This window comes from Ancylomarina euxina (assembly GCF_003863355.1).
Classification (GTDB): Bacteria; Bacteroidota; Bacteroidia; order Bacteroidales; family Marinifilaceae; genus Ancylomarina; species Ancylomarina euxinus.
The window spans coordinates 173015-230685 of the sequence record NZ_QQWG01000001.1 but is presented as its reverse complement, the minus strand read 5'-3'; the positions used below and the strand labels follow the sequence as shown (position 1 = coordinate 230685).

51 protein-coding genes (2 of these 51 running past the window's edge) are annotated in these 57671 nt (G+C 35.0%); 15 read left to right on the top strand and 36 right to left on the bottom strand.

From position 1 onward, the window contains the following. Nucleotides 1-346: the start of an endonuclease/exonuclease/phosphatase family protein gene (locus DWB61_RS00955; protein ID WP_125028997.1), read on the bottom strand. Its footprint begins 704 nt before the window's first position; 346 of the gene's 1050 nt are visible here — the first part of the coding sequence; it begins with the start codon at nt 344-346; its stop codon lies beyond the left edge, outside the window. A gap of 57 nt (nt 347-403) precedes the next feature. Next, nucleotides 404-748 (bottom strand): arsenate reductase (glutaredoxin), encoded by a 345-nt coding sequence (gene arsC / locus DWB61_RS00950; RefSeq protein ID WP_125028996.1) that lies wholly within the window; start codon nt 746-748, stop codon nt 404-406. 365 nt (nt 749-1113) lie between these two features. Here arsC and DWB61_RS00945 point away from each other — a divergent pair, with 365 nt between their 5' ends. The 8 genes from DWB61_RS00945 to DWB61_RS00910 all read left to right on the top strand — a co-directional run bounded on the left by DWB61_RS00945 (nt 1114) and on the right by DWB61_RS00910 (nt 10459). Beyond that, a complete protein-coding gene (locus DWB61_RS00945) occupies nt 1114-4455 on the top strand; it encodes a hypothetical protein (RefSeq protein ID WP_125028994.1) in 3342 nt (1113 codons plus the stop codon). Between the two features lie 22 nt (nt 4456-4477). Then, nucleotides 4478-5260, top strand: coding sequence for a hypothetical protein (locus DWB61_RS00940; protein ID WP_125028992.1), 783 nt, complete (start codon nt 4478-4480; stop codon nt 5258-5260). Between the two features lie 5 nt (nt 5261-5265). Next, nucleotides 5266-5715, top strand: a complete 450-nt coding sequence (locus DWB61_RS00935) for a hypothetical protein (RefSeq protein WP_125028990.1) — start codon at nt 5266-5268, stop codon at nt 5713-5715. A 90-nt stretch (nt 5716-5805) separates the two neighbouring features. Next, nucleotides 5806-6609 carry a hypothetical protein gene (locus tag DWB61_RS00930; protein ID WP_125028988.1) on the top strand — a complete coding sequence of 268 codons (804 nt, stop codon included), beginning with the start codon at nt 5806-5808 and terminating at the stop codon, nt 6607-6609. Nucleotides 6610-6859: 250 nt separating this feature from the next. Continuing rightward, on the top strand, nt 6860-7597 hold the full coding sequence (locus DWB61_RS00925; protein ID WP_125028986.1) for a LytR/AlgR family response regulator transcription factor: 738 nt from the start codon (nt 6860-6862) through the stop codon (nt 7595-7597). Nucleotides 7598-7600: 3 nt separating this feature from the next. Beyond that, the gene (locus DWB61_RS00920; protein WP_125028984.1) at nt 7601-9706 is read left to right on the top strand and encodes a sensor histidine kinase; all 2106 of its coding nucleotides are present in this window, start codon (nt 7601-7603) and stop codon (nt 9704-9706) included. Nucleotides 9707-9768: 62 nt separating this feature from the next. Then, on the top strand, nt 9769-9969 hold the full coding sequence (locus DWB61_RS00915; protein ID WP_125028983.1) for a hypothetical protein: 201 nt from the start codon (nt 9769-9771) through the stop codon (nt 9967-9969). Nucleotides 9970-10039: 70 nt separating this feature from the next. Further along, nucleotides 10040-10459, top strand: coding sequence for an acyl-CoA thioesterase (locus tag DWB61_RS00910; protein ID WP_125028981.1), 420 nt, complete (start codon nt 10040-10042; stop codon nt 10457-10459). A 67-nt stretch (nt 10460-10526) separates the two neighbouring features. On the opposite strand, the gene DWB61_RS00905 is transcribed toward DWB61_RS00910, so the two are convergent. From DWB61_RS00905 to DWB61_RS00895, 3 genes are all read right to left on the bottom strand, one after another. Continuing rightward, on the bottom strand, nt 10527-12188 hold the full coding sequence (locus tag DWB61_RS00905) for a diphosphate--fructose-6-phosphate 1-phosphotransferase (RefSeq protein ID WP_125028979.1): 1662 nt from the start codon (nt 12186-12188) through the stop codon (nt 10527-10529). 279 nt (nt 12189-12467) lie between these two features. Further along, nucleotides 12468-13010: a ribosome maturation factor RimM gene (gene rimM / locus DWB61_RS00900; RefSeq protein WP_158614342.1), complete on the bottom strand. Its 543-nt coding sequence runs from the start codon at nt 13008-13010 to the stop codon at nt 12468-12470. Between the two features lie 10 nt (nt 13011-13020). Continuing rightward, on the bottom strand, nt 13021-13569 hold the full coding sequence (locus DWB61_RS00895) for a 30S ribosomal protein S16 (RefSeq protein WP_125028975.1): 549 nt from the start codon (nt 13567-13569) through the stop codon (nt 13021-13023). A gap of 759 nt (nt 13570-14328) precedes the next feature. Here DWB61_RS00895 and DWB61_RS00890 point away from each other — a divergent pair. Beyond that, a complete protein-coding gene (locus tag DWB61_RS00890; protein ID WP_125028973.1) occupies nt 14329-15255 on the top strand; it encodes a CPBP family intramembrane glutamic endopeptidase in 927 nt (308 codons plus the stop codon). Here the strand turns inward: DWB61_RS00890 and DWB61_RS00885 are convergent. The 3 genes from DWB61_RS00885 to DWB61_RS00875 form a co-directional block, all read right to left on the bottom strand. Beyond that, on the bottom strand, nt 15220-15975 hold the full coding sequence (locus DWB61_RS00885) for a hypothetical protein (protein ID WP_125028972.1): 756 nt from the start codon (nt 15973-15975) through the stop codon (nt 15220-15222). The two genes, DWB61_RS00890 and DWB61_RS00885, sit on opposite strands and share 36 nt — an antisense overlap. Before the next feature lie 197 nt (nt 15976-16172). Beyond that, nucleotides 16173-17762, bottom strand: a complete 1590-nt coding sequence (locus DWB61_RS00880) for a hypothetical protein (RefSeq protein WP_125028970.1) — start codon at nt 17760-17762, stop codon at nt 16173-16175. Nucleotides 17763-17793: 31 nt separating this feature from the next. Beyond that, the gene (locus DWB61_RS00875; protein ID WP_125028968.1) at nt 17794-20343 is read right to left on the bottom strand and encodes a TonB-dependent receptor; all 2550 of its coding nucleotides are present in this window, start codon (nt 20341-20343) and stop codon (nt 17794-17796) included. 883 nt (nt 20344-21226) lie between these two features. On the opposite strand from DWB61_RS00875, the gene typA reads away from it, so the two are divergent. Beyond that, complete coding sequence (gene typA, locus DWB61_RS00870) at nt 21227-23026, top strand: translational GTPase TypA (RefSeq protein WP_125028967.1); 1800 nt, start codon at nt 21227-21229, stop codon at nt 23024-23026. Between the two features lie 95 nt (nt 23027-23121). Here the strand turns inward: typA and DWB61_RS00865 are convergent, their stop codons facing one another. Continuing rightward, nucleotides 23122-23523: a T9SS type A sorting domain-containing protein gene (locus tag DWB61_RS00865; protein WP_158614341.1), complete on the bottom strand. Its 402-nt coding sequence runs from the start codon at nt 23521-23523 to the stop codon at nt 23122-23124. A gap of 226 nt (nt 23524-23749) precedes the next feature. Here DWB61_RS00865 and radC point away from each other — a divergent pair, with 226 nt between their 5' ends. Beyond that, entirely contained in the window at nt 23750-24445 is a 696-nt protein-coding gene (gene radC / locus DWB61_RS00860; protein WP_125028963.1) for a RadC family protein, read from the top strand. A gap of 63 nt (nt 24446-24508) precedes the next feature. Here the strand turns inward: radC and DWB61_RS00855 are convergent, their stop codons facing one another. From DWB61_RS00855 to DWB61_RS00820, 8 genes are all read right to left on the bottom strand, one after another. Further along, nucleotides 24509-25201: an OmpW family outer membrane protein gene (locus tag DWB61_RS00855; RefSeq protein WP_125028962.1), complete on the bottom strand. Its 693-nt coding sequence runs from the start codon at nt 25199-25201 to the stop codon at nt 24509-24511. A gap of 68 nt (nt 25202-25269) precedes the next feature. Further along, a complete protein-coding gene (kbl, locus tag DWB61_RS00850) occupies nt 25270-26460 on the bottom strand; it encodes a glycine C-acetyltransferase (protein WP_125028960.1) in 1191 nt (396 codons plus the stop codon). A 197-nt stretch (nt 26461-26657) separates the two neighbouring features. Continuing rightward, a complete protein-coding gene (locus DWB61_RS00845) occupies nt 26658-27494 on the bottom strand; it encodes an endonuclease I family protein (protein WP_125028958.1) in 837 nt (278 codons plus the stop codon). 96 nt (nt 27495-27590) lie between these two features. Continuing rightward, nucleotides 27591-28418 (bottom strand): endonuclease I family protein, encoded by an 828-nt coding sequence (locus DWB61_RS00840; RefSeq protein ID WP_125028957.1) that lies wholly within the window; start codon nt 28416-28418, stop codon nt 27591-27593. Nucleotides 28419-28502: 84 nt separating this feature from the next. Next, nucleotides 28503-30149 carry a DUF5689 domain-containing protein gene (locus DWB61_RS00835; protein ID WP_125028955.1) on the bottom strand — a complete coding sequence of 549 codons (1647 nt, stop codon included), beginning with the start codon at nt 30147-30149 and terminating at the stop codon, nt 28503-28505. A 442-nt stretch (nt 30150-30591) separates the two neighbouring features. Next, on the bottom strand, nt 30592-32421 hold the full coding sequence (locus DWB61_RS00830; RefSeq protein ID WP_125028953.1) for a DUF5689 domain-containing protein: 1830 nt from the start codon (nt 32419-32421) through the stop codon (nt 30592-30594). Between the two features lie 79 nt (nt 32422-32500). Further along, nucleotides 32501-33940: a DUF5689 domain-containing protein gene (locus DWB61_RS00825; RefSeq protein ID WP_125028952.1), complete on the bottom strand. Its 1440-nt coding sequence runs from the start codon at nt 33938-33940 to the stop codon at nt 32501-32503. Nucleotides 33941-33965: 25 nt separating this feature from the next. Next, nucleotides 33966-36746 carry a carboxypeptidase regulatory-like domain-containing protein gene (locus DWB61_RS00820; protein WP_125028950.1) on the bottom strand — a complete coding sequence of 927 codons (2781 nt, stop codon included), beginning with the start codon at nt 36744-36746 and terminating at the stop codon, nt 33966-33968. 615 nt (nt 36747-37361) lie between these two features. On the opposite strand from DWB61_RS00820, the gene DWB61_RS00815 reads away from it, so the two are divergent. After that, nucleotides 37362-38405, top strand: a complete 1044-nt coding sequence (locus DWB61_RS00815) for an endonuclease/exonuclease/phosphatase family protein (RefSeq protein ID WP_197091122.1) — start codon at nt 37362-37364, stop codon at nt 38403-38405. 130 nt (nt 38406-38535) lie between these two features. Here the strand turns inward: DWB61_RS00815 and frr are convergent, their stop codons facing one another. The 17 genes from frr to DWB61_RS00730 form a co-directional block, all read right to left on the bottom strand. Beyond that, nucleotides 38536-39099, bottom strand: a complete 564-nt coding sequence (gene frr, locus DWB61_RS00810; protein WP_125028948.1) for a ribosome recycling factor — start codon at nt 39097-39099, stop codon at nt 38536-38538. Between the two features lie 186 nt (nt 39100-39285). Continuing rightward, nucleotides 39286-39996, bottom strand: coding sequence for a UMP kinase (gene pyrH, locus DWB61_RS00805; protein ID WP_125028946.1), 711 nt, complete (start codon nt 39994-39996; stop codon nt 39286-39288). Nucleotides 39997-40188: 192 nt separating this feature from the next. Further along, complete coding sequence (tsf, locus tag DWB61_RS00800; RefSeq protein WP_125028944.1) at nt 40189-41013, bottom strand: translation elongation factor Ts; 825 nt, start codon at nt 41011-41013, stop codon at nt 40189-40191. Between the two features lie 26 nt (nt 41014-41039). Further along, entirely contained in the window at nt 41040-41882 is an 843-nt protein-coding gene (gene rpsB / locus DWB61_RS00795; RefSeq protein WP_125028942.1) for a 30S ribosomal protein S2, read from the bottom strand. Nucleotides 41883-41995: 113 nt separating this feature from the next. Next, nucleotides 41996-42382 (bottom strand): 30S ribosomal protein S9, encoded by a 387-nt coding sequence (rpsI, locus tag DWB61_RS00790; protein ID WP_125028940.1) that lies wholly within the window; start codon nt 42380-42382, stop codon nt 41996-41998. Between the two features lie 5 nt (nt 42383-42387). Continuing rightward, the gene (gene rplM, locus DWB61_RS00785) at nt 42388-42843 is read right to left on the bottom strand and encodes a 50S ribosomal protein L13 (protein ID WP_125028938.1); all 456 of its coding nucleotides are present in this window, start codon (nt 42841-42843) and stop codon (nt 42388-42390) included. Nucleotides 42844-43264: 421 nt separating this feature from the next. Further along, nucleotides 43265-44407: a hypothetical protein gene (locus DWB61_RS00780; protein ID WP_125028936.1), complete on the bottom strand. Its 1143-nt coding sequence runs from the start codon at nt 44405-44407 to the stop codon at nt 43265-43267. Between the two features lie 295 nt (nt 44408-44702). Next, nucleotides 44703-45578: an ATP synthase F1 subunit gamma gene (gene atpG, locus DWB61_RS00775; RefSeq protein ID WP_125028934.1), complete on the bottom strand. Its 876-nt coding sequence runs from the start codon at nt 45576-45578 to the stop codon at nt 44703-44705. 76 nt (nt 45579-45654) lie between these two features. Then, nucleotides 45655-47259 (bottom strand): F0F1 ATP synthase subunit alpha, encoded by a 1605-nt coding sequence (atpA, locus tag DWB61_RS00770; RefSeq protein ID WP_125028933.1) that lies wholly within the window; start codon nt 47257-47259, stop codon nt 45655-45657. A gap of 156 nt (nt 47260-47415) precedes the next feature. Then, nucleotides 47416-47949 (bottom strand): ATP synthase F1 subunit delta, encoded by a 534-nt coding sequence (gene atpH, locus DWB61_RS00765; protein ID WP_125028932.1) that lies wholly within the window; start codon nt 47947-47949, stop codon nt 47416-47418. A gap of 54 nt (nt 47950-48003) precedes the next feature. After that, on the bottom strand, nt 48004-48498 hold the full coding sequence (gene atpF / locus DWB61_RS00760) for a F0F1 ATP synthase subunit B (RefSeq protein ID WP_125028930.1): 495 nt from the start codon (nt 48496-48498) through the stop codon (nt 48004-48006). Nucleotides 48499-48608: 110 nt separating this feature from the next. Continuing rightward, nucleotides 48609-48866, bottom strand: coding sequence for an ATP synthase F0 subunit C (atpE, locus tag DWB61_RS00755; protein ID WP_156190146.1), 258 nt, complete (start codon nt 48864-48866; stop codon nt 48609-48611). A gap of 60 nt (nt 48867-48926) precedes the next feature. Continuing rightward, nucleotides 48927-50015, bottom strand: a complete 1089-nt coding sequence (gene atpB / locus DWB61_RS00750; RefSeq protein ID WP_125028929.1) for a F0F1 ATP synthase subunit A — start codon at nt 50013-50015, stop codon at nt 48927-48929. A 198-nt stretch (nt 50016-50213) separates the two neighbouring features. Beyond that, nucleotides 50214-50585 carry a hypothetical protein gene (locus DWB61_RS00745; protein ID WP_125028928.1) on the bottom strand — a complete coding sequence of 124 codons (372 nt, stop codon included), beginning with the start codon at nt 50583-50585 and terminating at the stop codon, nt 50214-50216. 76 nt (nt 50586-50661) lie between these two features. Further along, a complete protein-coding gene (locus tag DWB61_RS17950; protein WP_125028926.1) occupies nt 50662-50907 on the bottom strand; it encodes an AtpZ/AtpI family protein in 246 nt (81 codons plus the stop codon). Continuing rightward, a complete protein-coding gene (locus DWB61_RS00735) occupies nt 50885-51262 on the bottom strand; it encodes a bactofilin family protein (RefSeq protein ID WP_125028925.1) in 378 nt (125 codons plus the stop codon). The genes DWB61_RS17950 and DWB61_RS00735 overlap by 23 nt, the downstream gene beginning before the upstream one ends. Nucleotides 51263-51657: 395 nt before the next feature. Further along, nucleotides 51658-52275: a glutathione peroxidase gene (locus DWB61_RS00730; RefSeq protein WP_125028923.1), complete on the bottom strand. Its 618-nt coding sequence runs from the start codon at nt 52273-52275 to the stop codon at nt 51658-51660. Between the two features lie 215 nt (nt 52276-52490). Here DWB61_RS00730 and hemN point away from each other — a divergent pair, with 215 nt between their 5' ends. The 3 genes from hemN to DWB61_RS00715 all read left to right on the top strand — a co-directional run bounded on the left by hemN (nt 52491) and on the right by DWB61_RS00715 (nt 56187). Then, on the top strand, nt 52491-53855 hold the full coding sequence (gene hemN / locus DWB61_RS00725) for an oxygen-independent coproporphyrinogen III oxidase (RefSeq protein WP_125028921.1): 1365 nt from the start codon (nt 52491-52493) through the stop codon (nt 53853-53855). Nucleotides 53856-53906: 51 nt separating this feature from the next. Further along, nucleotides 53907-55256: a YihY/virulence factor BrkB family protein gene (locus DWB61_RS00720; RefSeq protein ID WP_125028919.1), complete on the top strand. Its 1350-nt coding sequence runs from the start codon at nt 53907-53909 to the stop codon at nt 55254-55256. Between the two features lie 148 nt (nt 55257-55404). Further along, nucleotides 55405-56187, top strand: a complete 783-nt coding sequence (locus DWB61_RS00715) for an alpha/beta hydrolase family protein (protein WP_125028917.1) — start codon at nt 55405-55407, stop codon at nt 56185-56187. Nucleotides 56188-56242: 55 nt separating this feature from the next. Here the strand turns inward: DWB61_RS00715 and DWB61_RS00710 are convergent, their stop codons facing one another. Further along, nucleotides 56243-57259: a branched-chain amino acid aminotransferase gene (locus tag DWB61_RS00710; RefSeq protein WP_125028916.1), complete on the bottom strand. Its 1017-nt coding sequence runs from the start codon at nt 57257-57259 to the stop codon at nt 56243-56245. Between the two features lie 129 nt (nt 57260-57388). Then, nucleotides 57389-57671: the 3' end of a DUF2797 domain-containing protein gene (locus tag DWB61_RS00705; RefSeq protein WP_225423339.1), read on the bottom strand. 518 nt of this gene lie beyond the right edge of the window; only the last 283 of its 801 coding nucleotides appear in the window; its start codon lies beyond the right edge, outside the window; it ends in the stop codon at nt 57389-57391.

Here is a 57671-nt window from a genome sequence, read left to right as displayed (position 1 = left end):
CCTGATTCATAAAAGTTGATCGCTTAGAGTTAATATCCACCTCTTGTAAAAAAAGAATATCCGGATTTACCTCCCGAATCTTCTCAGCCAATAGGTTCATATTCTGTTCGACCTCCTCTTTTTCCATAATCACCCTATCCCCATGGCAATCGAAAAAGAAATCAATTCGTCCACCACCAAACTTCACATTCCAGGTCATCACTTTTAACGTATCAGGATAAGATACTTCTTCAGGTTCTGCAGCTTCAAAACAACTCACCTCATCCCCTATCTTGGTTCCAAATGGATCGCATGAAAACAGAATTAAACTGTTGAATAGTATTGAAATAAAACGAAGTACCCTCATAATAATTGGAGCTAAATAATGTTCAATCAGTGATGAATAATTATCAATTACTAATTGTTAATCGATAATTTTTTCAAGCTCTTCGGCGGGAACTGCAAAAATAGCTTTGTGCTTATTCACAATAATAGGGCGCTGAATCAACTCTGGCGACTCTAATAAAATCTTAATCCACTCATCGTGATTAAAAATTTTGTCCTTATAATCAGTCTTATATAATTTTTCGTGAGTTCGAACAATCTCCTGAGGTTCCTTGTTCATTCGCTTCAAGACATCTTCCATTTCATCAACCGTGTAAGGTTCTTTCAAATACAAACGAATTTCTGGTTTAAGTCCTTTTTCTTCAAGATAAGCAAGTGCTGCACGTGATTTCGAACAGCGTGGGTTGTGGTAAATTTTAAGCATTCTATAAAATAATTTTAGATCTCAAATATGGGATTATCGATTTATGATTTAACGCAAAAGCTAATTGGCCCAGCGAATAACAAAGTTAGGTATAAAGTTTTGCTTGAGAAATAAATACTTTGGGGTCATTAGTAATTAAGAAACTTCATTCATATAATCAAACGAAATCCAAATTATTCATTTCACGTAATAAAATTCACACTCCAATCAAGTAAACATACCATTCAATAAACAAGCATCAAAACTGGCTGAAAAATATTTATTATAATGTAATTTCGAGCCATATTATTTATCGTAACAATAATTTTATTCGCATAAACATTGACAAAATTATAAATAAAACCAACATTCAAATGATCAAAGCAATGAGATTAAAACACCTTATCCCCTTACTCTTTTTATTAATAGGATTATACTCTTGTGAAGATGATTCTAAGATTAAAGCTCCAGATTCTAATGAAGTAACTGGTGAATCTACAACAATTTTCCTTGGCAGTTATCCAGATTATTTAGAAGGTAAAACATTATGGGTTTTACTAAAGAATGACGGCGAGCTTATTCGTCAATATAAACATATCCTCGAAAAAGACACTAAAATAAATGTACCTCTTGAAGATGAAGAATGTCTAATATATGTTTTTGTTCCTAAAGATGAAAAATGGTTACCCTGGGAAAAAATTAATTCCACTTTAGGTTATGGAAGTAAAGGAACTTTTTCAACAACAGCCCAAGAACGTACAATAACAGATTGGACCAACCCTAATGCAAATTATTACAATGAGGTTTTAAGTCTTACGACTCCTGAAATCGAAACAATCAATTCTTTTGTAAAAACTGATTTATTAAGATTTAAACTTGACTTCACCTCAAATATTAGCGAGACTGTCATAAGTACCAAAGTTATTATAGACGGTAATACTATTGAGCATTCTACATTCTACAATAAAGGCTTTGCAACATTATTAATTCCTACAGAAAATATGGATGCAGGAGTAGATCACAAAATGATGATCGAAATTTCTAATGATAAAGGGTATAGTAAAAGCATAGAAGAAGATTTAACCTTTTCCCTTATAGAGCTTGAGAACACTCTTTCAATTAATTTAAAGAATTTTCCTTCAGAAAAGTCTTCATATGTTCTAGTGGAAACCGTAGATGGAAAAAACTATCATAAATTTATATTCAAAGCTGACGCTAACTCCACAATTAAAGTTCCTTGTGATTCCAAAATCATTACTTGTAGTATAAATGTTATTGAAAATTTAGAATACACTTGCAATCTATCTACAGAACCCATATTTACCGCCAATGGTAACAATATGTCAATTGACGAAAATTATACCATTGCAAACTGGGAAGACAAAAACACCTCTCTTGTTCCTAGATTATATGGATCTATCAATGAATTTGAAAATTTCAATTCTCTTATAAAGGGAGATTTATTGAAATTAATTCCTGATTATGAAGCTAATTTAGATAATAGTTCTATTAAAAATAAAGTATTCTTTATCGATGATGAAACAGTAGAATTCTACCAACCTAATGCAGAATCTAATGCAACATTTATTGAAACAAATAAGCTAAAAAAAGGTCCTCACAAACTAAAATTAGAAATAACTGATAATCTAGGAAATAAAGCTATAGATGAAGTAACTTTTAATTTAAAAGAATTAGAAAAAACTTGCACTGTGAGTCTCAATAACTTCCCTGTAGAGAAATCTAAATTTGTTATTGTTAGAACAAATGAAAATCAGATTTATACATTCAAAGCAGAAGAAAGATCGAAGATTGAGATTCCTTGTAATTCCAATCTATCTGAGGTATCACTTTATATCAACGAAAATTTCGATACTAACCCCGAAGAAAACTCATTGAATGAAGTCGTTTATATAGCCAAAGGTTATAACCTTAATACAACAGAAGAATATACCATCAATAACTGGGAAGACCTTACAACTACCGTTATGAAAGCAAATGACATTAGCGTTAGTGGTATCTTGACAGATTATTACGTCGGTGACTTTATTTCTGGTCAAGTTACCATGAATATACCTTTTGGTACAGAACCTAAAATAACATTCTCAATCAACGACAAGGTTATTCCAACTATGGCTGACACCATAAACGAAATCTTAATAAATACAATTGATTTAAATGAAGGAGTTTCTGAGTTTAAAGTATTAGTTGAAAGTATTGGAACAGAACCATTCGAATTTAAAAAGAAGATTAGAATAAGTACTAATGGTACGCCACAAAGATATAGTGTTGAAAACTCGCATATCAAACTAACTGCTCCATATAATGGAACGATAGTCAATGGAGCTCTTGAATCAAATTTTTCAATAAATACCGATATAAGTTTATATAACCTTAAACTTTATATTGGCGATACTGAAATTCACACTTTTAACATTCCCGAACCTTCCAATTCCTTCGATCTTACCCCTTATAACGCAAATTTAAACTATGGGTGGAATACAATTCGAATCGTAGGAGAAACTGTTGATCTAAAAACATATACTTATTATTCGAATATTTTTGTTAAATACATCTTCTTTAATGGTCTTACCGGCTTAACTGATCATTATGCCATCGGTGATATTATTTCTGGGAAAATTAATGTTGAGTATCCAGAAGAAATGATTCCAACTATTTCTTATAAAATTGATGGAACAACAGAACAATCGAAATCTGAAGTAGATGACGAAATACTCTTCAACACACTTAGCCTTAAAGAAGGTGACTACAAGCTTATTGTAGAAATTAAAGGTGATAATTCTGAAGTGATCCGAGACACAGCAGAGTTTTCCATCAATAAAAATACACCAAACCCTAACACAACACAAAACACAAAAATCAACCTGACGAATCCTAAAAATGGAACTACGATCAATGGTGATTTAGATCAGGATCTTATTATCACAGCATCAACTTCATTAAAATCTTTAGTTGTATATAATAACGGTGTGGAACTTCACGAATTCTCAAATCTTCAATCAAACAACACCTTCACTCTAAACCCTTATAAAGAAGATTTAAAAGCAGGAAATAATGAACTTAAAATTATTGGTATTGATTGGGATGATAATACTTACACTTATTTATCAAATATAAATATCAAATATATTTATTTAAACTCTGTTTCCGGAATATCAGACAGTTATAATATTGGAGAAATCATTTCGGGAAAACTTAATCTTTCGCATCCGGAAGATATGAATATTAGTATTGATTTTAAAGTTGATGGGTTAGCTTACACCAATAGAGCTACTTCCAATAATGAATTCTTGTTTAATACTATTGAATGGGAAGAAGGAGAACACGAAATTAGTTTTAAAGTTGTAGCTAAAAATAACGAGATAATTGCCGATACAATTTCAATTAATATAGGCGATGAAGCACCTTCTTCAACAACGAACCAGTCATCAGAAATCGAAATTAAAAATCCTACAAATGGAACGTCTTTTAGCAAATCGTCTAATATTGAGGTGATCATTGATTCAAACGTAACATTAAGCACTCTCGTTGTAAAATGCCAAGGTGTTTTAATTGAAAACATAGCATCGCCAGTCTCAAGTAATACCATCAATTTTAAACCTTCTGAAAATGATTTAAAAACTGGTTGGTCTGAGCTAGAAGCCATGGCTACCGATGAGGAAGGCCATAAACATATTTTCATATCAAACATTAAAATAACCGAAGAATAATTCAAGTTGTAAAAACATAAGTATGTATAAAAATATATTAGTAATTGTAGCCCTAACACTAATGGGCTACTCTACCTCTTTTGCACAGTTGTCTACCAGAGAAAATTCTGAAAACAAATATTCCCTAGGGACTCGTCCTCAAAAAGGGAACTTAGGTATTTATCTAGGAACAGGTTTTAAGCAAACTAAAAAATGGATAGACGAAGATATCTCTGTTGAACAATTACCTTTAATAAACTTTAAATACTATCTAAAGGATCAATTTGTTCTTCGCCTTGGTGTTAAGTACTTTAAGAATCAAGAAGATATCAATGGAGATGTTGAAATTGGAGATATCGCTCAAATGATTGGCAATAAGAATGAATCTGAATTCTTCCTAACACCTGGTTTTGAAAAACACTTTTCAAACAGTAATCTTGTCGATGTGTACATAGGTGCAGAGCTTCCCTTTGGTAGAAATACAAACAGTATTGAGTTTGCCGAACGGTATAGCACAAATGGTGATTTTAGAAAACAAGAACAAACAAAATCAAGCTTTGTATACGGATTTAACTTCTTTACCGGTGTTCAGTTTTTTATAGCTGATCTACCTTTAGCTTTAGGTTTAGAATGGGGTATACGAGGACTAAACGAAAGCCATCTCGAATATAAAACAGATGAAACTTACTCAGTAGATGGTGAGATATTTTCTCAGACTTACTATTCAACTGAGAATGACATTAAAAAATATAAAGAACTGGAACATAAAAAATTCAATATTGAATCTGATTTTGCGGTTTCAATTTCTTACTTCTTCAAATGGTAAATGTTATGAACATAGATATAATAAAACATGTTATCTTTTTAGGGATTTTACTTTCACTAAGCTCATGTATTGGAACACGATCTTCACAAAGGTTAATGAGTTCTCCTTTTGCACCTACAAGCGTTGAACTACAAACCAGTTTAAATGACTATATCCTCGTCACTAATAAAGAAATATCAATCGAATATGTCAGTTACTTAGGAGTTTTTAGAAATATTCGTAAAGTAAATGATAGCGTATTTATCCCATATAAAAATAAAGGAGTCGAAATAAATCATGCAAATTGGAAAGGTATTAAATCTATCTTTCGATTTGCGTTAACTGATTTAGTCGAGGAATACCCAGATATTGATGTATTTATACCAACTTACTTAAAAACTGAAAGTCAAGATATGTTTTTCGGTAAACTTAAGAAACAAACTCTTAAGCTAAAGTGTTATAAATATGCCCACTAATAATTCTTAGTTAGTATCAAGATTGCGGGTGATTTCTTTTTATCATCCGCTTTCTTATATTCCTAAAAATGAATCCAATATTACCTAAAAATGAAAAATTCAGTTCTATTAATGATCGTGTTTGGTTTCCTTTTCACGGCATGCGTTGAAAACTCTGAGCAAGATAGTTTATTAGTATTTGTAAACCCTGATGATGGAATTATGAATGTCAATTCTGAAGAAATCGTTTCATTCCGATTAATTTCAGAATCAGAAAATTACATTAACCAGGTCAAAATTAGCATGAACATTGATAATAAAGAAATTGTCAATTTATTAGACTCTACACCAAACAGGTCTGCATTTTTTCACAATTTTGATTTTAAAACACCTTTTTGCACTGAAAGTAGTCAGTTAAAGTTCCGGTTTGAAATTACAGATAGTCATGCTAATATTAAAACAACCGTGCGTATCTTAAATGTGAACCCTAAAGAACAAGCTCTTGAAGAAAGTACCGGGCATGTATTCTACTCTTATTATTCGGGCAGAACAGATGCTTTTCACATAAAAAACAAGGAAGCTTTGATTGGAGCTTTACACGATAAAAAAAAGCTATATATACAGGATGATACAACTTTCAGAGAAGACGAAAACACTTTATCGCGTAAATGGGTTTCTCCTGCTGGAGGTCGATTTCTTAAGTTTAATCAACTCGATTATGCCAATGCTACTTATAATGATGCAAAGAAAGTCTTCGATAGCGGTAATCCTCTGGAATATGTTGATAACTTAAGCGATGGAGATATTATAATAGAGAAATTAGATGGTATTTATTATATCATTCGTCTTGTTCAAATAATTGATAATAATGGTACTAATAAGGATTGTTATTATTTCAATATAAAACAACCTTAAGAAACATTTTTATTTTGTTTTACATGATAAAACATATAGCTATTACTCTATTTCCTCCTACCATAGATTTTCCCTTTGGGAGGAGAACTTCTACCATTAAGCTATCCTGTTAAACTGTCAACCTAAAAAGAACACTTAAATAATAAGATCAGTAATTATTCACAATATATCAAATTATTAACATTAGATATTAATTTTGATTAATATAATTTTCAATTATCTTCACATAACAATATTACAGAAGAATGTTATGAACCGATTTTTAGTTGTTGATGATGAAGATAAAGCCCGAGCGGTATTGCATAAACTGCTTCAACTTGTAGAACCTTATTGTCAGGTTACTGAAGCAAATTCAGCTGAACAAGGCATTACACGTTATTTGGAATTTCAACCTGATCTTATTTTTCTGGATATTGAGATGCCACATAAAAATGGGTTTGAGCTGGTTCAAGAATTAATTTTAAGTGGGGAATCACCCAGAGTTGTTTTTATTACGGCTTTCAATCAATATGCCATTCAAGCGATTAAGGCCTCAGCTCTTGACTACCTTCTAAAACCCATAAACGAGAATGATCTCAAACAGTGCATCAATCGTGCGAAGTTAATTGACAATAATAAAAAAGACAAAAACAAATTAGACGACTTAATTAATCGTCTCAACATGAATAATCGACTCAAGGTTAATACACGCACAGGATTCGAAATTATCAAACAAGATAATATTCTTTACTGCGAAGCAGACGGGAACTACACCAATATTTGCCTAACTAATCGGACTAAGCTCACAACGGCTACAACTCTAGGTATTATTGAAGATCAATTAATCTCAGATTTATTTTTTCGGGTAAGTCGCTCCATCCTAATTAATCTAGACTATCTAAAATCGGTTAACAGAAAAGATAAAGTATGTCATCTGCAGATCGGAGGAGAATGTATTACACTTCCCCTTTCGTGCAGTCGAGTTCAAAAACTTGCTGAAATATTTTAAAGTATGCTAAAAAGGCTAGCTCAGAAAAGTATACAATTCTTAAGTTCTCCCTGGGGAATATCTTTGTTTCTGGCTATTCCACTTTGGTGGTTGACCATTGATCATACCAGTCAGTACGAAATAAAAAAAATGGACGAAGGCATGCTTTCTAAAAACCGCATGAACTTCTGGATAGATCTTGACAGTGATGGTATAACCGAAAGATTACATGTCTATCCCTTCAAAAAAGATTTTTACTCCATACCTATACACAGAGTTAACAATGATATTTGTGTACAATACAACATCAGAGGAAGCTTAGCTTACACACCTAAAAATTCCATCTCATTTGGCGATTTCGATATTAATGGCTTTAAAGAGATTTATACTATATCAAATTGTGGTGACAGTCTTTTCTTAAATGTTATTGAACCCTTAGGTAAAGGAGAAATTATTAAAGAACGATTTATGGGTTTAACCCGTAATGGAAAAGCTGGCTATGACTATGAGATTAAAGACTCTCAATTATACGATGTTGATGGTGATGGTAAGAAAGAATTTGTCACTCTAATTTCGGGTGGTTTTAACCTTTACCCAAGGCACATGTATATTTATGATATAGAAAAAGATAAACTCAAAAAATCAGACTATCTGGCTTCTAAAATTTATGGCTTTAATATCAGTGATATCAACGATGATGGACATCCTGAATTCCTAATAACCAATTCGGCAGCTGGCAATATGCGTCCACCACTACCCACACCTAATGATTACAATGCCTATTTGTATATTCTAGACCAAAACTTAAAGCCATTAATTAAACCCAAAATTTTTGAAGGAGAAACGCAACAGTTAGAAATGTCTCCGATCTCAATTGAAAATAGAAATTACTGGCTAGCTTTTAGTTCTTGCAGCTCGAAACTCAACGCAGTTGGATATAATTTCTATCTCTACAATTACAAAGGTGAGGTTCTAAAAAATAAACATTTTCCTTTTAATAATCCCAAGTCATATTTGAGGTTAAGACAATTTAAATTAAACAATAAACCAGAATGTCTCGTTTTAAAATCAGATGGAACAATCAATAAGTTTGATCGTGAATTAAACCTTAAGCAAATTAGCAAAATAGATGAAAAGATATCAACCTATTTTCAGTCTATTGACTTAGATCAAAATGGGAAAGATGAAACACTGACCATAAGTAATAATGGTCAAGAACTGTATGTCTACCGAAATGGCTTTAAGCGGCATGAAACATATGATATCGACTGTATTCCAGGCAAATATTACGCCTCCATTATTCTTGGAAAATATAACCATCCTGCATTTTATCTGCAGGTAGGTAATCAATGGTTCGAATTTATTTATCGAAAGATATCTTACTACTATCTTAGAGTATTTGGTATCATATCAGGAATATATACAGGACTCTTCGTCTTAGTATGGGGCATTCAATTCCTAACAACAAGTCGCGATCGAAGAAAAAAAAGATTAGCCGAATTACAACTCACCAACTGGAAAAACCAGTTGGATCCTCATTTTACTTTCAATACTCTTAATTCAGTTGGAGCAGTCATTCTAAGTGAAGATCGAGATAAAGCTTACGATTTCTTCACACGATTCTCAAAGCTTGTTAGATACGCTCTTGAAGCTTCTAATAAGGTGTCAGTAAGTATAGAAGATGAAATCCATTTCATAGAACTTTATCTTCAATTAGAGCAATTTCGATTCAACGATAAATTTAACTATACAATTGACGTTTCAAAAGAAGTCAATCGATTTACACAAGTTCCTAAAATGCTACTCCAAACCTATGTTGAAAATGCGGTTCGTCATGGCTTAATGGATAGAAACACGATGGGCTTATTGAAAATCAACATCTTTAAAGAAAAAGGATATCTCATATTTCAAGTAAAGGATAATGGAATTGGCCGTGTAGCTTCGAATCGTAAAAGAAGATTAAGTAATGGTATTGGAATGAAGGCCATGAAAGAGTATTTTGAGCTTCTAAACAGCATCAATTATAAGAATATTAGTCTCGAAATCAAAGATTCCGACGAAACTAACATTAAATTCCCTGGTACGATAGTAACAATCAGGATTCCTAAAGATTTCTCCTACGAATTATAGTCTTTCTGGAATAACATTTAATGAATATTCTTAACTATTTTTGATTTTCAATTCAGATTGATATGAAACAATTGACAAAAACCAGAAAGTTCGAAATAATTGGTGGGATTCTAGGAACAATTGGAGGGTTCTTATATTGGAAATTTATTGGATGCAGCAGCGGTACCTGCCCTATTCAGGCTAACTGTTACTCTATGATACCATATGGACTTGTTTTAGGAATTCTGGTGGGAGGCTTATTCAAACCTAAAAAGAAGGAATAAACACGTTCAAGGTAGAATTCAGCTTCTCATTCAGGAATAATACTTAGTTTTGTTTTTCAAAACAGAATTCATGAATTACAATCACAAAAAGAAAATACAAATTCGCTTTGGCGATATCGATATCATGGGCCATGTGAACAATGGCGTTCAACTGAGTTACCTCGACTTAGGACGACTGGATTATTTCGAACAAATATATGGACAAACCATTAATTGGAATGATGCGGCTCTTATTGTTGCCCATCTTGAAATAGACTACTTGGCTCCTATCCTCTTAAAAGACAAAATTGAAGTGCACACTTGCATCCATAAAATTGGGAATAAAAGTGTTAGTCTGAGTCAGAACATTGTGGACACAGTTACAGGCGATATCAAAACCACTACAAGTCAGGTCATGGTTGCTTTCAGTCAAAAATTAGGTAAAAGTATTGCCGTACCTGAAACATTGAAAATTAGAATCAGAGAATTTGAGGATACCGTTATTGGGTAACAGCATCAATTCCAAATATAAAAAATGCGCTAATCTCTAAAAGTAGATTAGCGCATTTTTTCAAGAACTAAACTGTTACGAGTTCGTCTTGAAAACTACTTTCTTGTTCAAGCAATAAGGTTTCTGATGGTGCATCACAAACCTCGCTTGGCCCAAAGTATTGGATGGGACCAGGATAAATATAATCGCTATTAGTGGCCCACTCTTTTCTTTTTGATCGGAACATTAAAAACGGATTCCCTTTTAAATCTACCAGAGCTTTTTGAATAACTGGTTTTTCATGTCCATTACGTCTCTCCATATTCATCATCATGGTAATGGGCACACCACCAGCTAACCACTTATCAGAATTACCAGATGTATTTTTAATAAAAGCCATATAGCCTGTTTTGCCCGAATTAATGAGCAAAGCAGCCGTACAACCTAAGGAGTAGCAGTAATCAGCATCGAAGTTAGATGGTGCAGCACAACGCCCCTCATAGCCAAAGAAATGATTCTGTGCATTGAACTTGCCGTGGAATGATTGATCCTTATCCAAACGATCAGTTACCATATCAATCAGTAATTTCTCTGTTTCAATTTTAGAAACCTGAACATTGCCATGAGGATCTCTATCTAAAGTCAATTGTTTTGCAAAGGAATCTGGTAAGCTTGAGTAGACTTTAGCAGACTCTTCACTTAAAAGGCCTGTTATAAAATCTCTTTTCTCCTGACTTGTTGGAAGTTTATTATATTCTGGTTTCGAGGCCAAAATATCGTTTAATTCACTTATTAATTTCTTTATTGATGGCATAAATTCAACCAAGCCTTCTGGAATAAGAACGGTTCCAAAATTTTCTCCTTTATTCGCTCTCTTCTTAACAACCTCGGCAATTTGACCGACAATTTTATTTAAAGTGAGCTTGTATTTTTCAATCTCTTCGGATATAATGGCAATATTGGGTTGTGTTTTAAGAGCACACTCAAGACTGATATGTGAAGCCGAACGGCCCATTAACTTAATAAAGTGCCAATATTTCTTAGCAGAATTCGCATCCCTCTGAATGTTACCAATCAGCTCGCTATAAACCTTACAAGCGGTATCAAAACCAAAAGACGTTTCTATAAAACTATTCTTTAAATCTCCATCAATGGTTTTGGGACAACCAATGACCTGAATTCCAGCTTTTTTTTCTTGAAAATACTCAGCAAGTACACAAGCATTGGTATTGGAGTCATCGCCTCCCACAATAACAAGTGCGTTAATGTTATTTTTCAAACAATTAGCTATCACCTTATCATAGGAAGCCTCATCTTCAATCTTTGTTCTCCCAGAACCTATGATATCGAATCCACCTGTATTTCTATATTCGCTAACGATTTCGGAATGTAAATCAATAAAAGAGTTATTTAGCAAACCATCGGGGCCTCCAATAAATCCGAATAATTGATTTCGATTATTCAATTTTTTAAGACGATCGAAAAGTCCTGAGATGACATTATGCCCTCCTGGAGCTTGCCCTCCGGAAAGAACGACGCCGACATTTAAAATTTGATTTTCAGAAATATCACCAGCTTCAAAAGTAACTAATGGCAGACCATAAGTATTGGGGAACATTTGCTTGATGGCTGCTTTATCAGCTATGGCTTCACTGGCTTCACCAGTTATCAAGGCAACATTTTCTTCTAATGATTTGGGTAATTTGGGAATATACTTGGACCTAGCCTTTTGCAACGGACTTTTAATCATTTTTCGGAAATTAATCTTAAATCAAAAATGGTTGAAAATGTTGAAATACATAGGAAACAACTCCTAAATACCTATTTCAAACGTTTGCGGCAAATGTCGGTAAAATAAATCTATCTGACAAGATAAAACTAAACTGTTTAGTTACAGATCATAATAAATCTGATTAATTATGACAGATTAGACTTAATTTATGATTTTATAGGGTCGCAGAAATGAATCCAAAACTAATTTAGATTCTGGGATATAAGTCGAAAAGGCTTAATGTAAAATGAAGTTTTACTAATCTTCCAGGTAAAGATCAATTAAACCTTCAGGCGTTATCATAGTGATGGATTTTTCATCCTCATCGATTTCGATAAAATTTTCTTCAGCAAATGGAATCATGACTTCTTGCCCATCCAAATCCAATACCAAAACGATATTACCTGAATAATCCTGAACATCTTCAATAATTCCGATTTCACCTCTTTCTTCATCGATATAAGTAAAACCGATTAAAGCACTCGCTTCAAGCTCGTCCTTGTCTTCAAAAAAATCGGGAGCATCCTTAAAAGGGACGTAAATGTTACAACCAATAAATCGGGTTGCTTTTGCCTCATCCTCCATATCCTCTAAAAGAATACGAACGGTGGCATGGTTTCTTGGGGTTAAACCGTTGGGAGTAATGAAAAAAGGAACCAGTCCTCCATCGATATCGATAAGGACTGATTCCAATTTATATTTTTCGAGAAGATCGCTAGATTTCTTTGCTACAAGTTCACCTTTTACTCCATGAGTTTTGACAAAACTCCCAACAAAAAAACAATCTTCCTTCTTAAACATGCAAAATAAATTAAGCTTCAGTAGATTCTGTTCCTTCTTCATTTGCAGCTTCTGCAGGAGCATTTTTAGCAGCTTCAGCAGCAGCAATTTCAGCAGCAGCATCTGCAGCTTTCTTTGCAATAGCTTCAGCTCTATCAGCAGAAACTTTAGTCTCAGCCTCTAAACGAGCTTTAGCAGAATCAGTTGCAGCTGTAGAAAGACCTTCTTTCTTAGCATTGATTTTTGCTTCTTTCTCTTTCTTCCAAGCTTCGAATTTTAATTCAGCAGTTGCTTGGTCAAAAGAACCTTTTTTAACACCACCTTGTAAATGCTTCATCATCATTACACCTTCGTAAGATAAAATAGCTTTTGCAGTGTCAGTTGGTTGTGCTCCATTGTTTAACCAAGTCAATGCTTTGTCAAAGTCCAGGTTAATGGTAGCTGGGTTTGTATTAGGATTGTAAGATCCAATACGCTCAATGAATTTACCATCACGTGGCGCTCTGCTATCTGCTACCACAATGTGGTAAAATGGTCTACCTTTGCGACCATGTCGGGCTAATCTAATCTTTGTTGCCATAGCTTCTTTTAAATAAATAGTTATAAACTTGCTTTTATTAAGCGCGACAAAGATACATGTTTATTTCTGATATAAAATAGCTTTCTCAAATATTTTCAATCACTTAAAAGAGAGATAGATTGCTTAATTACAGGTCTCAAATCAATCCTGTCCTAAACGTTTTTCCACTATCATTATCAAGCCCGATGCTGTAGATTGATTCCTTTATCCTTATTTTTCCTTTACCTTCTTTGTACGCCGTAGCAGTTTTTCTGCGAAGGAGGCCTTTATCCCTGAATACCCTGCTACTCCTGATATCTTTCTCAAAATTTACTGCAAATCAACTCCGTATCATCTTCGAATTTTATTGGACTTAATACGGAGATTATCCATACGTCTTATGGAAAAAACCCAGAGATATTATGGCCAAATTTCCCAACTTTCAAATCAGCGGGCACATGTAAAATGAGCCAAGAATAGAGACCGTAGAATTCTCACGAAATAGTGAAGCACTGAACTTTAAATTGCTCTAAACGAGTAATATGCGACGAGCTCAACGAAGTTAAATGTAGTAAAGAGACTTCCGCTTGAGGCGGATATCGCTTTATTTTAAGCGCAACAGAGAAAAGAAAAAGTAAACCAGCGATTTTTACAGCTTATTTACATCCTGAAAATTGACCAACACATTTATATTTTAAGTCCTCTTAAATACTTTCGCCTGTAAGTACTAAAAAACTTAAAAAAAACTATTTTTGTTTGATATCAAAAAAAGACAGCGATATGCTAAAAGGAAGATTCTCTCAATTATCAAATTTCAATCAAATTCTGTTAAGCCTAAGTTTGGTTGTAGGTTCAAGCTTCATCCTTCTTTTTATAGGATCACTACTTTGTTATCTATTCTTTGGTATCAATATCATGACTGATACGAATGCCCTTGATATAAATGGAGCGAATCCAAATATCCCAGCTCTTAAATTCTACCAAGCTGTCTATTCTACTGGCATGTTTATCATACCTCCCTTTATTATCGCTTATCTTATTTCTTTTAATGTGGGAGCTTATCTTAAAATTAATCAGAATGCTAAGCTTTCAAGCTTTTTTCAAGCCTTTTTACTTATTCTTGTTTCACTTCCTCTAATAAATATGATGGGAGAACTCAATTCTCAAATTCATTTTCCAGATTTCCTAAATGGAATTGAGCAATGGATGAGAGAGACTGAAGAACACGCTGCTCTTGTCACCCAGAAATTTCTAAAAATGGATCATTTAGGTGACCTATTAAGCAACCTCCTTCTAATAGCTGTCATTCCAGCTTTAGGAGAAGAACTTCTTTTCAGAGGGGTGCTTCAGAAGCAATTTTCAAAAATGACGGGAAGCATACATTGGGGAATCTTTATATCAGCAGCACTTTTCTCAGCTCTGCATATGCAGTTTTTTGGTTTCTTCCCTCGCCTTTTTCTAGGTATGCTATTTGGTTATCTTTTAGTTTGGACAGGTTCGTTATGGGTCCCGATTCTAGCCCATCTTGTCAATAACGGTTTAGCAGTAACAGCCAGCTATTTTATAGGTAAAGGACAATTACCTCAAGAAGCTGATAGCATTGGTTCATCTAATCTTATGTGGGAAACAAGTCTTATTTCATTAATCTTGTTCTCCGCTTTAGTTTACCAATTATTCAGAACTAGAAAAAGGCAGATTGAGAGTTGAATATTCAGCAGACTCAAGCTGTTTTTGTCTCTCTAATTCTGATTTTCTCCATACATAAACCAAACCATAACGGCTACATATCTCGCGACGTTCTTGTTCTGGCATATCTTTATAATAAGATTCAACCTCGTTCCAAATATCAAGAATGATTTGATCAGCCTCATAACGTCTCTGAGCCACTTGTTCAGAAAATCGTTGTGTATTACTTTGTAAGGTCTTTTGATGATTATACGCATCTCTAAACTTATCACAGTTTACACGCACCAGAGCTATAGAAGGACTATAAATTGGATTGCCTCCTGATGCAATACGTAAACGTTCCCCCTCGATCAATTTTTGTCCCCATTCAATCAGCTTAATATCTTTAACTAAATTGGGAATACTTTGAGAATTGATAATTAAACCATAAAATTCTCTTACCTCAGGCTTTAACTCCTCGCGGGCAATCGTAAAATTTAAAACTTGAATGAAGTGCGAAACATAGAGTCTAGCCTTTTTTTGCCTCTCGTTATATTCCTTACTTTTTATAGATTGTTCGGCAATTGCTTGATGGTGATTCTTTATTGCCAATTCAAAATGAGGTAAGAAATCATGAAGCTTTCTAAGTAGAATAAAAGAAAAACCTAATTCGGAAGACGATAAAATCTCTCCCATATCTTGCGCAGAACGCAAAGCTCTAATTCGAGCTAAATCGGTATTTGGCAATCGTCGGTAGGGCATCTTCGAGTATCTTTAAGATTGATTAATACGAAGGTATGAAAAACTTATCAATTCAAAAATTCATCATAAACTTAACATAGATTTGTTTTATGAACAGCAACAGAACCCTCATCAAAGCGGGCTCTTGATAAATTAAAGGCAAAAAAAAGCTGCCCGCAAGGGGGCAGCTTTTAATAATATTAAAAGTCTATTAAAGACTAAATATCTTCAACAGCTTCAAGAATAACAGTTACATCATTTACACTACCATTATAATATTTATAAGTAACAGCATAAACATCGCCTACAGCAACTTCATAATTGTTTTTAATAATCTTGGCAAGCTTCTCAAGAACCACCGCTTCGTCTTCATCAAAATTGCCATATTGGCTATTGCCTACAAAAGCATAATCATCAGAACTTAAAGTGAACGTTACAGTCGCAGCTTTTTCTGAAACAACAAATTTGATTGGAGGAACAAACAACCATGTTTTATCTTTATAAGCAACTAAAGAGCTACCTACAACAGTAGTTGGAGTTAGATACCACCCTTTTTCTTTAGAGAAAGTATATTCTGAAGCTAATAACTCTTTATCACCAGCATTATGATAGAGAATATATGCAACAATCTTAGTTGCTCCATCTTCTTCATACTTATAAGTATTATTTAACCAAACAGGCAAATAATGAGCTGGCTCATCAGAAGTTGAAAAATTATTGTATTTACCTGGATATCCAGAGTCAGTCCCCATTGCATCATAATCATCAGATGTTAATCTATAGACTGTATCTTCTACGCCCCAACTCGTACCATCATAAGCGTAAAATTCATAAACTGAATTTATATACATAGATCCAAGTCTGGCAAAATCTAATGCATCACCTTCGGCAGTACATTTAAAACGCAAATACTTAGTTGATGCTGATCCGTCATAAACATCATACTTCACAACATATGTAATTTCATTTCCTGAAGCATCTTGAATTGTAGCATCTGGATACTTATTTTTCAACACAAGAATCATAGATTCGACCATACGATCATAGATAAGATCTTTTAAATCGTTCTCTGCCATATTCTTATATGCATCATAAGCTGCCCATTTACTAGTTCTAGCATCATAGTTTTTATTGTAGGAATTAGCTCCATAATAATACTCAGAAGTACCATATTTAGCCTCAACTAAGTGCTTTTTTGCATCATCAGCCTTTACTGCATCAATAATCACTGTATACTCATCAGCACCCATCACCAGGTATTTAATTGCATCAATAGACTTACTTGCTTGTAAAGCTTCTATTCTTAGTACATCCCCCTTAACTGGATTAGATACTGCTGCTTCTAAAAGTGTGGGTATCTGGCTTGAAGCAGAAAAATTAGAAGTATAAGCCCCAAGGGTTTTCACTACATCATTAACCACATCATATTCAGCTTGACTTACTTCATGCTTCATTTTATAGCCTGCAAAAGCATCAGAATATCCTCTGTAAAAATTATAATTTACAGTATATTCAACACCAGCTTCGCCATAAAGCTTCTTATTTGTTAAGATTTCAGGTAAGTAATCAGCAACAGTTGCAGAACCTGAGAAGTTCTTATAACTGCTCACAGTCTCGTTTGAAGATAGTGCATAATCTTCTTCAGTTAAAGTATACCCCGTTTCAATCACTGTTTTATCAGAGAAAAACTTAGCATCAATTACCTTTTGTGCATTTGCTGCATCTACCTCATCGTAAGCATCCTCCATTGGATCACAAGAAGTGAAAACCAAAGCAAGGAAAGATGCCATATATAATAATTTCTTCATCTTTCTATTTTTTTATTAAACAAAAGTCTGATTAAAATTTAATTTTAAGACCTGTTGACCAAGTTCTCCCAAATCCGTAATAAACTAAAGCTTCGTTGGTTGTATGAGTTAATCCATCAGTAGCTTTAGAAACATACTCTGTATCAAACAAATTATAAACATTTGTATTTAAAGTAGCATTAAGACCAGCGATCTGGAATTTGTAACGGAAACCAGCATCAACTAGGCCAGCTTCAGGCATTTCCCATGAATCACCACTGGTTGAAAGATTAGTTCTCTTAGTAGCATCAAAATCAGCATAATGATTACCATAGTAGGTATAATCAACACTTAAATTTAAGTTTGGAAGAACTTCATAATCAATAGAAGCAGCGCCTGACAATTGAGCAGAGTTACCAACATGTACATCTTTTAAATATGCAGTAAATTCCCCAATTTTCACTTGATTATCGTCAAAAACAGCAGCATTTACATCATCTTGGTAAACCCAATCACCTACAGATAACATTGCACGAACAGTCAATTTCTTAGACGGTTTGTATTCTGCATCAATCTCAATTCCTTGGTGAAGTTGATTTAAACCTGAAATATTAACGAGTGTTCCACTTAAATTTTTAACTAGACCTCTATCTTTCCAATTGGTACGATATAAAGTCACATTGGCACTGAAATTTGGAGCAGTATAACCGTAACCAATTTCAGCAGTAATGATTTTTTCATACTTCACATCCTTATTCACTTCATTTGTATTATTCAAGAATACATTTGACATATAAGGTGTTCTTTTTACGTATCCTCCATTTACAAATACATTATGAATAGAGTTAATTTTGTAATTGAATCCAGCTTTCACATTCCAAGGCAAGAAATCTTCCCAATCAGATTGTTGGTTTCCTGGTTCATATAAGAAATAATCAGTACGTCTATATGCCTTTCTAGAAACTGCAGCAGATAAAAATCCTGAAAAATTGTCAGCTGCATATTCTGCTTGACCAAAAAGACCCGTATACAATGCTTCACCATCGTTATAGTAATTAATCTTATCGTCAGCCTTCAACCATGTATTTGCATCACGATTTTTGTTTCTATCATTTAGAAAGAAAGCTCCTCCTAATAAATCATGAATTTCATTATAATGCTCTCCTTTGTAGTAACGAGCATCTATACCTGCAGTGAAGGTATATTGATTATATTCATGAGTTAAGGTTGATAACAAACCATACCATGAGTGATTATTAACAGAATTAGCAATAACCGCTTGAGAACCTAAGGCAGTAGATGCAGCATTAATAGCAGCAACACCATCGAAATCCAATAAACCATCAGGAGTTCTCATTGTAACATCATAATCTTCACCTGTACTATAATTTACGCCTAGTAATTTAGATTGAGTTCCATAAACACGGCGTCCACCGCCAGAACCTACAGATGCGTATAGAGAAGTGGTTAAAGATGTTTTATCATCCATATTCCAATAATGGTTCAATTGTGCTTGAGGTTTGTGGTAATAGTTGTAACCATATGCACCACCATAAATCTTGCCTTCGCGCATACCATAATCAGAATTGTATTTGAATTCATCTTTATGATCGCGATATTGTTGGATTGTATGCTTATTTCCACGTTGATTATGCCATTGTGGAGCACCAGTAATCATAAAAGACAATGTGTGCTTATCATTAATGACTTTCGTAATATTGGCAAAATATGACCAAGCATCAAAATCAGTTCCTTTTACGTAACCATTACCATAAGTATGAGAACCCAAAAGTGTCACAGCCCAACCATTATCCAATAATCCAGTCGATAAAGAAATCAGCTGTTTTCTAAGACCATCGTTTCCGATACTACTTTTAACAACACCACCTTTTTTAGCATCTGTTGATTTAGTTAAAACGTTAATTGTACCTCCTACTGAAGAAAGTCCTAATTTAGAAGCACCTAAACCACGCTGAACCTGCATAGTACGTGTAACATCCGAGAGACCTGCCCAATTTGACCAGTATACCTTACCCGTTTCCATATCATTAACAGGAATACCATTAATTAAAACACCTACGTTATTTGAATCAAAGCCACGAATATAAACCGAAGCATCTCCAAATCCACCACCTTCTTTCGAAGTATATACTGATGGTGTTGATTTTAGAATTTCAGGAAATTCCTGAGTTCCTAACTTATTCTCAATTAATTCTGCAGAAACTGTTGACACCGAAATTGGAGTTTGACGGTCAGTTACGATAGAAGCCATTACACTGACTTCATTTAAACCAACAGCATCAGATTCTAATTTAATAGTACCGAAATCTTGTGTTCCATTTAAAGTAAGTTCCTTGTCAAGGAAACCCACAAAACTCACTAAAAGTGTTTTAGTTCCATCAGGGACCTCAAATACAAAGGCTCCATCAAAATCAGTAACAGTTCCTGTTGCTGTACCAGGAATAATAATAGAAGCACCAGGCAAAGTTTCATTGGTACTACCATCTACAACCACCCCTTTCACAGTGGTTTGAGCAATAGCTGCAACAGACAACATCATAAGTGCTGCCATTGACAAAATACTTCTCATCGCTTTTTTCATAAAATGAATTGTTAGATTAGTAATTTTGTGGCGGTTAATCCACAGAAAAACGTTTCACTCTCATTAAGAGTTTTGGATCACAAAAATGGTTGTGAATTCAATTGCTCTCACAATTAAATTCGTTAACAAAAGTCGTTAGTTAAAAAGAAATTAACAAAATTTAAGAATTCTATTTTTGCTCATTCATCGTTTTTTTTCGAAGGTTTATCGAAAAAAATAGCATACCGTCATTTATTACAGACTTTTACCTCCGAATTACAGATTGAGATTGGGGAATTTATATCTCCAAAAAAGGATTTTTAAAATGGGTGAATGAATATAGTCTTTTTTAGCGAACATAAGCGTATCATTTTGATTTAAAGAATATAGGCTGTTAAATACTTAAAACTGATATAAGCTGGAAGCCTTTTATAAATGGCATTGAAAGCTTTTTTTTAAAGTGTCTAAATATGCCCTTACACAAAAAAACTTCATCACTCAATAAATGATGTTCATCAATTCACAATTTGATTATTTTAATTTCCACTCATATTTATAGAACTTCTACGCTACAAATCAATACAATTAATCGAGTAATTGTATTAATTCAATCTTAAGATATTAAATAGAAAACGTTTCCTTAAAATTTAATTTGGCAGATTTGCTGAATTCAAAAAAATAAACTGTACTTTTGCAGCCGCATTGAAAGAAGCGCAACCAATTATAAAACAATGATTTTAACAAGGTTGTTGATTACTTTAAATGTCCAATATTGATTGCAAAATAATTCTGAAAACATTCAGACGACTATCATTTCGCAATTGGTATTAAACATCATCATGGAGATAAGTTGTGATTAAGATCTGAAATTTGTGATTATCTCCTTAGTTAAGCTAATAAGAACATGAGAAAACTAAGAAACATTGCCATTATCGCCCACGTAGACCATGGGAAAACAACATTGGTTGATAAATTGATAATGCATAGCAACATTTTCAGAAAGAATGAAACTCCAGGTGAGTTGATTCTTGACAACAATGATTTGGAGCGTGAACGAGGCATTACTATTCTATCGAAGAATGTTTCTTTAGAATATAAAGGTGTTAAAATCAATATTATTGATACGCCTGGTCACTCCGACTTTGGTGGTGAAGTAGAACGTGTATTGAATATGGCCGACGGTGTACTACTACTGGTAGATGCTTTTGAAGGAACCATGCCTCAAACTCGTTTTGTATTACAAAAAGCATTAAACTTAGGTCTAAAGCCTGTAGTGGTTGTAAATAAAGTTGATAAGCCTAACTGTCGTCCTGAAGAGGTACAAGAGCAGGTATTCGACTTGATGTTTAACCTTGAAGCAAGTGAAGAACAACTTGATTTCCCAACCATTTATGGTTCGGCGAAACAAGGCTGGATGTCTACTGACTGGCAAAAGCCAACAACTGATATTTCTGCTATTCTTGATGCGGTTATCGAATTTATTCCTGAGCCTAAAACTATCGAAGGAACACCTCAGATGTTGATTACATCTCTTGACTTCTCAGCTTATGTTGGTCGTATTGCTGTAGGACGTCTTCACCGTGGTGAGTTGCGCGAAGGTATGAATGTGACTCTGGTTAAACCTGACGGTAGCATTAAAAAACAAAAAATTAAGGAACTACACGTCTTTACTGGTCTTGGTAAAGAGAGAGTACAATCAGTAGCTTCAGGTGAAATTTGTGCACTAGTGGGTATCGATGGTTTTGATATTGGAGATTCAATCTGTGATGTTGAGAATCCTGAGCCTTTAAAGCCAATTGCTATTGATGAGCCAACAATGAGTATGCTATTTACCATTAACAATTCTCCTTTTTACGGACAAGATGGTAAATATGTAACTTCTCGTCACCTAATTGATAGACTAAATAAAGAATTGGAAAAGAACCTTGCTCTTAGAGTTGAGGCAACCGATTCAGCAGACTCATATATTGTATTCGGACGTGGTGTCCTTCACTTGTCTGTATTGATTGAAACGATGCGTCGTGAAGGTTACGAGATTCAGGTTGGTCAACCACAAGTAATCATCAAAAATATTGATGGTGAAAAATGTGAACCAATCGAGATTTTATATATCGACCTTCCAGAAGACGTTTCAGGTAAAGCAATTGAGATTGTTAACCAACGTAAGGGTGAAATGTTGACTATGGAACGTAAAAATGACCGTATTCACCTTGAGTTTCAAATTCCTTCACGTGGTATTATTGGTTTAAGAAATCAACTGTTGACTGCTACTGCGGGTGAAGCTGTGATTTCACATCGTTTCCTAGAATATATGCCACACAAAGGTGCTATTCCTGGACGTATTAATGGTTCATTAATCGCTATGGAAACAGGATTGACTTTTGCTTATGCCTTGAACAAACTTCAGGATAGAGGAACTTTCTTTGTAGCTCCAACAACTGAAATTTATGAAGGACAGGTAATTGGAGAAAACAACCGTGCTGGCGACTTAGTTATAAATGTTACTAAAACTAAGAAACTAACCAACATGAGAACTTCAGGTACTGATGATAAGGTAAGACTATCTCCTCCAATCATTCACTCTCTTGAAGAAGCGTTAGAATATATCCAAAATGACGAATATGTTGAGGTTACGCCAAACAATATCCGTTTAAGAAAAATTCAGCTTAAAGAAACTGATCGTAAAAGATCTGGAAAAGCTTAATCAGATTTTAAGTTTAGATATATAAAGAGCCTTTGAGAAATCAAAGGCTCTTTTCTGTTTGTATGGGGTTGACTATTATTTAAATAATGATCAATCTATTTCTTCACTAACTTACGAGCAACTCGCTTGCCATCATTCATATCAAAATTAATCAGATACATACCTTTAGGTAAATGACTTAAGTTTATATTTTCCTTAGGTCTTTTAATATCGATCAGAGTTTTTCCTGTTAAGCTAATCACTCGCACACGAATCACATCTTCTTGATTTGTAAGATTTACAATATCTTTTACAGGATTGGGATAAAAGCTCGGTTCTTTCTTCGTTATATCATCCAACTGATCTGCAGGCGTATTTATAGAATAAAGCAAGTTGGTAGTATTACTATCGTAAAATGGAGGGTACGCAGGAGTATCTGCTTTTACAACGGGAATCGAAGCCAAAAGCAGAACAATTAGTAAGAATAGATATTTTTTTACGAGTAAAAGTCTCAGCATATGTTTCTTTTTTGAATACCATTCAAACTGTCCAACAAAATAGCTAGTATATAGATATCTTTCGCAAGATAATAATTTAAAGCCTAGCATCTCTAAAAAAATATTATTTCCCATTTTTTATTATTCGACCCACATTCATAACCAACTGGTAAATAGCATTTTTAAATTTAAAAACATTAAATTTAGTAGACTATATCTTCAGATAACCCATTAACTACATCCTATAATGAGTGAATATAAAAGTCTTAGTATAAAAAATTGGGCATTAGAAGATCGTCCTCGCGAGAAGATGATGTATAAAGGCTCAAAGAGTCTATCTACAGTCGAATTATTAGCTATTATAATTGGTAGTGGTAATCGCAATCAATCGGCTGTAGAAGTAGCTAAAATACTGCTTGCTGATAATAAGAACGACTTGAACGATCTTGCTAAAAAATCAATTCATGACTTAACAAAGACTCCTGGGATTGGTTCTGCTAAGGCTATAAGTATAATAGCTGCTCTAGAATTGGGTAGTCGACAAAAATCATTCCCTTCCAAACAAAAACTGAAGATTACCAGTAGCATGGATGCCTACGAAAGGCTTCAGCCCTATGTCGAAAACCTAAGCCATGAAGAATTCTGGGTCATCTATCTCAATCGAGGCAATAAGATTCTAGAGGTGAAAAATGTGTCCTCAGGTGGTATTACAGGAACAGTTTTCGATATGCGATTGGTATTTAAGGATGCGATTCTACTTGAATCAACCAATATAATCCTATGTCACAACCATCCATCAGGTAATCTAACACCGTCTGAAGCAGACAAGGATTTGACCTCTAAAACAAAGAAAGCAGGAAAATTAATGAGTATTGAAGTGCTTGACCATCTTATTATTGCTGATCAAGGTTATTACAGCTTTGCCGATGAAGGACTACTTTGATTATCAATTAGTGATTAATAATTTTCAATTGATAAATACTAATCGTTCATTACTAATTAAATATTAAAAGCGATAGTATAAGCCTACTGTGAGTGAGGCAGAAGTGATTTTATCAAAACCCAGGTATCTGTATTTCTGCAGATCTGTCAATTCAATATTCTCATCTACACTCGGCTTTACCTTCTTCTTTTCGAGTTTCTCTTCAAAGTTTGGAATATAAGTCAACTTTAAATTGACATCAACAGCCAATTTCTTACTAACGTTATACATGAAACCCACATTGGGCATTAAGCCAATTTTATTGGTCGAAACAGTGTGTTCTTCTTTTTCAGGCGAGTAGGTGTTGGTAGGAATAGATTCAACGTGATTACGATAGAGGAAGTAACCAAACCCAAGTGATACATAAGGTCTGAAATCCAAATCGTAAGCCTGTATAAAATAAGTCCCGGTAAAAGTGATTGGAATAATTTGATAATTTACATCATTCTTTCTTCTCACATCCCCATTCCAATATGCATCATCTTGACCAAAATTCATATAACCTAGAGAAAATCCCACCGCTAATTTCTGATTCAAGAGCATCTTAGCATTTAAACACAAATCAGTTCCCAGACTACTCTCATCGGCAAAATTGCTCAAAGGTTTCACCACTCCCCCATTTAAACCAACAATAAACCTATCGTTTTTATTGTAATACTGAGCAGTAAGTGAACAGGAAAAAAAAAGACCTATGAATGCAAGTAGTAAAGTTTTCATGGCTAAAAAAAGAAACCTGACAGTTGTAACTTTTATTAGTTAAAAACTGTCAGGTTATATTATAAGGATTATTCAATCACTTTTAGTTCTTTACCAACTTTAATGAAAGCAGCTAAAGCTTTATCAAGATGCTCTTGAGTATGAGCAGCTGACAATTGAATTCTAATACGAGCTTGCTCCTTAGGAACAACAGGGAAATAGAATCCTATTACATAAATACCTTCTTCAAGTAATTTTGCAGCAAACTGCTGAGACAAAACCGCATCGTAAAGCATAAGTGCATTAATTGCAGACTCTGAAGGCTTCACATCGAAACCAGCTTCGCGAAGTTTTGTTGAAAAATACTGAGCATTACTCATTACCTTGTCTCTTAAGTCGGTTGAAGCCGATAGCATATCGAATACAGCGATTGACGCACCTACGATAGCAGGAGATAGGGAATTTGAGAACAAATATGGACGAGAACGTTGACGCAACATATCAATCACCTCTTTTTTACCTGTAGTGAAACCACCTAATCCACCACCAAGCGCTTTTCCTAAAGTTGATGTGATGATATCAACACGATCCATACAATTGTGATGCTCGTGAGTTCCACGTCCGGTTTTACCAATAAATCCTGAAGCATGGCTATCATCAACCATTACCAAAGCATTGTACTTATCGGCTAGGTCACAAATTTCGTTTAGTTTAGCGATATCGCCATCCATAGAGAACACACCATCTGTAACAATAATTCTAAAACGCTGAGCTTGAGAAACCTTCAATTGAGCTTCCAAATCAGCCATGTCAGCATGCTTGTAACGGTAACGAGCCGATTTGCTCAAACGTACCCCATCGATAATGGAAGCATGGTTCAATTCATCAGAAATAATGGCATCATCCTTACCAAAAAGTGGTTCAAAAACCCCACCATTAGCATCGAAAGCTGCTGCGTAAAGAATAGTATCTTCCGTGCCAAAGAATGTCGCAATCTTTTGCTCCAATTCTTTATGAATATCAGTAGTTCCGCAAATAAAACGCACCGATGACATACCGTAACCATGAGAATCAAGACCTTTTTTAGCGCCTTCGATTACTGCAGGATGAGATGATAATCCCAAATAGTTATTGGCACAAAAGTTTAAAACTCCGTCACCAGCATTCACCTTAATCTCAGCTCCCTGAGCCGAAGTGATGATTCTTTCATTTTTGTACAAGCCCGATTCTTTAATCGATTCGATCTCTTCAGCCAAAAATTCTTTGAATTTACCGTACATAAGTATTAGTTGTTTAGATATAATTGTTCAAATAAAAGATTACAAATTTATAATTTTATGCTTTAATATAATATTTAAATCCGAACCAAAATTACAATAAAAAATCAGCTCCGAATTAAATCCCGAGCTGATTTTAAACATTTTAATTAAGAATAAAAAAAAAGCCCTGACGTCAGAAAAGACAACAGGGCTATATTTTACCAGATATATTCAACAAATTCAGGATGATCGATAAAAGGATTCCGATTACCTTGAATTTCGAATATGGTTTGATTTCTTTTGATTTCGAAAGCATCAACAGGATCTTGTTTGTGCCATTCTAATAATGCCGATAGTTTTCCAATATTAGGACCAGATCTAGACACTCTATCGTTTAACTCCAAATCGGGGTTGCCATTATATCCTTCGTAACGCACAGCCATATAAAACATCATGCGTGCCACATCGCCTTTCACCGCATCGCGAGGCTCCCAAGTCGTCGATGTATAATAACAGCCAGTAGCTTCGCTATGTGGGCTCCCACCCTCACCAAAATACTTATTTGAGCGTGCTGTATTCACGCTACGGTCGGCTGGTCGCAGATGATGAATATCGGTTGAAGCTGGCTTAGATATGTCCGGATCACCACCAAAACCAAGCGACTTGGCCCATACGTGCTCACGATTCCAAACATCATCTCCATTATGTCCGTTATCCTGAGTATTTTTATTTTGAGATCGACCTGTGTAAAGTAATATGATATTGTTCGGATTTTTAGGATCTTCATCGGTTTGTTTTAAAGCATCCCAAACATCAAAGCTCGACGATGTATAAGGCAATACCTTATGATTGTCAATCAAATCGTGTAGCTCACTCTTTAAATTAGCCGACTTAACACCGTCAATATCTTTATAATAATAATTGTAGCTTGAAATATTTTTAATATCAATAGTTCCTAATTTACTACCTTTTGGCTCCTCTGGGCCATCATCGGGAGCAGTGCAGGAAAAGGCCAAGCTAGCAATTATCAGTAGGGAAAACAAAAATCTTTTCATAGCGGTTTTGTAAGTTGAATTATCGGTTTTCTGTTGTCATATTACTACTATAAACAAACTGTAGATATCTATTAACTGATAACAGACAACCCAATATTATTTATTCTCTACAAAAATATAGTTTGCAAAATCAGGGAAATCGATAAACGGATTTCGATTACCTTGAATCGAATATATGGTTTCGTTTCGCTTTGTTTCGAATGCATCAACAGGATCCAACTTATGCCATTCTAATAGGGTCGATAAAATACCATGATTGGGATCCTCATTGTCCAAAGGATTATTAGTCAACTCTAAATCAGGATTACCATTTTCACCTTCATAACAAACAGCCATATAAAACAACATACGAGCAATATCTCCTTTTACAGCATCTCGAGGTTCCCATGAGTCTGAATCAGTTCTACACTCCTTGGCTTCGCTATGAACGTTTCCACCATTGTCGAACCACTTGTTTCCTCGAGCTGAATTTACAGTTGCGTCAGCTGGACGAAGGTGGTGTAAATCTACAGAAGCCGGCTTTGAAGTACTCGGGCTCCCCCCAAAACCTCTTGATTTAGCCCAAACATGCTCACGATTCCAATAATCGCCCTGATTATTCTTCGCCTTATTTGCTTTAGGTATTGATGTTCCCAAATAAAGCAATATCACATGATCCGAATTATTCGGATCTTCGTCAGTTTGCTCCAAGGCACGCCACACATCCATATCCGAACTGTTGTCGGTATATTCAAGCTCTATATGTCCTTTAATGATATTGTGCAAAGCAGTTTTCAGATCTGATTGCTCATATCCAGTTAAGGATTTATAATAACCAGAATAAGCAGTTGCAAATTCATTCGGTTTTATTTCGTTATCGCTGTTGCTATCTCCACATGAAAAAGTGAAGCTTGCGATCAAAAGAATCAATAATATCTTGCGCATATTCTTAATAATGTGTAATTAATGATTAACAATTAGTAATAATATCAATCACTAATTGTTAATTACTAATTGAAAATTGAGTTTTTAGTTTTTCCAAACGGCGGTTTTTTTGTCACCGAAAATATATTTTACCAATTCAGGATGATCAATAAAAGGGTTGCGATTGTTCTGAATGCCATAAATCACATTATTTCTTCTGATCTCATATGGGTCAACAGGATCCAATTCGTTCCACTTTAACAGATCGGCCAATTTACCATGACGTTCGGCTTTTCCTTGTCCGCCTAATTCGTCAACTGTGAAACCATAACGAACGGCCATATAAAAGATAGAACGAGCCACATCGCCTTTAGCACTCAAAGGGGGCTCGTAGAAAGTCGCATTCTTAGTTCGTGGACCATTTACATTGGCAAAGTCCAGAGCAGCTCTATTGCCATTCTCTTTAGCATCCGAAGCTCTTAGGTGATGACCATCGGTTCCAGGTCCAGCAGAAGTACCAAAATCACCATGCGACTTGGCCCAAACATGCTCTCGGTTCCACCCCGTACTTCCACTCACATGAGCTGACTTACTAATACCTTGCTCTTTATAAATTTGCCATACTTGAGAAGCATTGTCTGGATTTTGATCTCCTGCTTCGCACATATCCCAAACATCAGTTGATGAACTTGTATATGGTAATTTCTTGACACCTGAAGAAATAATGCTTTGTATTTGGCTTCTTAATTGAGCACCCGACAGTGTCGAAGCTGAAGTATAATAATTATCCGGAATACGAACCGACATCATATGTTGTCCTTCTGATATCTGACTCACATAATCCTTAGGCGTATATTTCACGATGATTTTACCATTGACATCTACCTCGGGAGTTAAGAAGTTTTCATGATCGTTACCTGATTGGGATCCTCCATTATCATCTCCATCAACACGTTGACCATCTAAAACCACATCCGACAAACCACGAATAACTAATTCGTAAGTACCATTTACTTTTGTAAGAATCCCCATAACAGATCCATTGCCTGCAGGGATTTTGGTATCTCCAAAATCAGCCGTTTTTCTGATATTCAAACTAAGAGTGTTCTTATCCTTATCGGTAAGCGTACGAATAACATCAGCATTGGCATCGCCAAAATTCTTTTCTAAATCAGCATCGATAAACTGAACTGCATTAACTTTGATTAATGATAAAATCATATCATCATTAATATTAGAAATAGCTGTCAACTTAGATTCCACAGAAAGAATATCATCAGCCTTAACAATAAAGTCGAAAATTGAATTTCGTTCTATAGCAGTTACTGTTTTTTTACCATTTTCAACAAGAGTGTTAGCGCCTAAAACATTATCTCCTAAGATAAGTCCTTTACATTTTACTAATATTTTTTGTCCAAGCTTAAACGATCGACCTAATTCTTCGGAAGCCAATAAAATTTCGATACCCGAAAAATCGGCATTTGCCTTTGTATCATTAATCACAATACTTTCGTAGATATTTTTTTCGTAGTCGTCCGAAATCACCTTGCCTTCAATCACCAAGTCTTGAGTAATCGATAAAAAGCCCTCACTCCCTATCAAATCTTTAAGATCAGAAATGGTTGTATTCGACACCAGCTCAACAGGAACAACTGGTATTGGATCAATTGTCTCTTTGATACTATCGCTACCCGAATCACAAGCAGAGAAAGATGCAGTTAAAAGAAAAAGTAAATAAAGTGCTTTACGCATGGTTTATAGTTGTTAGTCACTAGTCATTAAAAAACTAGCTATTAGTAATAAGTCGCTGGAATCGTATTGTCCTGATTAGTATCAGAAACAATCGAGCTATCTCTCGTATATTCAAAAACAAATAGGAGGTTTTCTTCAATAAATTGAAGAAGGTAGGATTTATAAAACACTAGCAGCAAGACTGCTATTGTATCTAATGGTGTCGCAAATATAGAAAAATTTGAGGGATAGATAGATGTTGATGTAGAGAATTTTAACTCTAGTTTGATGAAAAGTTGCTTATCTATTAGTAAGCTATACGAGTACAACGAAGTCGTTCATGATTGAGTTAGCTTCGAAAATAATTAAACTCGAACAGATATTTCGGCTCCTCAGATCAAGTTTAACGCAAAAAAAAAGCACCCCGAAGGAGTGCCTTTTAAAATATTTAATATCAAGGATATTATTTCTTAACAACTGAGAAGTCATCATAGTAAACGAAACCACCTTCAGCAGCTTCTTTATAAGTTCTAGTTGCAAATTCTAGCATAGTTGCTCCTTCAGGAATAACAACTTCTATTTTGTATTGTTGCCAATTAGCTGAATCTTCAGTATAACCCGCTTGAATTTTAGCAGCGTCACCATCTAATGGAGCAACAGTTGCCCCAGCAGCATTTTTAAAATATGACCACATGCGTCCTTTAGCATTTACATCATTATCTAAATACCAAAATGATATTTCATAAGTTGCACCTGCTTCGATTGGAGTTTTAAAAGACAGAATCTGCTTTCCAGACTTAGATTCAACTTTTGCAGCGAATGATCCACCGTGAATAATAGTAGCTTCTTTTGTTACGCTTTCCACTTTTTCAAAACCTACAGGGTGAGTCTCGTCAGTCCAGTTTTCAAATCCCCAATTAGAAAATTCAGCTGGCTCGCCTGGATCTACATCAGCAGGAGTAAAGTTGAATTTAACGTTACCAACTTGCCAAGTACCAGTAGCATCAGTTTGGTTACCTTCGTATTTGAAAGCAACATGAACTTTACCCGTTTTAGCAGAAAGATCGATAACACCAGAGTTTAACCACTCAGTATAACCTGTTCCATTTTCAGCAGGTAAAGTTACAGTTAACTCTTCCCAAGTTGCTGCAGCAACACCTACAGTATAATCAAAATCTGAAGAAACAAATACCTTCAATACTTCAGCTTTAGTATAACCTCTTTTAGAATCGAAAGAGAAATTCTTTTTGCTATCAGCAGCATCAAGATTTAAACCAGGAGAAACAACCCAAGTCTCGATTGCATCTTGACCAGAATTATAACCTGCAGCTTGAATATACTTAGCAGATGAATATTCTTTAGTCACCCAGTTCATTGTACCAGTCACAGCCTCAGTAAACCAACCATCTTGGTCTACTCTTGCATCAACAGTAGCATCAGCAAAAATTTCAGCTAAAGCATCAACAGTTTTGTCAACAAAAGGAGCAACAGGATCAGCAACGCGCTCATCAGTCATTACTACATCATCAGTAGAACGGATAAACAACTGATAATCTTCATTAAATTTTCCTAAGATTGCAGTTACAGAACCATTTCCTTCAGGTAAAACATCAGCGTGGAAAGTAGCAGTATTTGCAGTTCTTAAAAGAATTCCGTTTCCTTCAGCATCAATTAAATAACGATTCTCGAATTTTTTGTAATCATCACCAGCTAATTCTGCTTTAGCGTAAGTTTTACCATTCTCAGAAGTTTTGAACTGAATAGCATCAATCTTAACTAAAGTATTAACCATAGCTTCGGTTAAAGCTGTAATAGCAGTAGCCTCAACAGTTGGCTCAACACCGCCTTCAACAGCAGTAATATGAAGAGCAACGGCTGCATCATCCATTCCACCAACTTTGCCTTCAAACTCAACTCCGATTTGATATGAAAAACCATACTTGCTTGCAAGCATATCTTTAGCAGAAACAATAATTTTTTGTCCTGGTTCAAAAGCAGCTAAAGTCGCTGATTTATATGATCTGATTTCTAAACCAGCAGTTTCGTCTTGAACAATTAGCTTGTTGTAAAAATTCTCTGATGTACCTTGGTTAGAAATAACGATAGCATCGAAAGTTAAATCTTGAGCAATAGTTACAACAGCATCACCTGATATTAAAGCAACAATATCAGCAACAGTTGCATTTGTTTTTTCAGAAGGGCCAGCAGGAGCATCATCATCTGAAGAACATGATGTGAATGAAACAGCTAGTCCCATAATCATCGCAAACAATAAATAATGTAATTTTCTCATTTTACAGTTCTTTTGTTAGTTAGTAATTGGATTATAAAAAATAGAAAAGCAAGCCATAAAATATAGCTTGCTTATGTTATTATTCTGATACTTTAATTTTATCTAATCGGTAGGTCGTCGTTTCAGTCTTGCTACCAATATATTTAAACGCAATAGAAATATGCTTGCCATCAATAACTGGCAAATTCACATTACCTGAAGAAATCCAAGCATTATCACCATCTGATTTCTGAGCAACAGTAACATCTAATGTCTGCCAAGTAGCAGTTTTGTAATTACTGCCATCAAAATCGTCAGCATAAACAATTTCTAATGGATGCTTAGTATCGGCATGTGCCCAATAAGCCTTTGATGTAGATACACTAAATACCTTCTGAGTAGAAACACTTACTGCAGGAGAAATTAACCATGATACAATTTCATCATCGGTTGCCTTATAACCTGTAGATTGAGCATATGTATCGTTGTTGAAAACCTTAGCAATCCAGTCGCGAGATCCTTTTTCTTTGATATTGTGCCATCCTTCTGATGTTATTGACTTTTCAACAACTTGTCCCGTAAAATCAGCATTAAAGTTATCTACTTTAATTAGTGTGCCTGAGTAGTCTCCTCCATTATCTCCACCTGAAGTACCAAAGCGATTGCCTGTCATATCAACATCAGCAATACTAATGCTATTTACAACAAGCTGAGGCTCGCCATTATGAGCACTCAAAACCCCAATAATAGTACCACTACCAGTTGGTGTTAGTTTAGAGCCAAAATCAGAAAAATCAGAAGTAAATACAGTTAGTTCATTACCATTTGCATCTTCTATAATTGTAGATTTAAAAGGAAAAACAGGTGAATGATCGTTCAATACATTTGCCCAAGTAGTACCTGCATCACCACCTTTAAACTGAATATCATTTAAAGTGATAAGAGTAAAACGATCATCAGCAGTCAACTGATCAATAGTCTTTATCTTAGTTGGAATTGTTTGAATTGAACCATCTCTAAAAATATGCGACGAAATAGCAGGAGACAAAATAGGAGACAAACGGAATTCTTTAAATTTGTACCAGTAGTTACCACCACCTATCTGTACATTGTTTCCATATAGTCCTAGGGTTAAACCTTGACACTTCACCCAAACTTTCTGCCCTACAGCAAACTTTGAATTAAGGTCTGACTCTCCTATCGAGATATTAATCCCTTCAGAAGAACCGTCTAACTCGCCTTGTATAACAATATTTTTATAAAAATTTCCAAACTCATCGTTTGAAACAACATAACCTGATACATAGAAATCCTCTTCAATCACCTTAAACAAATCCGCATTCATTATTGGATTCTTCGCTCTGGGATTTGCGTCTGTATAAATCTTTTTAAGCTCAGGAATTGTTTTAACAATAGCACCTTCAGGCAATGTGAAGATAGATTCTACTATTATTGGCTCTGCAAAATCATCGTCGATACAGCTATTTAAAAATAGCAGCCCGAATAATGCAGCAATTATATATAATGATATCTTTTTCATCTTTTATTCTTTTTATATCAATGTATTAAAATCTGAAACTCATGTTTAAGAAAAAATTTCTTCCGTAAGCATAATATTGTCGAGGTTTAAAATTATCCACACTTTCCAATTGTTCAGCAGCAGAACCACCATAGTCTACTCTTGATTGCTCATAACCTCCTGTTACAAAATCAGTATTGTTTAAGACATTAGATACAGACAAATTAATGTTGATATAATACTTATAATCTATTCTCCACGATTTTCCGATATTAAGATCCAAAGTAAACTGATCGTCAAGTCCATGCTGAGTTATTACTTTATCGTATCCAACTGGGTTATTAGCGAAAATTTTATATGTACTCTCAAGTCTTCTTAAAGGGTTATATCCCAGATACATTTCTCTGTAGTAATTGGCATTTACACCAACCCACCAGTATTTATCACTAGAATATTTCAATCCTGCTGTATAAGCTTGCTGAGGATAACCTGTCTCTTTAAAACCTTTCACATAAACGGGTTCATTCTCAGGCAAAGCATTTATAGTCTCAAGTCCATTATCAGAGTACATACTCAACATTGGACGTGATTCAATAGTATGATCACCAATTGCAATAGCACCAACCAATGATAGTTCATCCAATAGTTTATAATCGAATCCTATCTCAACACCCATGTGTTTTCTATCAATACCGGATTGAATCTGATTTACAAATGTTTTACCATTATCATCATAAAGCCCCATTGTTTTCACCTGATCGGTAAATTTAGTATAGTATACATTGGCTTTCAGTTTAAAATTTGGAGAACGATACTGATATCCCAAGTCGGCAGTAATTATAGTCTCATCCTTATTTTGTCCTTTATCGTCTAAAGTTAAATTACGAGAACGTGGTGATAGAAACACATTGCGGAAAACTGGTGCTTTGGTCATATACCCTGCATTGGCAGAGAAATAGTTTTTACCATCCATTTTATAGGTGGCACCTGCCTTAATACCATAATTGAAATAATTTAACTTTTCGCTTTCACCATATGAATCATTTCCAACTGGAAAAATTCCCTTTCTCACTTTAGAATCTCTCCACATTGTCGTTTGAGTCAATCCCAAAGAAGCGTAATAATCAAATTTGGCATAAGAGAAGTTCGCTTGTGCAAAAGCAGAAATTTTATCAACATGAGCATCATAATTATGTCCATACTTATCACCCTCTTTTAATATTTGTGCTTTACGACCGTTTGCAAGAAAATAATCCAAATCATTTTGAATTCTTTCTGCAAACTCCTCGTCGGTGTAAACATACTTTGGATCTGATCTATCGGCAAATTTATCAGTATTCTCAACGTAATCAGCACCTAACAAATCATCTACTAAGGTGTAAGTATGAGCCTTGTATGAGTTATAGTTCGCACCTCCAACTAATTGAATATTCTCGTTCAACTCATGTTTGATATTGATATCTGCAATAATTTGCTCAACATCTTGTCTTCTGTCTTCAAGAAAATATCGAGCTTCTCCAGTAGGGTTATTATATGTATTTGCATCATACATCTTATCCCAATCAATTTGAGAGTTGTTTTTAAAATCAGCTGCAGCGTTAAGGTTATTTAAGTTTCCCGAGTAGCTAGGAAGATTACGATAATAATCAGGACGAGGATCTGGAGCGTTAACCCAATTCAAAGCAGTACGACCACTTTCGCCTTTAATTACAGCAATACTAGTTTCAACTTTAGTTTTTGAATTAAGATCCCAGTAGTGCTTTAAGATAGCAACAGGTGTATGAGATTTCTGCATTTTAGCATTTCTCTTTTTGCCATCTTGCCATCCCCAGTTAGGATTGTAATAATTTGAACCAACAATATCGTTAGCTTCCTGAGAAGATGCACCAGAACCTCCTCTGGTGCTAGGTGCGCCAAAAACAGTTAAACCAATGCTATGCTTTTCGTTAATTTTTTTCAATGCTGACAGGAAGTATCCGTAAGCATCGTATGATGTTCCATCGATATAACCTTCCTCAGACCATCTCTTAGAACCTGAAACAGTTAATGCCCAACCATTCTCCATCATACCTGTAGAATGAGTAATCATGGCACGGTTACGGTACGAGCGGTTCGACATAGAGTAAACTAATTTGGTTCCCTTTCGGTAAGAATCAGCTTTGGTATTGATATTGGTATTACCTCCGAAAAGACCAAATCCATTATCAATAGGAGATAAACCATCAGTCACTTCCTGGTCGCGGGTTACGTCGTTTAGACCACCCCATAAGAACCAGTAAGCTCTTCCGTTCTCCATATTATTCATTGGTATGCCGTTGAAAAATATGCCTGATTCTTCAGAACCATATCCGCGACGACGAAAACGAGCCGAACTAAAAGTATAAGCTGCCGCTGCATTAAAAGGATCTTTTGAAGAATTCAACATCCCGGATACAGCCATATCACCTAAATCTGCATCAATCTCATCATCAGAAATTGAAGACACATCTAACTCATCAAGTGATGGTAAAAATTTGTTTATTTCTAAAACCAAAGTTCCAACAGAAGTATTTTTGCCTTCAACAATATCAATCGTTTCGGTTAAGCTGATAAACCCCTCTTGATTTAATTCAATTAGATGTTTACCTGCAGTAATATCAACAATTGAAAATTGACCATTAGCATCTGTATACACCATATTACTTGTACCTAGAACCTGAACTTGAACACGTTCAAGAAATTGTCCATCCTTAGCACTTTTTACTTTTCCACTTACGGAACCTGTTTGGGCCTGCAAGGTAAAAGACATCAGAGCTCCTAGCATTAGGAACAGAAAAACCTTCTTCATAAGAATTATTAAAGTTTGATATAAATAGTCAGTGATAGTAGTCGTTAAATCGTGTTCATGTTTCCCCCGAAACACAATCGATTGCAAATACAATGACAGTTGAAATTTTACCTTAAATTAAGATTGTGGAGTTTAGTACCCTTTAGAAAAGCAAATTCACATCTATAGTGAAGGTGCATGGATACTGTATACTATACCTTTAATTGTATAGCCCGCTCAGGAATTGAACGGTATAAAATGGTGCTTAGGTCTGGCAAAATTAATATTTTTTTTCATAAAGCATGATAGTCTTCAAAAAAATATACCAATCCATAACAAGAAGAATCTCAATGAAATAATATCGATATTCTAAAAAAACGATAGCAAACCCAAAAGAATTAGGCTGTTCTCAAAATTTGTTTTAATTTCGCCCCGGAAAACAATCATTTTTTAGAGAAACAGTTAAATAATAATTTGATCCCCCCGAATTATTTAATTGTTTTCTATCCACTCCGATCGAAAAAAATCAAACTCAAATTATAATATTGAAAATAAGCTTCTATACTTTATCTGTCAATGAGATACTAGTATAACAAAGCGACTTTCAATAAGGATTACAATAGAAAAAATAGACATATGAAGAATTTTAAATTCAAACAGCTTGGCTTATTAGTTCTTTTAGCAAGTTTCCTTTTAAATGTAAATGGAGTATCTGCACAGAAAAAAGAAAAAGAGATTTCTTGTATTGGTTTCTACAATCTTGAAAATTTATTCGATACTATTGATGATCCAGAAAAAATTGACGAGGAATATACGCCCAATGGAAAGAATCAGTGGACAGAAAGTAAATATAAAGCTAAGCTCTTTAATATGGCACATGTCATTTCTTTAATTGGAAAAGAGGGCTCCAAAGATGGATTTTCTTTACTTGGTGTTTCTGAAATTGAAAATCGTAAAGTTCTAGAAGACTTGGTTGCTGAACCTGCTCTTGTTAGTAGAAATCTTCAAATTGTACACTATAACTCTCCTGATAAGCGTGGTATTGATGTTGGCTTACTATACAATCCAAAGCGTTTTGTACTAATTGAATCTAAAAGCTTCAGATTAAATACACTCAGAAACGATGGTGATACTCTATTTACTAGAGATCAATTATTAGTTACAGGACTACTTGACAATGAGAAAGTTCACGTTATTGTAAATCACTGGCCATCGAGAAGTAGTGGTGAAAAATTAAGTCGCCCATCACGTAATGCAGCAGGTAAACTAAGTCGTTCAATTTGTGATTCTCTGAGCAAAGCAGATCCTTCAGCCAAAATACTTGTAATGGGTGATTTAAATGATGATCCTTTTAACGATTCTGTAAAAAAACAGATGAAAACCAAGGCTAAGATCTCGCAAATGGGAAGTGAAAATTTTTACAACCCATGGGAAAACATTTTAGCTAAAGGATATGGTACACTAGCGTACCGAGATACATGGAACCTATTCGATCAAATTTTACTCTCTAATCCATTAGTTGACAAAAAAACAGACGGATACAAATTCCTGACATGTAATATATTCAAAAAGAAATTCATGGTGCAGCAAGAGGGACGCTACAAAGGATATCCTAAAAGACGCGAAGGTGGCTATTCGGATCACTTTCCAGTATATGTTTACCTGGTACGTAATAAATAAGCCGCAACACATGTAAACCTGTTAAAACCGTCCCCAATGGCGGTTTTTATTTGCCTAAACAATAATAAAACCAAAAGGCTACTTCAAATCGAATTGAAGTAGCCTTTCTTATATAATAAAAAACTATCTATTAGATAGTCATGATATCTTTCTCCTTAATAACCATTAAGTCATCAATTTTCTTAACAAAAGCATCAGTTAGTTTCTGAACATCCCCTTCAGCATCTTTTTCAAGATCTTCAGACAAACCATCTTTAACTAATTTCTTAAGCTCAACGATCGTGTCACGACGTGCATTACGAATACTCACTTTAGCATTTTCGCATTCAGCTTTAGCCTGTTTGGCCAAATCGTTACGTCGCTCTTCGGTTAAAGCGGGGATATTAATGCGGATTACCTCACCATTATTATCTGGATTAAAGCCTAAATTAGAATTCATAATTGCCTTTTCGATAGGTACAATCATAGCTCTTTCCCATGGCTGTACTGCAAGGGTTCTTGGATCTGGCACACTTACGTTAGCAACCTGACTCAATGGAACCATGCTTCCATAATAATCTACAACTACGCCAGACAGCATAGCAACATTAGCTTTTCCAGCACGAATTTTCACTAATCCAGATTCAAGATGTGCTATTGCAGCATCCATCTTTTCCTTTGCATCTTCAAGATACATTTGAACTTCTTCATTCATAGGACAAAGAGTTTATTCCAAATCCCAACAAATATCAGGATGGATTGTTTTTATATAATTTCATTTCTTATGTCAGCCTAAGTGGCCAGACACAAAAATAGTAAAAATTTCTTTATACACTTATTCCGCACTTCTTAAGAGCTATATTTTAATATTAAGCTCATTATGCGAAAAAGCAAATAGCTATTAAACGTGTACCAGAGTACCAATATTTTCACCTTTAATCACCTTTAATAGGTTACCTTTAGTGTCCATATCAAAAACAACAATTGGAAGATTATTTTCTTTACACATCGTTGTTGCAGTTAAATCCATTACACGAAGATCTTTATGGTAGATTTCATCAAAACTAATCTTATCATACTTCGTTGCAGTTGGATCTTTTTCAGGATCTGCAGTATAAACCCCATCAACACGTGTTCCTTTTAGCATCACATCAGCTTCAATCTCAATACCACGTAAAGATGAACCAGTATCTGTTGTAAAATATGGATTTCCTGTCCCTGCAGAGAATATTGTGACATATCCCTCAGAAAGATAGTCAACAGCCTTTTGCTTTGAATAGAACTCACCTATTGGCTCCATTCTAATAGCAGTAAGTACCCTCGATTTACAATCTATCGCTTCAAGAGCAGAGTTTAAAGCCAAACTATTGATTACAGTAGCCAACATCCCCATTGAATCACCCTTTACGCGATCAAAACCTTTAGAAGCTCCACTTAAGCCACGAAAAATATTACCACCACCAATCACAATACCAACTTGTACCCCTTGGACTACAATTTCTTTTATCTGTTCAGCATAGTCATTTAATCTTTGAGAATCGATACCGTATTGTTGATCTCCCATTAGCGACTCACCGCTAAGTTTTAGTAGGACACGTTTGTATTGTAACATTTGAAATAAAATATTTTAGTAGATATGATATATATGAACCGATCAGAATCGGAAAACTTTCAGATAATTAAAGCAAAGCTCAAGATAAGAATTTATAGCTTAATGTCTATACTTTAGTTAGATCTGAAAAAATATAAGTCCAAAAAAAAGAGTCCCTAAAAGGAACTCTTTTTATATGTAATAACATTTGTATTAAGCATTCAAAGTGTAACGCATCATTGCAGAAACAGTCAAATCCTTATCAGCAGTTGCTAAATATTGCTTAACGCTCATTTTACCGTCTTTAACGAAATCCTGGTTCAACAAAGTAGATTCTTTGAAGAATTTAGACAAACGACCTTCAGCAATTTTGTCTAGCATTTGCTCAGGCTTACCTTCAAGACGAGCCTTTTCTTTAGCAATTTCTAGTTCTTTAGCAACCATATCTTCAGAAACACCATCCTTATCGATAGCAACTGGAGCCATAGCTGCTGCTTGCATAGCAACATCACGACCCATTTGTGCATCAATTGCTTGGTTGAAACCAATTAGCGTAGCTAATTTGTTACCAGCATGGATATATGCAATTGAAGATTCTGCTTCAATTTTACCAAAGTAGCTTAAATCGATTTTTTCACCGATTACACCAGTTTGTTCAGCAACGTGATCTTCAATTTTTCTTCCTTCTAAATCTAAAGCTTTTAAAGCTTCAAGATCAGCTGGATTGTTTGCGATAGCGATGTCAAGGATTTTCCCTGCGAATGCCACAAAACTATCGTTCTTAGCAACGAAGTCTGTTTCACAATTCAAGGTAATCATTGCACCTAATTTTCCATTTTCAGAAACTTTAGCTAAAACAACACCTTCAGAAGCTTCTCTGTCAGCACGTTTATTAGCAATAGCCATTCCTTTTTTACGGATTATCTCAACAGCTTTGTCAAAGTCACCTTCGGCTTCAACAAGAGCATTTTTACAATCCATCATTCCTGCGCCCATTGCTTTACGCAATTTGGCTACATCTGCTGCTTTAATAGACATCTTAATAGAAATTTATCAGTTAATAATTACTCCTTTTCTCCTTCAATCTCTTCTGTAGCTGGTGCTACTGGAGCCTCTGGAGTAACTTCTGCTACAGGAGCTTCTACCTTAGGAGCCTCTGCTTTAGGAGCTTTTTTTACTTTAGCTGTTTTCTTATCAGCGTCTTCTTTTTCTTTCTCATTCTTTCTTTCAGATAAACCTTCCTGAATTGCTCCAGTTACTTTATCAAGAATAATAGATACAGAGTTAGAAGCATCATCATTAGCTGGAATAACAAAATCGATGCCTTCTGGGCTTGAATTTGTATCTACCATAGCAAATACAGGAATTCCCAAACGGTTAGCTTCTTTAACAGCGATGTATTCTTTCATTACGTCAACTACAAACAAAGCTGCTGGCAATCTGGTCAGATCAACAATGCTACCTAAGTTTTTTTCTAACTTAGCTCTCTGACGAGATACTTGTAGTCTTTCTCTTTTAGAAAGGTGGTTTAATGTACCATCAGCTTCCATTTTGTCAATAGTTGACATCTTTTTAACTGCCTTTCTGATAGTAGGGAAGTTAGTCAACATACCACCTGGCCAACGCTCAGTTACATATGGCATGTTTACGTTGCTTACTTTTTCAGATACAATACCTTTAGCTTGTTTCTTAGTCGCAACGAATAAGATTTTTCTACCCGATTTTGCAATTTGTTTCAATGCTGCAGCAGCATCGTCTACTTTAACGGCAGTTTTATGTAAGTCGATAATGTGAATACCGTTACGCTCCATAAAAATATAAGGAGCCATTTTTGGATTCCATTTTCTAGTCAAGTGACCAAAGTGGCAACCTGCTTCTAATAATTCTTCAAATGTAGTACTAGACATTTTGTTTTCTTTTTATTTGTTTACATTCGTTTTATGGCAATTGCTAGGTAGTTCTATAGTTTACAACGAATAGAAGTCTTAACAATTTAGATACTAAACCTGCCACAAAAATATTAACGCTTGCTAAATTGAAATTTCTTACGAGCTTTTGGTTGACCCGGTTTCTTACGCTCAACCTCACGAGGGTCACGTGTCATGAATCCTGCTGTTCTCAAAGCTGCTTTATCTTCAGCGTCGATTTTAACTAGAGCTCTAGCGATAGCCAAACGAAGTGCGCCTGCTTGACCTGTTACTCCTCCTCCATCAAGGTTAACCTTAATATCATATTTATCAGCAACATCTAAAAGATTAAGTGGCTGTAATACAACATACTGAAGAGTCCCGGTAGTAAAGTACTCTTTAAGCTCTTTTTTGTTGATGGTAATCTGACCTTTACCTTCGCTAACATAGATACGAGCAACTGCCGATTTTCTACGTCCAATAGCATTAATAACTTCCATACCTATTATTTAATAGTGTTTAAATCCAATTTCTTAGGCTGCTGAGCTTCATGCTTGTGCTCTGAACCTGCATATACGTTAAGGTTTCTGTAAAGTTGACTACCTAAACGATTTTTAGGAAGCATACCTTTTACAGCCATCTCAATCACTCTCTCAGGGTGCTTTGCAAGCACAATCTCTGGATTTGCAAAACGCTGTCCCCCTGGGTATCCAGTGTAACGTACATACTGCTTATCAGACATTTTCTTACCTGTCAAACGGATTTTCTCAGCATTGATAATAATCACGTTATCTCCACAATCAACATGAGGAGTGTAATTTGCCTTTAATTTACCTCTTAGTAACATTGCTACTTTAGAAGCAAGACGTCCCAACACTTCGTTCTCTGCATCGATAACAACCCACTCTTTAGTAACGGTCGCTTTATTGGCAGAAACTGTTTTGTAACTTAATGTATCCACTTTATAAAATTTTAATAATTTATACTTAATACAAGTATTCAATTTGGTCTGCAAAGATATCTGTTCCCAGTAAATACACCAATTCTTCAACGATTTATTTATGAATAACTTAAACCCTGTGTGGATAATCGGGGCAATATTGGATTATTAAGTTACTCCCACAAATCAAATTCGTGTACCTTAATGAAACTGATTGAAATACTTGCTAAGGGTAGTAAAATCAGTATCTTAAGATGAAAAAACAGGACTTTTAGTAGCCATATCGCATAAATGCTCTGCAAAAGTATAAAATTTATTTGGGATAGAAACTTTATTTTTCTAATTATTTTATCCTGACAGAGTTGAGGAATTAAAACTCTGCATGAATAAGGCCGTTTAGAAGAGTATTCGAAATAAATAGAATTTACAAAAACGCAGTATATTATTTCCAGTCAAGCTTTTTCAGGAAAAACTCACCATTAATCTTTACGAATAAAGATGTCGCATAGGAGAAATCATGATTCGAATTCATATCAAGATATGTATCAACCTGTCCCCCTAATATGATCCCTTTAGCAATAGATTTTTGAATTCGATATTTAGCCGTTACAATCTCGCGTCTCTTCTTAATATAGTCATTATTGATAACTGACATAGACTGAAAAAAGGCAGAGCCTCTTGAGGAGTTAAACTTATCGCCAATCCAGTACCCTAGCTTGAGATTAGAGTGTTTTGTTTCTGCTCCAATACGAAAATTAAAACCCTTCCCCCTGCCATAAGCAAATTCTTTGATTGAGGAATTATCATTAAAAAGGAAAACAAATGCTTCAACATTAATTTTTTTTAAAAACGAATGGTCATAAGCTTTACTGTATGCTAAACCTGTTCCAAAGTGACCAATTGTTTGCTTAAAAGAATCTGAGGAATCAATTTCTCCACCTCGATGTGTGAACAAAACTTGCAAAGGTATAGTTAAAGAATGACTTGACTCGGAACTGATTAATCGAAGACCTGCAGTCAATCCAAAAGTGAAGACTTCTTGAAAGGGATCATTCTCAAAAATAAACTGCTCCCAATTTATCCAGGTATCAAAATCCAAACGCTCAGACTTAAATAAAGCCTGAAGACCATTTTCAGCTCTGTCTGTAAAAAATCTTTCTGGTTCGAAAAGAGCCTCATGTAAGTGATGATTATTATCTTGATTTAGGGTACCCAGAATTAATGAAAATTTATCACTAGCCTGATAATGAATTGAAAAAACAGGCTCAGAATTAGGATATTCAGCAAGGCCAGAATACTTTTGCAAACGAATTCCAGCCTCAATTCTTAAATCATCTGTTGGATAATAAACTATCTTGGGGGTGGCAATATATCCAATGTAAGTTGCTCCCTTTACAAACTCACCTTTGTATTCATCATTCTTTGCAAAATTCAAGTTTTCTAACCTAAAAAATAATTTTTCCTTTGCGTCAGTTTTAAAATTTCCATAATGACAATAAAAGGGGTTACTCTGTTGAGCATGTAAAGAGAGATTTAAAAATCCTAATAAAAAAAGTATGGTATAGAAAAATCTCTTTTGAAGCATAATTATCATCGGTTTAGTTCGAGCAATATAAAAAAAGATCTCCATATTTTTAAGGAATATTAACATTCCGTTAATAAAGGGAAACTCTTTATTCCTCAATATATACCAATAGACTTAGAACTAAAGCTTAACAGGATATAAAAAAAATAAGCTTAGATCATATAATTGTTCATTATGAATACCAGAAGCTTGAATTTAGATACAGAAAGATGATATAATTTAATAAAATTAACGATTACATACAAAAAATCCCCGCTCATTGAGCGGGGATGCAACAGCTTTTGTTATTAATATTTTATTGAGAAAGTGCATTTGCACCAGAAACAATCTCAAGAATTTCATTAGTAATAGCGGCTTGTCGAGCCTGATTATAATGCAACTTCATCTCTTGAATTAAATCACTCGCATTATCAGTTGCCTTGTGCATCGATGTCATTCTGGCTCCGTGCTCTGAAGCAACAGAATCCAGCATAGCACCAAAAAATTGTGTTTTCAATGATTTTGGAATCAACTCGCCTATAATGGCTTCTTTTCCAGGCTCAAAAATATAGTCAGATTGAGCTGTGTCAGCATCGCTATCATTGGTAACAATTGGTAAAAACTGCTCATTAGTTAAGATTTGAACACCTGCATTTTTAAACCGATTGTAAACCAGCTCAACTCTATCATATTTACCTGCAACATACTCTTCCATTATAGAACTGGCAATAGAAGACGTGTTTTCAAAGTTCATATCATCAAAAAGCTCATTGTGGTGGACAATTACTTGATGAACTTTAGATATATCTTTAAAGCCTTGTTTACCAATTGCTAAAACCTTGAAGTTCCCCTCAGCTTTTTGCTTAGAGTAGACATCTCTAGAGAGTTCATTTACACGCTTAAGAACATTTGAATTAAAAGCACCGCACAAACCCTTATTCGAAGTTATAGCAACCAACAAAACTTTGTCAGCCTTACGTTCAGCACCATAAATATTATCCTCTGAATCACTTAAGCTTCCTGATAAATTCCCAAGAATCTCTTGTAATTTATCAGCATAGGGGCGAATTTGCACAATAGCATCCTGAGCTTTCTTCAGCTTAGCTGCCGAAACCATTTTCATAGCAGCAGTAACCTGTTTGGTTTTCTCTACGGATGATATTCGTGTACGTATTTCCTTTAAATTGGCCATTCTATAATCAAATTAAATGGCTTTTGTAAATACCATTAACTCCTAATCTCTAAGAGTTAATGGCTATATACTAAAGCTAGTTTTTATATTTCTCAGATACTTCAGCGGCAACCTGACGCATTGTATCTTGTGCTTGGTCTGTATATTTTCCAGTTGCCAACTCGCTTAACACATCTTTGTGTTTCAACTCCATCAAATCCAAGAAATCTTTCTCGAATTCCTTGGTTTTTGCAACAGGAACATGACGTAATAAACCTTGACTACCACAGAACAAAATTGCGACCTGTCTCTCAACAGAATATGGCGAATACTGTCCTTGCTTTAAGATTTCAACATTTTTAGCACCTTTATTAAGTACAGATAGAGTAGCTGCATCCATATCAGAACCAAACTTAGAGAATGCTTCCAATTCACGATACTGAGCTTGGTCAAGTTTCAATGTACCAGCCACTTTCTTCATCGACTTAATTTGTGCATTACCTCCCACACGAGATACCGAAATACCAACGTTAATAGCTGGACGAATACCCGCATTAAATAGATCAGACTCTAGGAAGATCTGTCCGTCAGTAATCGAAATTACGTTAGTTGGAATATAAGCAGATACATCACCTGCCTGAGTCTCAATAATTGGAAGTGCCGTTAAAGAACCACCCCCTTTAATAATCGATTCTCCATTTTCATCTCTAGCATCTATCAAACTTTGTGGCAAATCATTCATCTGACGAGCAATATCATCAGAGTTAATAATTTTTGCAGCACGTTCTAATAAGCGCGAGTGAAGGTAAAATACATCACCTGGATATGCTTCACGCCCTGGTGGACGACGAAGTAATAATGAAACCTCACGGTAAGAAACCGCTTGTTTCGATAAATCATCATATATAATCAAGGCTGGACGACCTGTATCACGGAAAAATTCTCCAATAGATGCTCCAGCAAATGGTGCATAAAATTGAAGTGCTGCAGGATCAGAAGCCGTAGCCATCACAATAACCGTATAAGCCATTGCACCATGATCCTCAAGTATTTTAGCAATATTTGCTACTGTAGAACCTTTTTGTCCAATTGCAACATAGATACAAAAAACAGGCTCTCCTTTGTCGTAGAATTCTTTCTGATTGATGATGGTATCAATCGCGATGGCAGTTTTACCTGTCTGACGGTCACCAATAATCAATTCACGTTGTCCTCGACCAATAGGAATCATGGCATCAACCGATTTCAAACCCGTTTGAAGAGGCTCATTTACGGGCTGACGGTACAAAACACCTGGCGCTTTACGTTCCAGTGGCATCTCGTATGTTTTACCTTGTATTGGACCTTTACCATCTATAGGTTCGCCCAGGGTATTGATCACACGGCCTAACATACCTTCACCAACATTGATGGAAGCAATTCGCTTAGTACGTTTCACAGTATCGCCTTCTTTAATCCCTTGAGTGTCGCCAAGCAGTACCGCTCCAACATTATCCTCTTCAAGATTTAGAACGATACCTAAAATACCATTCTGAAATTCGATAAGTTCGTTTGATCCAACGTGTGACAAACCGTAAATACGGGCAATTCCATCACCCACTTGTAGTACGGTTCCAACTTCTTCAAGTTGTGCTTCTGTTTTTAGACCTTCTAATTGTTGCTTTAGAATTTCCGAAACTTCAGCAGGTTTAATACTAGCCATATTTTTTTTGCTTTTGTTACGATTCAAGACTTATATATGAGATTCAAGATCCTCTTTTAAAGTAGGGTCGAAGGCTAATAAAACCTATCTTAAACATCAAAATCCTTTAATTATTCATAGTCGTAAAAAATCACTCTAAGTTAGAGTCAGGTTTTACTACATTAATGCTCTCTTTATTTGATACAATTGATTAGATACACTTGCATCCAATTCCTGGTCATCAACACGAAGAATAAAACCTCCTATAATATCCTTATCAAGAACTTCTTCTAATTCAATTTTCGAATTAAAAGCTTTCTTAAGCATTTCACTTAGGTTCGTTTTATCATCCCCATCGATTTGTCCTGCAGTTGTCAATTTTGCTGATACAACACCCTTATCTTTTCGGCATAAATCCAAAAAATTGCGGACCATATCCTTTATGAAAATTTCACGGCGATTTTCAAAGACCATATCAATAAAACCCAGACTAATAGCATCAAGCTTATCAGCTAAGACTAGTTTAACAGCCTTTCGTTTCTGCGATGTTTTAATCACTGGGCTTTCAACCATCAACCAAAAATCCATAACTGTATTGCAAAGCTCACCAACAAGTTTCATGTCAGCCACCACTGTGTCTAGCACATTCTTTTCTTTTCCTAATAGGAAAAGAGCTTTTGCATATCGAACCGAGATTTTACTTTCGTTCATATCTTCTAATTAATTGCAATCCTCAAAAGGGATAGATGTTCAACTTCCAGAGAATTAATTGATATTTACTTCCTTCATCAACTTCTGGAAATAATCCTTTTGTTGCTGATCATCTTCGAATTGGCGACGCAAAACCTTCTCTGCTATCTCTACTGAAAGAGTAGCTACCTGAGCTTTAATTTCACTTAAAGCTGCTACTTTATCACTTTCGATAGCCTGACGAGCTGATTCAACCACCTTTTCGGCTTCTTCAGTTGCTTTAGTCTTGGCTTCCCTTACAATTTGATCACCCAATTCCTTAGCTTCCTTAAGCATGCCCTCTCTCTCACGTCTGGCTTCCTTCAAAATCTTTTGATTATCAGCCTGCAATTTAGCCATCTCTTCTTTTGCACTTTCAGCAGAAAGAAGCGCCTCCTTAATAGAGTTATTACGTTCCTCAATTGCATCAACAATTGCAGGCCAGGCATATTTCTTCAATAGAAAAAACACACTTGCAAAAGCAATAAACATCCATATGAAAGTTCCCAATTCGGGAGTTACTAAGCCCATAGTATTCTATATTAATAATTACAACTTGTAATTAATGATTTAAAATTAAAATGTTGGTACCCACAATTTGTCGCCGACAACCTCATTGAGCAAATTGTGGGATAATACTATTAAAGTACGATAGCCAACAAACAAATGATGATTGCAAAGAAAGCAGCACCTTCAATAAGGGCAGCAGCAACAATCATGTTTGAACGAATATCTCCAGCAGCTTCTGGTTGACGAGCGATACTCTCTAGAGCAGATCCACCAATCTTACCAATACCGATACCAGCAGCAATAGCAGCTAAACCAGCGCCAATAGCAGCACCAAACTTTGCAAGACCTGCAGTTGCAGCGGCCTGAAGAATAATTGATAATGTAATCATGATAATTTAGTTTAAAATTTATAAAACTATAATGTCCCCCGAAGGAGTTTGATTCAATTTTTAATGATGCTCTTCTACTGCCATTCCAAAATAAAGAGCAGATAAAAGGGTAAACACATAAGCTTGGATTAAAGCAACAAGCAATTCAAGAACGTCCATGAAAATGACAAAGAAAACTGAAATGACAGATGTTCCCATTCCTAAAGCAGGGCTCATTTCTCCAAATATAAAGATCAAAGAAACAAAGGCCAATACAATCATGTGACCTGCAGTAATGTTTGCAAAAAGTCGAACCATTAGGACGAACGGTTTTGTAAAAACCCCCATCAGTTCAACCAATGGCATCAAAGGCACCGGAAATTTCAACCACCAAGGTACACCTGGAGTGTTAAAAATATGCTTCCAATAATTCTTGTTCCCATTTACTGTTGTGATTATAAATGTAAACAGAGCTAAAACCATCGTAATGGTAATATTCCCCGTTACATTGGCTCCACCAGGAATAAAGGGCACAAGTCCCATTAAGTTATTCAACCAAATAAAGAAAAAGATGGTCAACAAGAATGGGACGAATTTTTTATATTTCTTTTCGCCAATTGCTGGTTTTGCAATTTCATCAATTACAAAAACAATAATGGGTTCAAGATATGCCTGAAGACCTTTAGGCTCCTGCCCTTTTCTTTTGGTATACGTTTTAGCAACTGATATGAAAACCCATAGAAGAAAAATCATAGAGATTAACATCGACACAACATTCTTTGTCATCGAGATATCAAAGGGGCGTACATGATGGCCATTAACCATCTCAACAACTTTGCCTCTATATTCACCTTCCTTAGCCAATTCAAATCCTTTATAAGATGAATGACCGTGATGAAAATTGCTCGACATGAAAACATGAAATCCAGAGTGCTCAGAATAAACAATGACTGGTAAAGGTGCTGTAAAGTGGAAATCGCCATAGGAAAAGACATGCCAATCATAAGCATCGGCGATGTGATCCATGATAAAGTTTCCGGGTTCAAATTTCTTTTTGTTGTGGCTTTCTTGATGAATCTCGTGTTCATGCTCATCGCTAACTGAGGCAAAAGCTGGAGTTAGACAAGTAAAAAAGAATGCGATAAGTAAAAGTCGATGAATGTGCTTCATTCCATTCGAAAATATCAGATTAATAAAAGGGTTCTTTACTTGCTAATGACACAAGACAAAACCGGAAATAACTTAAAATCAACCAAGAACAGTTCATGGTGAAAACATCATGTATTTCTCTTCTTAAAAGGCCTTTTTTTTAAGCCCTCCAAATTTAATAAAAAAAAGACATAAGATACCAACTTGTCTTTATTTATCTCACTTTGAATTCAGATTCTTCACTAAAGACGTGACCTCGAATACGGTATAAAAAATGTAACAGGTGGCAAAATAAATTACAAAACTAAGAGCTTCCGACCTATTCGCAAGAACAAAAACGATTATAATCGTCAGATTTAGAAATAGCTTAATGGCAAACCATGCCATAAAACTTGTATTAAAAGCCATCGGACTTTTTTCTTTTTTCTTGACTAATGCAGAATGCTGAATTAGATTGAAGATAAAGAAATATAGTAAAATGAATGGGAAAATAGGATTGAACCAAGGATTCAGTGTCTCATAAAATAAAACAACAGTAAGAACTAAAAGGAATAAGGTTAGAAGTCCCAGGCGGGAAATATGTTTTTTCATGTATTTTAAGTTTTAAAATTGTCGTTTGAGTGTTTTTCCACAAAAACTCCATGAAAATACAGAAAGTCTTTAGATTTCAACTATCCTTTTTGAGAAAATCCTTTAGGGCTATATACAACGAAAGTATTACCCCCAGAAATGCACCTATAACAGTAAACAATGGAAAATCGTTTCCCAAATATTTATCAGCTTGCATACCTGCGAACAATACTAACAATATAATGGCAATCATTTGAAATGCAAGTCCCGAATACTTAGCAGCTTCTCGTAATTGCCTTTTTTTCTTTTCGGCGTCTAACTTATTTGACTGGTTTTTTTTCATCCTTTACAGTTGCTTCATTTCCCATCTTACAAGTTCCTGTAAATTTGGCTCCTGGCTCTACCGAAATTTTAACGGTGTTGATATTACCCAAGATTAGAGCTGATGCTTTAAGGCTAATAATTTCACTGACGTGAACATTTCCTTCAATACGACCAGAAACATCAATTGTTTGACAAGTGATATCGCCTTCAACCTTACCTGTAGGACCAACAACAACCTTACCTTTAACAATGATTTTTCCTTTTACAAAGCCATCAATTCTAATATCTCTTGACGCTTCTATATCTCCATTAATAGATGTTCCATCACAAACTAAATTAACTGCTGTTGTTTGTACTTCGTTATTTCTGCTCATTTTATTATTGCTTTTAAACATTTTCATCTTCAATTTTTGAGACTAACTTACTAAACCTTCAATTACATCAAGTCTTATTAAGTAGGAATCTTATCCTATAAAAACAGAATGCTTGTCCAATATGAGTGATTGTTAATCAAAATATCGCATTTTATTTTCTAGTTCCACAAATATAAAAAAAGCAAGCAGACCTACATCTTTTTTTAGCTTTTTTTAATTTTCCACACTGCTTTCTATTAAACCAATTATCCTATTAATTTAATTCACCCCCCTGATTTCAACCCATATCATTAACGAACTAATTGACACTTTATTGAGAATATCTCAAAAAAAATGCCCTTAAAAACAAGGGCAACACTTATTTTAATAATAAAAAATATTCAAGTGTGATAAGCCTATAAATCACTTAACATATCAGCTATTTCTTTTTCAAAATCTTTGGGAGCAATATTGGGTTCAATGCGCTTAACAAGTTTTCCACTTCTATCAATAATAAACTTCGTAAAATTCCATTTAACACCATCACCTTCATAAATTTCAGGAAACTTCTCACTCAAGAATAATTTGAATTTTTGTCCTGAAGCTGAACTATCAAAACCCCTAAATGGTTTCTGAGAAGTCATCATTTTATACAAAGGGTGTGCATTTACACCTCTAACTTCAATTTTTTCGAACATAGGGAAGCTAACACCATAGTTCTTCTTACAAAATTCAGCAATGTCCGATGAACTACCTGGTTCCTGCTCTAAAAACTGATTGCAAGGCAGACCTAAAATAACTAAGCCTTGATCTTTATACTTCTTATACATGGCTTCCAGACCTTCGTACTGAGGTGTTAAACCACATTTACTAGCCGTGTTTACAACAATCACAACTTTCCCTTTATAAGAACTCATGGGGACATCTTCACCAGATAAAGTTTTAAGCTTAAAATCGAAAAATTTATCTTGAGCTTGTAATGGCAGGGTAAATAAAACGGCCAAAATTATTGTGCAAATACTTAGTGCTTTCATTTAAGTGTTTTTTAAAATTCAAAATGCAAGTTATTCAATAATCACGAAATAAAAGACACTTACGTCTTAAAATTAATAATAGCTGATTACGAATGGAAGTTCTATCAGGGAAAAGATCAAGAAAGTAGAATCGTAGCGGAAGTTTCAACATTCGCAAAAAAAGATATCTTTGTATCAATCAGTAATGAATTTGCTAACAGTCAAGTCACAATATTATGGATAGAGAAGCATTAATAGATAAATACAACGTTCCAGTTCCCAGATACACTAGTTACCCAACTGTTCCGTTTTGGGGAGATGATACGCCCGATGTTGATAAATGGTTCCAGTTAGTGAAACGTTGTTTTAACGAATCGAATCAAACTAAAGGAATTAGTATCTATATTCACCTCCCTTATTGTGAACGTTTATGCACGTATTGTGCCTGTACTAAAGTAATTACTCGCGATCATTGTGTTGAAGATTCCTATATTGATGCTCTCCTTCAAGAGTGGAACATCTATCTGGAGCAGTTCGACGAAAAACCGATCTTAAGAGAACTCCATCTAGGTGGAGGAACACCAACTTTTTTTAGTCCAGAAAACCTGAAAAGATTAATCAACGGAATTAAGTCTAGTGCTGATTTACATCCCGAGCATGAATTTAGTTTCGAAGGTCATCCAAACAATACAACACGTGAACACATGGAAGCTCTTTTCGAGGTTGGTTTCCGTAGAGTGAGTTTTGGAGTACAAGATTTCGACCCTGAAGTCCAAAGAGTTATTAACCGACTTCAAACTTACGAAACAGTAAAAGAGGTAACTGAAATTGCTCGTGAAATTGGCTATCACTCTGTGAATTACGATTTAATTTATGGTTTACCAAAGCAAGAAATCAGCTCAATAAGAGACACTTTTGATAAAGTTTCTGAACTGAAGCCAGACAGAATTGCCTACTATTCATACGCTCATGTACCATGGAAAAGTAAGGGACAGCGCTTATTTACCGAAGAAGATATTCCAGATAGTTCTGGCAAAAGAGCTCTTTACGAATTAGGTAAAACAAAACTTGCTGAACTTGGTTATGATGACGTGGGAATGGATCATTTCTCATTGCCTCACGATAATTTATATCAAGCCAAAATTGAAAAGCGATTACACAGAAACTTTATGGGATACAACACATCTCATACAGAACTATTAATTGGTTTAGGCGCTTCATCTATTTCTGATGCGAAATATGCTTACGCTCAAAATCCTAAAGAAATACACTTATATAAAACTGCTTCTGAAAAAGGAGAGCTGGATTTGGTTAAGGCTTGCTATCTAACGGATGAAGACTTACAAGTTAAAAAAGCCATTTTGGATATCTCCTGTAGAAGAGAACTTGTTTTTTCTGATGAACTAAAGCCATATATGCCTGAAACAATTAAGAAAGAACTCCAAATTATGGCAGAAGAAGGTATCTTAAGTTTCGATTCTAATAAGTTGGAAGTATCTGACTTAGGGATGACTTTCTTAAGAAACATTTGCAAACTCTTTGATAATAGATTGAGAAATGCCAAATCTGGCAATACTAATATGTTTTCTAAAGCAATCTAATTTTGTAGCTTTACATAGCAATAAGCAATTGTTATCTATAACATCAGTAAAATGATCACCAAAATTATAACTCACTTCAATAACATCATGAACTTCCTTAGTCAGGGTGTTTGGAGTATGCGATTAAAAGATTTATCAGGCCCTCGTTATTTCCTAATGAGACAACTTCGTATCTATCTTTTAGCCATAAAAGGGTTTTATGAAGATAAATGTCAGTTGAGAGCTTCTGCTCTCACCTTTTATTCTCTTTTATCGGTTGTTCCTGTTTTAGCTATGTTTTTTGGGATTGCCAAAGGCTTTGGAATGGATAAGCTTCTGGAAAAAGAATTGACCAAAAGCTTATCTGGGCAAGAAGAAGTTCTTACTTGGTTGATTCAATTTGCAAATAAAATGCTCGAAAATACCAAAGGCACACTTATAGCAGGGCTAGGTTTTATTATTCTTTTTTGGGCTGTAATAAAAGTACTCAGTAATATTGAAGAGGCTTTTAACGATGTCTGGCAAATAAAAAAAGGGCGTAGTTGGGGCCGTAAATTCTCAGACTATACATCTATTATGATTTTTGGACCTATTCTACTTATAGGGTCCAGTGCTGTAACTGTTTTTATCAAATCTAAGGTCAGTGGCATTATTGATGGAAATACCATTTTTGAAATGGTCGGACCTTTATTATTTTTCCTAATTAACTTGATTCCTTACATTCTTGTTTGGGTACTTTTCACAATTATATATGTGTTTATGCCCAATACCCGGGTTAGTTTCAAGTCTGGCATGTTAGCGGGTGTTATAGCAGGTACAATTTACCAAATTCTTCAAATTGTTTATATTGAATTTCAAGGAAGCGTCACCTCATACAATGCTGTTTATGGTAGTTTTGCCGCTCTCCCCTTATTCCTTATGTGGTTACAACTCAGTTGGCTTGTCGTGCTCTTTGGGGCTGAAATTTCCTTCGCTGAGCAGAATGTTGAAAGCTATGAATTTGAAGCAGAATCAACTCAAATATCCTATAGCTTCCGAAGGTTGCTTAACTTAATTGTTGTTCATAAGATCGTACATAACTTCAATCAAGACAATAGACCATATCGATCTAAAGATATTTCTCAAGAATTAGAATTACCTATCCGTTTAACACGGGAAATATTATTTAATTTAGTAAATTGTGGTCTGATTTCAGAATTAATCACAGATAGAGATAAAGAAACGGCCTATGCACCGGCCTTTGACATTTCGGTCATGAGCTTAAATAGGGTGATTAATTCATTGGAAGAATACGGCTCAGATGACATTCCTGTAAAAAAAGGTAGGGTTTTTAATACCTTAACTCATCTAATAAATGAGTACAAGATAAATTTTGAACAACAAAGTGGAAATGTGCTGTTGAAGGATGTTGAGATGGTTTGATAATTTGTTCTACTATTAAAGTATGATGTAAATGGGAAAAACTCAATATCTAAATTGAAACAACTGGACCCATCACATTTCCCTTATTGATTGATTTGAGAAAATTAAGGACTATAAGTATATCATATTTATCCTAAAATAATCCCTCATGATTCGATTAATATCAGTACTCTTGACCTGCTTTATATTGAACATTTCTTGTTCTTCAAAATCCGAAGAACAAACAAAGCATAACTGCCCCGAAAAAGAGAAAGACTGCCCGAAACTTGTGGAATTCAATTCACTTGATTCTCTTAAAATTTCAGCGCATCTCTATCAAATTGATGACAGCTCTCCCGTTATTTTACTTTGCCATCAAGCTCGATTTAATAAATTTGAATATGCCGGCATTGCTGAGCGCCTAAATAAGATGGGTTATAATTGTATGGCCATTGATCAACGTTCTGGTGGACCAATTGGTGATAAACAAAACCTAACCTACCTCAGGGCAAAAAAGTACAATAAAGGCGTTAATTACCTCGATGCAGAACCTGATATTAGAGCTTCCATTCTATACTTATCAAATAAATTCAACTCAAAAATTATTCTTTGGGGAAGTTCTTACTCTTCAACATTAGCTTTGTATTTGGCTGCTGATATGATTGAAGTCAGTACTGTGCTTTCATTTAGCCCTGGAGATTATATGGCTGATAAAAAAGGTAGCCTTGTTGATGTTCTAAGTGAATTCAAGAAGCCCATGTTTCTTACAAGTTCAAAAAGTGAAGCAGAAGGTGTCATTCAATTACTTAGCAAACATGAATTATTGCATAATCAGGTTCTATTTATACCCGAAGGTGCTGGACACCATGGTTCCCGAGCCCTTTGGATCAATCAAAATGGAGGTGAAGAATATTGGATAGCCGTCGCGCTATTCCTTAAACAGCTAAAATAAAAAAGAGGGAGTTCAAAATGAACTCCCTCTCCTAATTTATCTCATATCGAATTGATTAAAATTCGATGATTGTATTCCAGTTATGCTTGTCTTCAATAGTTCCGTACTGAATTCCACGCAATGTTTCGTATAATTTGAAACTAGTCTCACCAGCCTCATCACCAAAGAAATAGTCAACCTTATTATCAGCATCAACAATCTTACGGATTGGAGAAATAACAGCAGCAGTACCACAAGCACCCGCTTCAGTAAAACCAGCTAATTCTTCAACTGTAATGGGTCTACGCTCAACAGTCATTCCCAAATCTTCTGCAATCTGACACAAACTTTTGTTTGTAATAGAAGGCAAAATTGAGTTTGACTTAGGCGTTACATAAGTATTGTTCTTAATTCCGAAGAAGTTAGCAGGTCCACACTCATCGATATATTTCTTTTCCTTAGCATCTAAGAAAAGTACTGCAGAATATCCCTCATCATGTGCACGTGTTCCACCTCTTAATGATGAAGCATAGTTACCACCTACTTTAATTGTACCTGTTCCCTGAGGAGCAGCGCGATCGTATTCGCGGTAAATAACATAGTCAGTTGGTTTGAAACCTTCTTTGAAATAAGGACCTACTGGCATTACAAATACTGCAAAAGTATACTCCTTAGCTGGACTAACACCAACTTGTGCTCCATTTCCGAAAAGAACAGGACGAATATAAAGAGAAGCTCCTGACTCATATGGAGGAACCCATCTTTCGTTCAATTTGATTGCTTTAATAACAGCCTCTTCGAACAATTCCAATGGCATTTCAGCCATCATGATACCGTTAGATGAACTTTGTAGACGCTTTCCATTCTCATCGATACGGAATACTCTTACTTTTCCATCAGGACCTTTAAATGCTTTTAAACCTTCGAATGCTTGCTGTCCGTAATGTAAACCTGTAGCAGCAATGTGTACATTTACTTGATCAGATGAAGATACTTCTAATTCTCCCCATTTTCCATCACGGTAGTGACAACGCACATTGTAATCAGTTTTAGTATAACCAAAACCAAATTCTTTCCAGTTTATATTTTCCATTTCACTTCAGAATTTTACGATTAGTAAAGGATATTTATTGTGTTTTGTTTTGTTGAAATATAAAACATTCAATACAAATGTATTAAGAAATTTGGTCTTTTTGCCTACAATTTCTTCCATATTTTCCTATTATACTTTCAATTCAACAAAATATCCATTGTGTTTTCGAATATTTATAACTTTCCCCTCATCAAATATAAGATATTGCCCTTTTATCCCTTTTAAAGTTCCCTCATAAGTCTCTACTTTATCAAAGCTGAAACTTGTAATTTTTTGGGGATATTGCTCTACGGGATAGTTTAGTTCATAAGCCTCATCTTCAGCACAAACATATTGTTGTAATTCAGGATGTAGTAATTCTATCGCTCTTCCCTTTTCAAGCTTTAGATCAACGCTTAGTTCTCCTTCGTTT

Coding starts and splice junctions, on each gene's coding strand:
- arsC (WP_125028996.1), bottom strand. CDS start 748: ATGCTTAAAATTTACCACAACCCACGCTGTTCGAAATCACGTGCAGCA.
- DWB61_RS00945 (WP_125028994.1), top strand. CDS start 1,114: ATGAGATTAAAACACCTTATCCCCTTACTCTTTTTATTAATAGGATTA.
- DWB61_RS00940 (WP_125028992.1), top strand. CDS start 4,478: ATGTATAAAAATATATTAGTAATTGTAGCCCTAACACTAATGGGCTAC.
- DWB61_RS00935 (WP_125028990.1), top strand. CDS start 5,266: ATGAACATAGATATAATAAAACATGTTATCTTTTTAGGGATTTTACTT.
- DWB61_RS00930 (WP_125028988.1), top strand. CDS start 5,806: ATGAAAAATTCAGTTCTATTAATGATCGTGTTTGGTTTCCTTTTCACG.
- DWB61_RS00925 (WP_125028986.1), top strand. CDS start 6,860: ATGAACCGATTTTTAGTTGTTGATGATGAAGATAAAGCCCGAGCGGTA.
- DWB61_RS00920 (WP_125028984.1), top strand. CDS start 7,601: ATGCTAAAAAGGCTAGCTCAGAAAAGTATACAATTCTTAAGTTCTCCC.
- DWB61_RS00915 (WP_125028983.1), top strand. CDS start 9,769: ATGAAACAATTGACAAAAACCAGAAAGTTCGAAATAATTGGTGGGATT.
- DWB61_RS00910 (WP_125028981.1), top strand. CDS start 10,040: ATGAATTACAATCACAAAAAGAAAATACAAATTCGCTTTGGCGATATC.
- DWB61_RS00905 (WP_125028979.1), bottom strand. CDS start 12,188: ATGATTAAAAGTCCGTTGCAAAAGGCTAGGTCCAAGTATATTCCCAAA.
- rimM (WP_158614342.1), bottom strand. CDS start 13,010: ATGTTTAAGAAGGAAGATTGTTTTTTTGTTGGGAGTTTTGTCAAAACT.
- DWB61_RS00895 (WP_125028975.1), bottom strand. CDS start 13,569: ATGGCAACAAAGATTAGATTAGCCCGACATGGTCGCAAAGGTAGACCA.
- DWB61_RS00890 (WP_125028973.1), top strand. CDS start 14,329: ATGCTAAAAGGAAGATTCTCTCAATTATCAAATTTCAATCAAATTCTG.
- DWB61_RS00885 (WP_125028972.1), bottom strand. CDS start 15,975: ATGCCCTACCGACGATTGCCAAATACCGATTTAGCTCGAATTAGAGCT.
- DWB61_RS00880 (WP_125028970.1), bottom strand. CDS start 17,762: ATGAAGAAATTATTATATATGGCATCTTTCCTTGCTTTGGTTTTCACT.
- DWB61_RS00875 (WP_125028968.1), bottom strand. CDS start 20,343: ATGAAAAAAGCGATGAGAAGTATTTTGTCAATGGCAGCACTTATGATG.
- typA (WP_125028967.1), top strand. CDS start 21,227: ATGAGAAAACTAAGAAACATTGCCATTATCGCCCACGTAGACCATGGG.
- DWB61_RS00865 (WP_158614341.1), bottom strand. CDS start 23,523: ATGCTGAGACTTTTACTCGTAAAAAAATATCTATTCTTACTAATTGTT.
- radC (WP_125028963.1), top strand. CDS start 23,750: ATGAGTGAATATAAAAGTCTTAGTATAAAAAATTGGGCATTAGAAGAT.
- DWB61_RS00855 (WP_125028962.1), bottom strand. CDS start 25,201: ATGAAAACTTTACTACTTGCATTCATAGGTCTTTTTTTTTCCTGTTCA.
- kbl (WP_125028960.1), bottom strand. CDS start 26,460: ATGTACGGTAAATTCAAAGAATTTTTGGCTGAAGAGATCGAATCGATT.
- DWB61_RS00845 (WP_125028958.1), bottom strand. CDS start 27,494: ATGAAAAGATTTTTGTTTTCCCTACTGATAATTGCTAGCTTGGCCTTT.
- DWB61_RS00840 (WP_125028957.1), bottom strand. CDS start 28,418: ATGCGCAAGATATTATTGATTCTTTTGATCGCAAGCTTCACTTTTTCA.
- DWB61_RS00835 (WP_125028955.1), bottom strand. CDS start 30,149: ATGCGTAAAGCACTTTATTTACTTTTTCTTTTAACTGCATCTTTCTCT.
- DWB61_RS00830 (WP_125028953.1), bottom strand. CDS start 32,421: ATGAGAAAATTACATTATTTATTGTTTGCGATGATTATGGGACTAGCT.
- DWB61_RS00825 (WP_125028952.1), bottom strand. CDS start 33,940: ATGAAAAAGATATCATTATATATAATTGCTGCATTATTCGGGCTGCTA.
- DWB61_RS00820 (WP_125028950.1), bottom strand. CDS start 36,746: ATGAAGAAGGTTTTTCTGTTCCTAATGCTAGGAGCTCTGATGTCTTTT.
- DWB61_RS00815 (WP_197091122.1), top strand. CDS start 37,362: ATGAAGAATTTTAAATTCAAACAGCTTGGCTTATTAGTTCTTTTAGCA.
- frr (WP_125028948.1), bottom strand. CDS start 39,099: ATGAATGAAGAAGTTCAAATGTATCTTGAAGATGCAAAGGAAAAGATG.
- pyrH (WP_125028946.1), bottom strand. CDS start 39,996: ATGTTACAATACAAACGTGTCCTACTAAAACTTAGCGGTGAGTCGCTA.
- tsf (WP_125028944.1), bottom strand. CDS start 41,013: ATGTCTATTAAAGCAGCAGATGTAGCCAAATTGCGTAAAGCAATGGGC.
- rpsB (WP_125028942.1), bottom strand. CDS start 41,882: ATGTCTAGTACTACATTTGAAGAATTATTAGAAGCAGGTTGCCACTTT.
- rpsI (WP_125028940.1), bottom strand. CDS start 42,382: ATGGAAGTTATTAATGCTATTGGACGTAGAAAATCGGCAGTTGCTCGT.
- DWB61_RS00780 (WP_125028936.1), bottom strand. CDS start 44,407: ATGCTTCAAAAGAGATTTTTCTATACCATACTTTTTTTATTAGGATTT.
- atpG (WP_125028934.1), bottom strand. CDS start 45,578: ATGGCCAATTTAAAGGAAATACGTACACGAATATCATCCGTAGAGAAA.
- atpA (WP_125028933.1), bottom strand. CDS start 47,259: ATGGCTAGTATTAAACCTGCTGAAGTTTCGGAAATTCTAAAGCAACAA.
- atpH (WP_125028932.1), bottom strand. CDS start 47,949: ATGAACGAAAGTAAAATCTCGGTTCGATATGCAAAAGCTCTTTTCCTA.
- atpF (WP_125028930.1), bottom strand. CDS start 48,498: ATGGGCTTAGTAACTCCCGAATTGGGAACTTTCATATGGATGTTTATT.
- atpE (WP_156190146.1), bottom strand. CDS start 48,866: ATGATTACATTATCAATTATTCTTCAGGCCGCTGCAACTGCAGGTCTT.
- atpB (WP_125028929.1), bottom strand. CDS start 50,015: ATGAAGCACATTCATCGACTTTTACTTATCGCATTCTTTTTTACTTGT.
- DWB61_RS00745 (WP_125028928.1), bottom strand. CDS start 50,585: ATGAAAAAACATATTTCCCGCCTGGGACTTCTAACCTTATTCCTTTTA.
- DWB61_RS17950 (WP_125028926.1), bottom strand. CDS start 50,907: ATGAAAAAAAACCAGTCAAATAAGTTAGACGCCGAAAAGAAAAAAAGG.
- DWB61_RS00735 (WP_125028925.1), bottom strand. CDS start 51,262: ATGAGCAGAAATAACGAAGTACAAACAACAGCAGTTAATTTAGTTTGT.
- DWB61_RS00730 (WP_125028923.1), bottom strand. CDS start 52,275: ATGAAAGCACTAAGTATTTGCACAATAATTTTGGCCGTTTTATTTACC.
- hemN (WP_125028921.1), top strand. CDS start 52,491: ATGGATAGAGAAGCATTAATAGATAAATACAACGTTCCAGTTCCCAGA.
- DWB61_RS00720 (WP_125028919.1), top strand. CDS start 53,907: ATGATCACCAAAATTATAACTCACTTCAATAACATCATGAACTTCCTT.
- DWB61_RS00715 (WP_125028917.1), top strand. CDS start 55,405: ATGATTCGATTAATATCAGTACTCTTGACCTGCTTTATATTGAACATT.
- DWB61_RS00710 (WP_125028916.1), bottom strand. CDS start 57,259: ATGGAAAATATAAACTGGAAAGAATTTGGTTTTGGTTATACTAAAACT.